This window comes from Bacteroidota bacterium (assembly GCA_016213405.1).
Taxonomy (GTDB): Bacteria; Bacteroidota; Bacteroidia; order Palsa-948; family Palsa-948; genus Palsa-948.
On record JACRAM010000113.1, the window covers coordinates 1 to 52,452 of the forward strand.

38 protein-coding genes and 1 tRNA gene are annotated in these 52,452 nt (G+C 41.2%); 18 read left to right on the forward strand and 21 right to left on the reverse strand.

The window, feature by feature from the left end:
* Positions 1-238: 238 nt before the first annotated feature.
* Both HY841_13370 and HY841_13375 read right to left on the reverse strand, forming a co-directional pair.
* Complete coding sequence (locus HY841_13370; protein MBI4931751.1) at positions 239-709, reverse strand: biotin/lipoyl-binding protein; 471 nt, start codon at positions 707-709, stop codon at positions 239-241.
* Positions 709-2,928, reverse strand: a complete 2,220-nt coding sequence (locus tag HY841_13375) for a glycoside hydrolase family 9 protein (GenBank protein MBI4931752.1) — start codon at positions 2,926-2,928, stop codon at positions 709-711. Before HY841_13375 ends, HY841_13370 begins: the two co-directional genes overlap by 1 nt.
* Here HY841_13375 and HY841_13380 point away from each other — a divergent pair.
* Genes HY841_13380 through HY841_13390 form a run of 3 tightly spaced genes read left to right on the forward strand, consistent with a single transcriptional unit; the run spans position 2,909 to position 5,387 of the window.
* The gene (locus HY841_13380; GenBank protein MBI4931753.1) at positions 2,909-3,913 is read left to right on the forward strand and encodes a CBS domain-containing protein; all 1,005 of its coding nucleotides are present in this window, start codon (positions 2,909-2,911) and stop codon (positions 3,911-3,913) included. The two genes, HY841_13375 and HY841_13380, sit on opposite strands and share 20 nt — an antisense overlap.
* 2 nt (positions 3,914-3,915) lie before the next feature.
* Positions 3,916-4,917, forward strand: coding sequence for a bifunctional 3-deoxy-7-phosphoheptulonate synthase/chorismate mutase (locus HY841_13385; protein MBI4931754.1), 1,002 nt, complete (start codon positions 3,916-3,918; stop codon positions 4,915-4,917).
* 2 nt (positions 4,918-4,919) lie between these two features.
* On the forward strand, positions 4,920-5,387 hold the full coding sequence (locus HY841_13390; GenBank protein MBI4931755.1) for an HAD hydrolase family protein: 468 nt from the start codon (positions 4,920-4,922) through the stop codon (positions 5,385-5,387).
* A gap of 18 nt (positions 5,388-5,405) precedes the next feature.
* Here HY841_13390 and HY841_13395 read toward each other — a convergent pair whose 3' ends face one another.
* The 4 genes from HY841_13395 to HY841_13410 all read right to left on the reverse strand — a co-directional run bounded on the left by HY841_13395 (position 5,406) and on the right by HY841_13410 (position 9,267).
* Positions 5,406-6,638, reverse strand: coding sequence for a NupC/NupG family nucleoside CNT transporter (locus tag HY841_13395; protein ID MBI4931756.1), 1,233 nt, complete (start codon positions 6,636-6,638; stop codon positions 5,406-5,408).
* Between the two features lie 104 nt (positions 6,639-6,742).
* On the reverse strand, positions 6,743-7,348 hold the full coding sequence (locus tag HY841_13400; GenBank protein ID MBI4931757.1) for a bifunctional nuclease family protein: 606 nt from the start codon (positions 7,346-7,348) through the stop codon (positions 6,743-6,745).
* Between the two features lie 125 nt (positions 7,349-7,473).
* Entirely contained in the window at positions 7,474-8,460 is a 987-nt protein-coding gene (locus tag HY841_13405; GenBank protein MBI4931758.1) for an electron transfer flavoprotein subunit alpha/FixB family protein, read from the reverse strand.
* 69 nt (positions 8,461-8,529) lie between these two features.
* Positions 8,530-9,267, reverse strand: a complete 738-nt coding sequence (locus tag HY841_13410) for an electron transfer flavoprotein subunit beta/FixA family protein (GenBank protein ID MBI4931759.1) — start codon at positions 9,265-9,267, stop codon at positions 8,530-8,532.
* Between the two features lie 157 nt (positions 9,268-9,424).
* Here HY841_13410 and HY841_13415 point away from each other — a divergent pair, with 157 nt between their 5' ends.
* The 12 genes from HY841_13415 (at position 9,425) to HY841_13470 (ending at position 28,684) form a co-directional block, all read left to right on the forward strand.
* The gene (locus HY841_13415) at positions 9,425-10,495 is read left to right on the forward strand and encodes a T9SS type A sorting domain-containing protein (GenBank protein ID MBI4931760.1); all 1,071 of its coding nucleotides are present in this window, start codon (positions 9,425-9,427) and stop codon (positions 10,493-10,495) included.
* Positions 10,496-11,013: 518 nt separating this feature from the next.
* Positions 11,014-12,972: a T9SS type A sorting domain-containing protein gene (locus HY841_13420; protein ID MBI4931761.1), complete on the forward strand. Its 1,959-nt coding sequence runs from the start codon at positions 11,014-11,016 to the stop codon at positions 12,970-12,972.
* Between the two features lie 232 nt (positions 12,973-13,204).
* Positions 13,205-16,942 carry a PKD domain-containing protein gene (locus tag HY841_13425; protein ID MBI4931762.1) on the forward strand — a complete coding sequence of 1,246 codons (3,738 nt, stop codon included), beginning with the start codon at positions 13,205-13,207 and terminating at the stop codon, positions 16,940-16,942.
* 140 nt (positions 16,943-17,082) lie between these two features.
* Positions 17,083-21,141 (forward strand): PKD domain-containing protein, encoded by a 4,059-nt coding sequence (locus HY841_13430; protein MBI4931763.1) that lies wholly within the window; start codon positions 17,083-17,085, stop codon positions 21,139-21,141.
* A 157-nt stretch (positions 21,142-21,298) separates the two neighbouring features.
* Positions 21,299-22,279: an SDR family oxidoreductase gene (locus HY841_13435; protein MBI4931764.1), complete on the forward strand. Its 981-nt coding sequence runs from the start codon at positions 21,299-21,301 to the stop codon at positions 22,277-22,279.
* A gap of 97 nt (positions 22,280-22,376) precedes the next feature.
* A complete protein-coding gene (locus tag HY841_13440) occupies positions 22,377-23,486 on the forward strand; it encodes a DegT/DnrJ/EryC1/StrS family aminotransferase (protein ID MBI4931765.1) in 1,110 nt (369 codons plus the stop codon).
* A 76-nt stretch (positions 23,487-23,562) separates the two neighbouring features.
* Complete coding sequence (locus HY841_13445; protein ID MBI4931766.1) at positions 23,563-24,594, forward strand: class I SAM-dependent methyltransferase; 1,032 nt, start codon at positions 23,563-23,565, stop codon at positions 24,592-24,594.
* A 5-nt stretch (positions 24,595-24,599) separates the two neighbouring features.
* Positions 24,600-25,589, forward strand: a complete 990-nt coding sequence (locus HY841_13450) for an SDR family oxidoreductase (protein ID MBI4931767.1) — start codon at positions 24,600-24,602, stop codon at positions 25,587-25,589.
* A 13-nt stretch (positions 25,590-25,602) separates the two neighbouring features.
* Entirely contained in the window at positions 25,603-26,025 is a 423-nt protein-coding gene (locus HY841_13455; GenBank protein MBI4931768.1) for a GxxExxY protein, read from the forward strand.
* 28 nt (positions 26,026-26,053) lie between these two features.
* Positions 26,054-27,571: an adenylyltransferase/cytidyltransferase family protein gene (locus HY841_13460; protein ID MBI4931769.1), complete on the forward strand. Its 1,518-nt coding sequence runs from the start codon at positions 26,054-26,056 to the stop codon at positions 27,569-27,571.
* Between the two features lie 53 nt (positions 27,572-27,624).
* The gene (locus HY841_13465; protein ID MBI4931770.1) at positions 27,625-28,005 is read left to right on the forward strand and encodes a GxxExxY protein; all 381 of its coding nucleotides are present in this window, start codon (positions 27,625-27,627) and stop codon (positions 28,003-28,005) included.
* Positions 28,006-28,069: 64 nt separating this feature from the next.
* A complete protein-coding gene (locus HY841_13470) occupies positions 28,070-28,684 on the forward strand; it encodes an SIS domain-containing protein (protein ID MBI4931771.1) in 615 nt (204 codons plus the stop codon).
* A gap of 1 nt (position 28,685) precedes the next feature.
* Here HY841_13470 and HY841_13475 read toward each other — a convergent pair whose 3' ends face one another.
* The 15 genes from HY841_13475 to HY841_13545 all read right to left on the reverse strand — a co-directional run bounded on the left by HY841_13475 (position 28,686) and on the right by HY841_13545 (position 47,952).
* Positions 28,686-29,372, reverse strand: coding sequence for a class I SAM-dependent methyltransferase (locus HY841_13475; protein ID MBI4931772.1), 687 nt, complete (start codon positions 29,370-29,372; stop codon positions 28,686-28,688).
* A 148-nt stretch (positions 29,373-29,520) separates the two neighbouring features.
* Positions 29,521-30,732, reverse strand: coding sequence for a T9SS type A sorting domain-containing protein (locus HY841_13480; protein MBI4931773.1), 1,212 nt, complete (start codon positions 30,730-30,732; stop codon positions 29,521-29,523).
* Positions 30,733-30,778: 46 nt separating this feature from the next.
* The gene (gene wecB, locus HY841_13485; protein MBI4931774.1) at positions 30,779-31,870 is read right to left on the reverse strand and encodes a UDP-N-acetylglucosamine 2-epimerase (non-hydrolyzing); all 1,092 of its coding nucleotides are present in this window, start codon (positions 31,868-31,870) and stop codon (positions 30,779-30,781) included.
* 49 nt (positions 31,871-31,919) lie between these two features.
* Positions 31,920-33,215 carry a glycosyltransferase family 4 protein gene (locus tag HY841_13490; GenBank protein MBI4931775.1) on the reverse strand — a complete coding sequence of 432 codons (1,296 nt, stop codon included), beginning with the start codon at positions 33,213-33,215 and terminating at the stop codon, positions 31,920-31,922.
* A 22-nt stretch (positions 33,216-33,237) separates the two neighbouring features.
* Positions 33,238-33,675, reverse strand: coding sequence for a GxxExxY protein (locus tag HY841_13495; protein ID MBI4931776.1), 438 nt, complete (start codon positions 33,673-33,675; stop codon positions 33,238-33,240).
* Positions 33,676-33,709: 34 nt separating this feature from the next.
* Positions 33,710-36,319 (reverse strand): YfhO family protein, encoded by a 2,610-nt coding sequence (locus HY841_13500; protein ID MBI4931777.1) that lies wholly within the window; start codon positions 36,317-36,319, stop codon positions 33,710-33,712.
* Positions 36,320-36,617: 298 nt separating this feature from the next.
* Entirely contained in the window at positions 36,618-39,434 is a 2,817-nt protein-coding gene (carB, locus tag HY841_13505; GenBank protein MBI4931778.1) for a carbamoyl-phosphate synthase large subunit, read from the reverse strand.
* A gap of 200 nt (positions 39,435-39,634) precedes the next feature.
* A complete protein-coding gene (locus HY841_13510; protein MBI4931779.1) occupies positions 39,635-41,251 on the reverse strand; it encodes a trypsin-like peptidase domain-containing protein in 1,617 nt (538 codons plus the stop codon).
* A gap of 116 nt (positions 41,252-41,367) precedes the next feature.
* Positions 41,368-43,509, reverse strand: a complete 2,142-nt coding sequence (locus tag HY841_13515) for a gliding motility-associated C-terminal domain-containing protein (GenBank protein MBI4931780.1) — start codon at positions 43,507-43,509, stop codon at positions 41,368-41,370.
* A gap of 73 nt (positions 43,510-43,582) precedes the next feature.
* Positions 43,583-43,653 (reverse strand) — tRNA-Cys (locus HY841_13520).
* Positions 43,654-43,676: 23 nt separating this feature from the next.
* Positions 43,677-44,027: a dihydroneopterin aldolase gene (folB, locus tag HY841_13525; GenBank protein MBI4931781.1), complete on the reverse strand. Its 351-nt coding sequence runs from the start codon at positions 44,025-44,027 to the stop codon at positions 43,677-43,679.
* 132 nt (positions 44,028-44,159) lie between these two features.
* Positions 44,160-45,581 carry a choice-of-anchor B family protein gene (locus tag HY841_13530; protein MBI4931782.1) on the reverse strand — a complete coding sequence of 474 codons (1,422 nt, stop codon included), beginning with the start codon at positions 45,579-45,581 and terminating at the stop codon, positions 44,160-44,162.
* 87 nt (positions 45,582-45,668) lie between these two features.
* A complete protein-coding gene (locus tag HY841_13535; protein ID MBI4931783.1) occupies positions 45,669-46,607 on the reverse strand; it encodes a type IX secretion system membrane protein PorP/SprF in 939 nt (312 codons plus the stop codon).
* A 135-nt stretch (positions 46,608-46,742) separates the two neighbouring features.
* The gene (locus HY841_13540; GenBank protein ID MBI4931784.1) at positions 46,743-47,555 is read right to left on the reverse strand and encodes a gliding motility-associated C-terminal domain-containing protein; all 813 of its coding nucleotides are present in this window, start codon (positions 47,553-47,555) and stop codon (positions 46,743-46,745) included.
* Between the two features lie 43 nt (positions 47,556-47,598).
* Positions 47,599-47,952: a phage holin family protein gene (locus HY841_13545; protein MBI4931785.1), complete on the reverse strand. Its 354-nt coding sequence runs from the start codon at positions 47,950-47,952 to the stop codon at positions 47,599-47,601.
* Between the two features lie 278 nt (positions 47,953-48,230).
* Here HY841_13545 and HY841_13550 point away from each other — a divergent pair, with 278 nt between their 5' ends.
* The 3 genes from HY841_13550 to HY841_13560 form a co-directional block, all read left to right on the forward strand.
* A complete protein-coding gene (locus HY841_13550; protein ID MBI4931786.1) occupies positions 48,231-49,457 on the forward strand; it encodes a gliding motility-associated C-terminal domain-containing protein in 1,227 nt (408 codons plus the stop codon).
* 34 nt (positions 49,458-49,491) lie between these two features.
* Positions 49,492-50,598 carry a PorP/SprF family type IX secretion system membrane protein gene (locus tag HY841_13555; GenBank protein ID MBI4931787.1) on the forward strand — a complete coding sequence of 369 codons (1,107 nt, stop codon included), beginning with the start codon at positions 49,492-49,494 and terminating at the stop codon, positions 50,596-50,598.
* A 68-nt stretch (positions 50,599-50,666) separates the two neighbouring features.
* The coding region (locus tag HY841_13560; GenBank protein MBI4931788.1) for a hypothetical protein at positions 50,667-52,452 on the forward strand (1,786 nt) is incomplete at its 3' end.

A 52,452-nucleotide genomic window follows, 5' to 3' on the forward strand; every position in this document is an offset into this window, starting at 1 on the left:
ACGAGCTGGATCTTGTCCGCTCTGTTTGCTCTAAGGCAAGAAATTAAATTGGTCTTGCAAGGGCAAAAATAGAAAAGTTTTAAATAGTGAAATAGTATATAAAAATCTTCAAAAAAAATTTGGAGATAACACAGAATCTGCTCAGTGTTCTCTGTGTTAAAGATTTTTTTCATTGGTAATATATCTAAAATCAAGCACATAAACCCTTATTCGGAATAATGTCTTCTGCTTTTTTTGATTAGGTGAAACTTACCAGCAATTGATTTTTCTCAATCGTATCCTCTTTCTTGATATGAATTTTTTTAATGATTGCCTCTACGGGCGACTTTAAAATATTTTCCATCTTCATTGCCTGAAGCACAACGAGTGCATCTCCTTTTTTTACGGCATCGCCTTCCTTTACGCGCACATCCACCACCAACCCGGGCATGGGCGCTTTCATCGCTTTGATTTTTGCTGAAGAAGCATTTTCTATTCCGAGTTCTTTCAGCAGGTCATCATATTTATCTTTTATCTGCACGTTGTATTTATTTCCATTCACACGAATGACAAAACTTTTTTCTTCTCTGTTTGCTTTCAGCACTTCTGCGTTATACGATTTATGGTCTTTGATGATGTGAAAGATTCCTTGTTTGACTTCGATAATATCAAAATCCTTTTCATTGCCCTGAATGGTGAAATCGTATTTGTTATTTACTTTGGCTTTCATTATCGCGTGATAATTATTTTTTGTGTTTTAGTAAATGCTCCGTTGTTGATTCTGCAAAAATAAATTCCGTTCGCTTCGCTTAGGTTTACTGTTTCCTGTTTTTGGTTTACGGTTTTATTGTAAACAATTTGTCCTATTGAATTGAAAACTTGTATTTCAACCGGAGACTGTAAACCAAAGACTATAAACTTTCCCGAAGAAGGATTAGGATAAATTTTTAAATCATTTTCAGTTGCAGTATTTTCTATACCAGTAGTCACCGAAGTTGAATCCGCAAACTTGGAAAGCAGCTTTACGTAAGCCGCGTTCACATAAATTCCCACTTCAGAAATTTCCCATGAGTTTTCGGGAAAGGATGTGTTCCAGTCCTTATAACTTTTCTGAACGGGCTGATTTTGAGGAGGAGAAATCGGTGGACCTGTATAAGCAGCATCTGGTTGATAATCTTTGTTCACGCCTCCGGGAATAAATGCAGGAGGAGCGCCTATATATGGACTTGCTCCTCCATCGTAAATCGTTCCATCGCCAAACCATCCGTGATAAATCTCCTGAGTGAAATTATCTCCGCCAAATACATTTGCGTTCGTCAGAAAAGCAAGTCCATGTGGATTTACTCCGTGCAGATAATGAATGTATCCTTCAGCAGCGTTTCGGTATTTAGTTTGGTTGGGTGCATCTAAATTGTATTGTACCATATTATATAAGATGCTTCCCTCTTCGCATTTGAACTGATTATTTCCCCACACATAATCGTTGTCCTGCATCTGCGCCATGTAAGCATCTGTATTATTATTGTAAGCGGGAAGCAAATCATTATTGTTTGATGAAACTGAAGTGATGCAATTATTTTTTATCGTGTTCACCACGCTTGCGGTCGCACCAATTGTATTGCAATAATAAAGAAGAGCATCTTGGTAAGGAGATTCAAAAGGATACCAATACGTCCACTGCAATGGCTGAATGTTGTAATTGTTGTCCACGTAAGTTCTGTAAGTAGTATTTCCTGTAGCGGCATAAAGATAAATCGCTGCGGTGAGCGAAGCGGAATTCTGGTCATAAGCCGAAACTTCAGGATTCGCGCTGGAGAAGCCGGAGTTGTTGTAGTTGGAATTTCCCGGATTATTCTGAAGCCATGTCCAGGCGAGTTGGGCTTTTGTCAGAAGAGTTGTTGAATAGGTTTGTAAAGATGGAATGGTATTATACATAATACTTGCATGTGCGAACAAACTCGCTGCAGTTCTGGTAGAAGATGAAGATGCTGGACCGTAAAGCCGTTGAGCAGTATCTGTACTTGGAGGAGATCCTCCAGTAAATCCCAATGTGGAAACTTTCATCAGTACTGAGCCGTCTATATTCTGCATTTTCAAAAGCCAGTCGAGTTCATATTTTATTTCATCCAGAATATCGGGAATACCGTTTCCGCTTTCAGGAATATTATAATTGTCTTTGAACACAGTTGGATTCTGTTCGTACGCATCCAATAAATAATTTACGGTTGCAAAACAAAAATTGGTGTACTTGTTGTAATCCCCCGCATCGTGCCACCCTCCTGATAAATCTTTTTCAAGCGAAACATTGCTGGGCTGTGTCACATCTCTGCAATTCAAATCCTGCATCGTTCCTTCATGGCAAATCACGTCTGTATAATTTGTTCCTGCATACTGCGCAGTCTTCGCCATGCCGCATCGCTGATGATAAAAAAAACGAATGGCGTATTTCAGCGCATCGTTGTAAACATTATTTCCAATCGTGAAAGTATAAGTGCGCTTGTTGTTTTGGCTGTCATATATATAGTAATCATCGGGAGCGACCACATTGCTGAAATCAAACCACCAGGCTTTGTCTCCGCTCTGCACATGCGTTGCTCCGCCATTCCACGGAATTGCAGGACCAATTGAAACAGTTGCATTATCCGACTGCCTTTTTACAAAGAGCGTATCATTCGGAGTGTAAGGGTCAGGAGCATTGTAACCCGTCTGCGGATCGGAGATAACACAGATTTTTCGGTCGTTCAGCTTGTAACCAATCTGATCTAACTTGAAGTGATTATCTATTGTTTGGGTAAACAAAGATGCAAACGGATAAAACAAACAGATGCAAACGGATAATTTCATGTCATAAAAATACAATATTCTTTTTGGCGGGGAGTTTATCACACATTCTAACGAATCATTCTTTATTTCTAAATTTACCGCTTCTATGAAGATTTCCGCATCCATATATTCAAGTAAAGAAAAATCACTTCCTGATTTGGTAAAAGAACTTGACGATTATATTGTTGATTATTTTCATATTGACTGCAACGATAACCTTTCTGTTTTTGACGATATAAAAACAATCCGAAGTCTCAGCAAAACTCCTGTTGATTTGCACATCATCAGTTCTCAACCAGAAATGTTTTTTCAAAAAATTATTGAGAACAATGTTGACCTTGTTACTTTTCAATACGAAAATCTAAAAAACGGCATTAACATCCCAAAGGAAATAAAATCAAAACTCGGACTGGCAATCGTTTCGGAAACAGAGACTGAAGTGTTTGAAAAATATAAAGACAGTTTTGATTTTATCCTGTTCATGACTACTACGCCAGGGAAAAGCGGAGGAACATTCAATAAGGAAAATTTTAAAAAGATTCGTGAGTTTCATAATAGATACCCCAATAAAAAAATTCATGTAGATGGTGGCGTTACTGCTGATATTTCTTTTGTGCTTCGCAACATGGGAGTTTATTCCGTTGTGTCAGGTTCGTATCTAGTCAACTCATTGATGATGGGCAACGCAATGCATAACTTGAGAAGCCAGTATTATGTTCCTTCGGGCATGCACGTGCGAGATGTAATGATGAGCAAAGAGGAAATCCCAATTATCAATGAAAAATCTTCTTTTGCCGATGTTTTAAAAAGCATTGATGAATTTAATTTCGGATTCACCACCGTTGCTGATGAAAGCGGAAAACTGAAAGGACTCATTTCAAATGCGGATGTTCGCAAAGGACTTATCAAAAAAATTTCAGACCTGAATAAAGTGGAAGTGAACGACATTGTCAACAGAAAGCCCATTCACGTTTATGATGATTTTACTATTACAGAAATGATAGAGTTCATCAAAAACACAAAGCAGAACATTCTATATTTGCCTGTGGTTGACCGCAATAATAATCTCATTGGTGCTATAACATTCACTAATCTTATTAAAGGGGAATAGTTATGATTATTAAATTGAAAAATTCAGTTGACGAAACCAAAGCAAACGAACTTGGAAAAGAATTGCAGTCGTTTGTGTTGAAGCAAAATGGCTCTTTTCTTCTTGTCACACCAAATAGACTCAAAGAAGTTGAAGAGAAGCACAAGTCATTGGTTGCTGAAAGTTTTGTTTTCAATGACGATATCCAGCTCGCGAGTAAAAAATATTTTAGCGGAACACGAGAAATAAAAATTTCTGATGAAATTTCAATAGGGGGAAAAACAAATAATACAGTTGTCATTACCGGACCCTGCTCGGTAGAATCTGAAGAGCAAATAGAACAAGCCGCACAACTTTGTAAAAAACTCGGTGTAAAAATTCTCCGTGCTGGTGCTTTCAAGCCGAGAACTTCTCCTTATACTTTTCAGGGAATGGGGGTTGATGGGTTGAAACTGCTTGATAAGATGCGCAACAAATACGGACTGAAAATTATTTCTGAAGTACGAGACAGTACTCATGTTCAGGAAATTATTCAGTATTCTGATATTATTCAGATTGGAGCGAAGTCAATGTACGACCACGGAATTCTGAAAGCATGTGCGAAAATAAAAAAACCCGTTCTCCTTAAGCGCGGATTCGGAACAACTGTTCAGGAATTCGTTCAGGCAGCAGAGTTTATTTTATCGGGCGGAAATGAAAACGTGATTCTCTGCGAGCGCGGCATCCGCACTTTTGAAACTAAAACAAGATTCACATTGGATTTGTGTGGAGTGGCATGGTTGAAAGAACATACGAATCTCCCTGTTATTCTTGACCCAAGCCATGCAATTGGTTATGCATATGGTGTTTCTGATTTAACACGTGCATGTATGGCGATGGGATGCGATGGCTTACTGATTGAAACACATCCAAATCCTGCTGTTGCAAAATCAGATGCTTCTCAGCAATTAAACTTTGATGAGTTCACAAAACTTTATGAATCACTCAAGCCGATTGCAAAAGCTATTGGCAGAAATATTATTTAACCGTGAATCCGAAAATAAAATTCCTAACCCTTGATGTGGACGGTGTTCTCACTGATGGAGGCGTTTACATTACCGAAAAAGGCGACATCGCAAAAAAATTTAATGTGAAGGATGGAGTGGGTATTCGCACGGCAATAAAAAAAGGAATCTATGTGGCGTTTATCAGTGCCGGGAAAAGCAAAAAACTCCACAACGCCCGCGCCAAAATGCTCGGAATTAAATTTGTTTATTCAGGCGATGAAGAAAAACTGGAGGTTGTTTCCCGCTGGTGCAAAAAATTAAAAATCAGCTTGGATGAAGTCGCTCACATTGCGGATGATACCAATGATATTAATTTACTTTCCGCTGTTGGATTTTCCGCCTGCCCGAATGATGCAGTCGAAGAGGTCAAGAAAATTGTAAAAGTTATTCTTGACAAAAAAGGCGGTGACGGTTGCGTTAGGGAGTTTATCGAAAAGCATCTGCTGTAATTTCCCGAAATTATTTTCTCAGCTCAATATTCCCGCAATGCTGGCGGAGAGATAGGATGCAAGTGTTCCGCACAGCAAAGCTTTCAATCCGAGTTTTGCCAGATCCGCTCTTCGTTCCGGAACCAAAGCGCTGATGCCGCCAATCTGCATACCCACGCTGCTGAAGTTAGCGAAACCGCATATCGCAATACTCACTATTAAAGTTCCTTTTTGTGTGAGAACAGGAACGGCAGAACTCGTGAGATTTTTAAATGCTACAAATTCATTGATAGTAAGTTTTTGTCCAAGTAACGTGGCTGCGCTGTTCAAATCCTGCGCGGGAACTCCCATTGCCCACGCAAAAGGAAAAAAAACTTTCCCGAACAAATAATCCAGCGATAATCCAGCGTGAACATGCCCGAGCAGCCAATTGATCAAAGCGATGAGCGCAATAAAACCGATGAGCATGGCAATCACGTTCATAGAAATTTTAAAACCATCTGCCGCACCATGGCTGATGGCATCAATCAAATTGCTGTAACTGCTTTTCACTTCGAGTTTCACATTTCCCATCGTTTGTGATTCTTCTGTTTCGGGATAAACAATTTTTGCAATCACCAGCGCTCCGGGAGCCGCCATCAAACTTGCGGCAATTAAATATTCTGCTTTCGCGCCCATGCTGGCGTACACAATTAAAATTCCTCCAGCGATGCAAGCCAGACTTCCGCTCATGGAAGCAAGCAATTCGCTTTTTGTCATTCCGCTCAGATACGGTCGAATCATCACCTGCGCTTCTACTTGTCCGACAAAAGCGCTCGCCACATTGCTTAATGCTTCTGCCCCACTCACACGCATGATAAAGTTCATCGCTTTTGCAATCACAGAAACTATCCGCTGCATAAGTCCGATGTGATAAAATATAGCAACCAGCACGCAAACTAAAATAATGGTAGAAGTAATATTGAAAGCAAAAACAAAAACGTGAGGCGCTGTGTAATTCTCTACTTTGCCTGTGTAATTAACCGCTGCAATTCCTCCGTAGGCAAAATCGGCTCCCTGCTTGGCGAACTGCTCAATCTTTTGCATCCCTTTTCCAAGCAGTTGAAAGAATTTTGTGACGGGTTCTACTTTCAGAACCAATACGGCAATTATAATCTGAAGTATGACACCGCTGATAACGAGGCGGTAATTGATGGCTTTGCGGTTGTTGGATGCGAGGAAGGCAATTCCGAAAATCAGAGCGATGCCAATCAATCCGGTAAATCTTTCCATCTATAATGAGATTACACAGATTTTAGAAAGATTACACTGATTATTTTTTTGCTTTTTATCGCTGTAATCTATTTTTGCCTTTTCGGAAATCGGTGTAATCATTTTCAAGATTTTTTTCTCTTGTTCAGCTCATCGCGGATGCGGGATGCGCGTTCGTAGTTTTCTCCGTCAATGGCGTTCTTGAGCATCTCTTTCAGCTCTTCGGTAGATTTTTTTGTGAGGTCTTTGTCATCTTTCTCTGAAGATTTTTTTACAACGGGTTCTTCGATGGCGGAGGAACCCAATCCTTCTTTCGGCTGGTCTTCCAGAATAATTCCCGCGGCAGAAAGAATAAATTCATAGGTAAAAATAGGGCAGTCGAAACGAACGGCAAGCGCGATGGCATCGGAAGTGCGTGCGTCAATCTCCACTTCTTTTTCTCCGTCATTGCAAATCAGCTTGGCGTAAAAAATTCCTTCAACGAGATTGTAAATGATTACTTCAATAAGTTTTACGTTGAATGTATCGGCAAAGTTTTTGAAAAGGTCGTGCGTGAGCGGACGGCTGGGTGTCATTTTTTCCAGTTGAATGGCGATTGCCTGCGCTTCAAATCCTCCTATGATAATCGGCAGGCGTCTTTTGCCTTTCATTTCACCGAGCACCAATGCGTATGCTCCTGCCTGTGTCTGGCTGTAAGAGAGTCCGATAATATCAAGTTTTACCTTTTTCACAAACCTTTCTACTGGTATTACGAATTTACAAAATAATTAGAAGCGGAATATTGGAAGAATGGAATGATGGAAGAATGAAAATTATCAACCTTCCAATTTTCCGGTCTTCCATTCTTCCTTTTTATTTAATGTGCTGATTTAAACTTTTTGATTTCTTCAATCAGTTTCGGAACCACTTCAAATGCATCTCCGCAAATTCCGTAGTTGGCGGCTTTGAAAAAAGGCGCTTCTTTATCTGTGTTAATTGCCACCATCACTTTGGAAGAATTTACTCCGGCAAGATGTTGAATAGCTCCTGAAATTCCTATGGCGATATAAAGATTCGGAGCGATGGTGATTCCTGTCTGCCCAACGTGCTCGTGATGCGGACGCCATCCCACATCGGCAACAGGTTTTGAGCAGGAAGTTGCGGCACCGAGAAGTTCAGCCAGTTGTTCAATCATTCCCCAGTTCTCAGGTCCTTTCAATCCTCTTCCGCCAGAGACAACAATCTCCGCTTCGGTGAGAACAATTTTATCAGATGTCTTTTTGGTTTCTTTGAATGTTGAATTAAAATCTGAATCACTGAAGGAGGGAGAAAAACTTTCTATCGCTGCGCTTCCTTCTCCGGTATCAAGATGAAAAGAGTTTGGATAAAGACCGATTATTTTTATTTCGGAAGAAATGGTTACATCCGTCAATCCCTTTCCTGAAAAACATTTTTTGCGGATGGTGAGACCACCCCCTGCCCCTCCTCCAGAGGAGGGGAGTTGAACAGCACCTGCTACAAGTCCTGCTTTTAATTTCACGGCAACTCTTCCGGCAACAGAACGACCTGAATAAGTGTAAGAGACAATAACCACTTTCGCATTTTCTTTTTGTGATGCCTGCGCGATGGCGGAAGCGAATGCGGAAGGGTTCAGCGCATTCAGTTTATCGTTCTTCACCGACAAAACTTTTTGCGCTCCGTATTTTCCGAGCGACTTCATATCCTCATCGCTCACATTGCCGATGACAACAGCAGTTACATTTCCGCCAACTTGTTTTGCGATTTCAGAACCGTAAGAAATTGCTTCGTAAGTTGATTTCTTGAACTTACCTCCCCAATTCTCTGCAAAAATTAATACTGACATATATTTATTTTTAAAATCCCCCTGCTCGCAGGGCTCGCTTTCCCCCTTTAAAAGGGGGAGAAAGGGGGATTAAATTGCTTTCGCTTCCGTATGTAATAAGTTTACAAGTTCAGCCACATTATTCGGGTCAATCATTTTGCATTCTCCTTTTGCCGGTGGCAAATCAAATTGAGCCGAACTGCTCAGCACTTCGCAAGCAGCAGGTTCAACCACCACAAGAGGTTTTGATCTGGCTGTCATAATTCCGCGCATGTTCGGGATGCGTGGTTCTGACATTCCTTTCTGCGCGCCAGCCACAAACGGCAGTTTCATTTCCACCACTTCTTTTCCTCCGTCAATTTCTCTTTCGAGTGTTGCGGTTGTTCCGTTGATATCCAGTTTCGTAGCGACAGAAACCGATGGAATGCCCAACAATTCTCCAATCATCATCGGAACCTGTCCTCCGTTATAATCAATAGATTCTTTTCCTGAAAGAATTACATCGTATGTATTTTTCTTTATCACTTCCGCAATCTGAAAAGCCACAAAGTAAGCATCGGTTGGTTCTGCATTCACGCGGGTGGCATCATCGGCACCAATGGCAAGGGCTTTGCGGAGGTTGGGTTCGGTGTTGGCTTGCCCCACATTTATTACAGACACAGTTCCGCCCAATGCTTCTTTCAATTCAAGAGCTCGGGTTAAGGCAATTTCGTCAGAAGGATTTATTATGAACTGAACGCCTTGTGCGTTAAACGCTTTTTTATCAGGAGTGAAAGTTATTTTGGTGGTGGTGTCGGGAACCTGAGAAATGCAGACAAGAAATTTCATAAATAATATTTTTTCAACGGGAAGCAAAGATAGAAGAAAATGGAAAGGTGGAATAGCGAATGAAGGAATAATGAGCCATCGCTTTGTAACATTCTTTTTTCGGTTATGGAATTTAATAATGACCTGCATCATGTTCTCAAACTAAAAACAAACTACCATGAACAACACTACTTACTTCCGCAACCTTATCCGGATAAATTCCAAAAACAGCATTTGCAGCACACGCCTTGCTGAACAGTTCAGTAAACGGTTTATGATTGCCCTTGCACTTGTATCGGGTGGATGGCTCTTACATGCAAACGAGGCATCTGCCCAGAAAAAAAATGACAAACCAGTTTATACCTGCCGATTGCCTTTGAATGACCGACCCTACACCTGTTGCTTGAAATCAATCAAAGTCTGTGAATTGCCTGTTAGTGATTGTAAGAATAATGTATTGCCTTCAAAAGAAACCGAGCAAGTAAAGGAAAATGACTATGCACCGAAAGTTCACCCCAAATGCGGACTGGATTTGCTTATCAAAACGGTTGAAGTGAGAGATGAATCAGAAAATCTTGCGGATAAACCGATTGAAAACCTGTTGGTTATTGAAACACTTCCGAAAACAATTGTTGAAGAGAACGTTGTCATTAAAGACATTGAATCAGAAATTCCTGAACCGCTGGAGGAACTAACATCAGATATTCAGGAAGCACCTTATGAGGAATTTATTCAGCCCATCACGTATACCTGCGTGCTTTATGATCCATATCCGGCAGAAGAAATCCTTCCCCTAACTGACCCGATTGTTGAATCTGAGCTGGGAGCAGGCGGACTAGTGACTATGGGTGAAGACTTTCAGACTATAAAGGGAGAAGAAGTGTATGAAATGGATAATGTAAAATGGCTAATGGCTAATGGAAATACATCAACCATCAACCCCGTAGGAAACAATTCCAACGGGGTAAACCATCATCAACCATTAACCATTGATTTGACTTGTTATCCCAATCCAACAGCAAACGGTTTGGTTACAATAAAATATTCGGTGAAAGAAAACAGTTCAACCGGCATGGTGCTGTTTGATATGAATGGAAACCTTGCAAAGACATTGCTTGCTCCGCAAAATTTAGAGGCATCAGATTATCAAAGCCAATTTGACCTGAGCGATTTGCAGGACGGAATTTATTTCTGCCAGTTAATATCGGGAGGAAATAAAACTACAACGAGAATCGTTATAAGTAAATAACTCAATCCAACACCCCCTCTACGTCTCCCCCAAGGGGGAGATGTCCGAAGGACAGAGGGGGCAGGGTATGAGGCAACAGGGGCAGGGCGAAGGTCCGAAGGACTCCTTCGGAGAATCTGTTCCTGCCTGCCTGCCGAAGCGAAAGCATAGGCAGGTTTTTGTTTTCACTCATAAGCAGGAAAGAGCCCTAACTCTTTTTTTGCTATAAAAAGCGAGCTTTTTGAAACAGAAAGCCAGCTTAACAAAATGGTTAGCCAGCTAACCAGCTTGAAAAGCCAGCTAACCAAAACGGATAGCCAGCTAACCAACTTGAAAAGCCAGATTAACCAAACGGATAGCCAGCTAACCAGTTTGAAAAGCCAGATTAACCAAACGGATAGCCAGCTAACCAGCTTGAAAAGCCAGATTAACCAAACGGATAGCCAGCTAATCAAGTTTTAAAAGCCAGCTTAATGTGAAGGAATAGTTGAGATTTATTTTGCGCTGTGAAAAGAAAGAGGTAGATTTGTGGAATGAAAATGAAATTACTTTCCTTGTTTATTGTTATTAGTGGGATTGCAAATGCGCAATGCCAGGCTGCATTCACATATAGCGTAAGCGGCAATAATATATATCTGACTGATGCTTCCACTTATAGCACTGCTATCAACTATGAATGGACATTCTACAACAATTGCGGAAGCGAATTAACGTATTTCAGCAATCCCCCGCAATGGCCCTTTACTACTCCTTATGCAGGTGATTACAAAGTTTGGCTTCATATTTCAGACGGTAATTTATGCAACAGCACTTTTTATGATACAATTACGGTTAGTGGAACTCATCCGCCATGCAGTGCATCGTTTTCTAATTGGAAAGATACTTCAATACATAAAATGGGATTCTATGTAAATGCACCCTGCTATTCCAAAAAATGGTTCTGGGATTTCGGAGATGGAAATCAAGACACTGCGATAAATTTGGGTTATGCACCAGCAGTTTATCATAATTATTTTACATCTGGAACTTATACAGTTTGCACAAAAGTTATTACCCAGGCAAACGATACTTGTTCTTTTTGTGATACAGTTAATATAGTTATACCTGCCAGCCTTAACGGAACAATATTTTCAGATGCAAATTCCAACTGTATAAAAGACGGAGGGGATATTTCTCTTGCCAACTGGATGGTTCAGGCGCAAAATACATCTTCGCTAACTAACTATTATGGAGTGGCTGCATCGAATGGCGATTACAATGTGCAGGTTCCAGCGGGTAATTATGATGTGAGTTTATTGCCTCTGAACAATTATTGGAATCAGGTTTGCCCTTTATTACCTTCTTCCTATTCTGTTTCTGTAAATAATGATGATACAGTTCTCAATTTAAATTTCGGAATGCAGGCAGCAGTCAGTTGTGCCGATTTAACAGTGGGAATCGGAACAGCGAATCAGCGCAGATGTTTGAAGAATAATTTTTTCTATATACAAGGATCTAACAACGGAACAGTTCCTGTTTCAAATGCATTGTTGAAAGTGAATTTCGATGCTAAAATTATTCCACTAAGTTCAACACTGCCCTGGGATAGTATTTCCGGTACAGAATATTTTTGGAAACTTGGAACAATGAATCCGGGGCAATCGGTTTCATTCACTGTTACTGATTCTGTTTCATGCAGCGCATGGTGGGGAGATACACTTTTATCCTATGCTCAGATTTTACCTTTGGCAGGCGATTGTAATACACTTAATAATTATGTGGAAGATGTATCAGTTGTTACTGGTTCTTTTGATCCGAACGAAAAAAAAGCAGTTACTACTACGAACAAAGCTCCAATCATTCAGGGAAATATTTTACAAACAGACACAATTACTTATACGATAGCTTTTCAGAATACCGGAACGGATACTGCTTTCAATGTTACTGTGTTCGATGAGCTTGATCCGAGTCTAACTGTATCTTCAGTGATAAGCGGGATAAGCAGCCATCCATATACTCTTCAAATACTCGGAACAAATGTTCTTAAATGGACATTTAACAATATTCTTTTGCCCGACAGTAATGTGAATGAACCTGCAAGCCATGGATTCATTAAGTTTAAAGTTCTGCAAAAGCCGAATAATCCCATCGGAACAGTTATAAGCAACTATGCTGGAATTGTATTTGACTATAATACTTCTGTGAATACTGATACGGTTATGCTGATAGTAAGCACTCCAACAGCAATTTATGAAAGCAAAGGAGAAAATAATTCAATCAGTGTTTCCCCCAACCCCACCAGCGGAGTTTTCACCATCCAATCCTCAGACCCTTCGGCTTCGCTCAGGGTGACAGCAATTGAAATTGTAAATCTTCTTGGAGAAAAAACCTATTCAACTCAGTTAACTCAATCAACTCAATTAACCATTAACCTTTCCGACAAGCCCAACGGAGTTTACTTTCTCCAGTTCACCACCGAGAAAGGCATAGCGAGAAAGAAAATTGTAATCAGCAAATAAATAAGGAATACTTTGTATCATTATCCCGAAGGGGATTCCTTTGGAGTTCGGAGAGACTCTTCGGGAAAAGAGACCCCTTCCCTCATAGGGACAGCGTCCGGCAAAAATTACTTCCTCTTTATTAGGCAGTCTGCTTTGATAAACGTACCTTTGTTCAGTTTAAAAAGATACCTTATATTTTTTTTCATAACTAAAGGCAACCAATGATGATTTTCTCGTCATATTAATAGATATGAAGAACATTAATAAAACATTTTTTTATTTTTTTCTGAAAAGTTTATTTCTTCTTCTCATTTTATTTAGCTTTTGTATTGACGGTTTCCCGCAAAAGAATGTAGGAGCGAACAAAATTATTTCTGATTCAGCAGCTATTCCTTTTTACATTACAAAAAACAAAGTATTGCCTGTTGAAAAAAATCACAACCCACAACAAAAACCCATCGCACCTTCTGCAAAAAAAATTCCTCCTATAACTTTCGCTGGAGAAATTTGTAACAATGGTATTGACGATGACGGTGATGGCTTGATTGATTTGAATGACACAGCGGAATGCGTGTGCAACGGATTTGGCGGAGGCAGCAGTTCTGTTCCATCCTTAATACCTAATCAATCATTTGAACAAATGAATTGCTGCCCCAGTAGTTATAGTCAGGTTTCATGTGCTACCGGATGGATACAAGCATCAACTGCCACCTCTGATTACATGAATACCTGCGGTATTGTTTTTGGTGCGGCTACTTCTGCAGGGCTTGTTCCTTTCCCTGATGGTAATGGAATTTTGGGTGCAATTTTTAGTCCGGGCTGGCAGGAATATGTTGGTTCTTGCTTATCATCACCCATGCTTGCAGGACAATCATACACTCTTCAAATGAATATTGCTTCAACTCCTATTGATAATTTCGGTGGTGTTTGTAATGGTGGCGTGATAGATTTTTCAGCAATTGACATAGTTATTTATGGAAGTACTAATTGCGGCAACCTGCCTTTCTCCGGAGTGGGATGCCCTCCTTCTCCATGGCAAGTGTTAGGATTCACTAATTACACACCTGTAAGTTCATGGGGAATAATATCCATCACTTTTACACCACCCGTAAATATTAATGCAATAATTTTTGGCTCACCCTGCACACTTCCTCCGAGTTATTCTCCGCCATCAGGATGTTATCCTTATTTTTATTATGATAATATATTGCTGAATACTACCGCCTCCTTTTCCCCTCTTACCATTAACCAAACTGGAATCTATTGTCAAAACAATATCGTCATAACATCGCATACCGATACTTCGGGCGGAACGTGGCAATGGTATGAAAACGGAATAGCCATTGCTGGGCAAAACGATTCCATTTTAGATATTTCCGGTAATAATTTGCCTCCAGGAGCTTACACGGCTGTTTATACAGTTGGAAGCAATTGTGATATGATTACAGATACTGTTCCTGTACCTCCCCCACCTATCGTTGCCAACTTCAGCGCCACATCAGTTTGCCTTGGCAATCCAACCCTGTTTACCGATCTTTCTACAGGCGGAGCAACTTCATGGAGTTGGAGCTTTGGCGATGGCAATACTTCTACGCTGCAAAATCCTTCCAACACGTATGCAGCCGCAGGAAATTATACTGTAACACTTACTGTTTTAGGAGCAGGGGGTTGTGATTCTGCCATTCCATATCCTATAACAGTATATCCACAACCCCTTGCTGCTTTTGTCGCTACAACGGTTTGTCTTGGTAATGCCACCCAATTCACCGACCAATCCACAGGCGGTGGAACAGCATGGAACTGGAATTTTGGAGACGGAAACACTTCCACCCTTCAAAGCCCTTCACACACTTACTCTGCTTCCGGAACTTATACCGCCACATTAAATGTATCTGCAACACCGGGCGGATGTAATTCTGTTATTACGCAGGTGGTGACGGTAAACGCTCAGCCAACAGCAAATTTTTCTGCAACCTCTGTTTGCATAAACAATCCCACACAGTTCACCGATTTGTCTACCGGTGGAGGAACTTCATGGAGCTGGAACTTTGGCGATGGAAATACATCCACTCTGCAGAATCCTTCCAACACCTATGCTGCTTCTGGAAATTATACTGTGACATTAACTGTAACCGCGCCTGGTGGATGCACGTCAACATTTTCTCTTCCTGCCACGGTGTATCCGCAAGCAATTGCTAATTTTTCTGCAACCACCGTTTGCGTGAACACACCTTCCACTCAGTTTGCTGATTTGTCAACAGGTGCTGCCACCTGGAACTGGAATTTTGGCGATCCTGCATCAGGAGGAAATAATATTTCCAGCCAGCAAAATCCATCACACTCCTATACAGCATCGGGAACCTATTCTGTTACACTTATTGCTACTACCAACAACGGATGTTCTGATACGCTCACGCAAATCATCACCGTAAATCCAAAACCCGCAGCAACATTCATTGTAACAACCGCCTGTTTTAATAACGCTACTGTTTTCACCGATTTATCCACCGGAAATCCTACCCAATGGGATTGGGATTTTGGCGATGGAAATGACACAACACTGCAAAATCCTTCTCACACCTACAACACAGCGGGAACTTATACCGCCACACTCATTGCCACAAACACTAACGGATGCAAGGATACTATTGCTCTTGTTGTTACCGTGAACCCGCTTCCGTTCGCCAACTTCAGTGCAACAAGTGTTTGCGTTGGCAATACAACCTGCTTTGTTGATTCAACAACCATTTCTTCAGGAGCCGTTACCGGCTGGGGCTGGAATTTTGGAGATCCCAATTCGGGAGCAAATAATATTTCCAATCTTCAAAACCCTTGTCATCTTTTTACCGCTTCAGGAAATTTTGTGGTGATACTCACCGCTACATCCAACAACGGATGCCAGAGTACAACCAACCTGCCTGTGGTGGTTTATTCTCTTCCGGTTGCCGCTTTCACTGCTAACAATGTTTGTCAGAACATACAAACATCTTTCACCGATGGTTCATTCAACGTAACGCAGTGGGCTTGGAATTTTGGTGATGGAAATACTTCTGCCCTTCAAAGTCCCGGTCATATTTATCAGCAGAGCGGAACATACACCGTAACGCTCATTGTTACTTCAGCCGGAAGTTGCACCGATACCGTCACCGGTACTGTTACGGTATATCCTCTTCCTGTTCCCAGCTTCATTGCCGACAGTGTTTGCGAAGGGCTGCCCACTTCCTTTACCGATTTATCCTTGGTGTCAGGTGGAACCATCAGCACATGGAACTGGAACTTTGGCGATGGAACTCCGATAGATAACGGGATGAATCCTTCTCACATTTATTCTTCTGACGGAAATTATAATGTCACGCTTACCGTTTCATCCAATAACGGATGCATCAGCTCTTTAACAATTCCTGTAATTGTATTTCAGCTTCCTGCTGCAGATTTTTCTTATTCACCCGGTTCGCCCATTGGTCTTTCCGATGATGTATCATTCACCGACATATCCATCGGAGGTGCCGTGCAGTGGTGGTGGGATTTCGGAGACACAGCCACATCGCTTTCTCAGAATCCCATTCATGTTTTCACCGATATTGGAACTTATGTTATCACGCTCATAGTAGCTACCAATCACGGGTGCATGGATACCGTTCAGCGACCGCTCGAAATACAGGACTATACGTTTTACATTCCCAATGCTTTCACTCCGAATGGAGATGGAAATAATGATTTTTTCTTTGGTGTGGGAATCGGCATAGTGGAATATGAAATGTTCATCTTTGACCGGTGGGGAAACCGGATTTTCTATTGCAAAGTGAACGACCCCGGTTCAAACGGGGCAGGGCTTCCGCAAACACTTCCCTGCATGTGGGATGGAAAAGTGGATGGTGGAATTTCAAGCGAGCGCGTGCAGGAAGATGTGTACGTTTGGAAAGTTCGCCTCAAAAATGTTTTCAATCTGGAATATAATTTTATCGGCACTGTCACGGTGGTGAGATAGTATTGTTTTTGTTTATAAAATAGTCCTTCCTTTTTTTATGTATTCTCCTTTGAAAACCTATCTTTGTTTAGTTATAAACACTAAATGTTTTCTTTCTGCACTAAAGGCAACTAAATAATAATTTTATCGTCCTAATCAAGATGAACAGTTTTTATAATATATTTTTTTCTTTATTCATCCGCGTCAGCTATTTTCCTGCACTTATTCTATCCTTGATAAGTTCGTCCAATGTTTTCTGCCAGACAACCGTAAATTTTAATTATACAGGATCAGCGCAGACATGGATTGTTCCTAACTGTGTGAACACAATTACAGTAACTGCTGTTGGCGCACAGGGTGGCGGACCTAATGGCGGTTTAGGCGCCACTGTTACCGCTACCGTTGCTGTTACGCCCGGACAAGTATTACAGATAAATGTAGGCGGGCAAGGAACAGTACCCGGTGCCGGTTGGAATGGAGGAGGGGCAGGACAAAGTGCGATAGGTACCCCTTCCTGTTTCCCTCCTTACACAGCCCTCGACAATACTTCTTTTGGTGGAGGAGGCGGGTCAGATATAAGGATAGCCCCCAACACTCTTGCTAACCGTTTAATTGTTGGTGCAGGCGGAGGCGGCATGGGTGGCGGAGATACCGATGCAAATGGTGGAAATGGTGATTGCAATACGGGAACTAACGGTGTGAGTCCTTTTGGACAAGGTGGTTTTGGTGCAACACAAATAGCCGGAGGCGCTGGCGGTCCGCCATGGATAGCAAGTGGCAACGCGGGGCAATCTGGTGTGTTGGGTGTAGGAGGCGCGGGTGGTTCAGACCCATGTTATAACGTAGGTCCGGGTGGAGGCGGAGGCGGAGGTTATTATGGAGGTGGCGGTGGCGGAAGCGATTGTTTTTCAAGTTGTCCGCTCGGTGGAGGCGGAGGCGGAGGCGGTTCATGCCTTGTACCTGCTGGCGGAAGCTGCACCGGAGCTAATAATCCCGGAAACGGACAGATAACAATAGCTTATGTCGCAGCCGGTTTCACTTCTACTACCTCATCTGCAAATCCTAACTGTAGTGGAGGAACAGGAAGTGCATGTGTCACACCAGGAGGTGGAACTCCTCCTTATACATACGTATGGAGTCCAAGCGGAGGAAATTCTTCCTGCGCGACAGGATTATCAGCAGGAAATTATACTGTAACCGTTACCGATGCCAGTGCCAGCGGATGTTCATCTACAAATACTGTCACCATCACCCAGCCAGCGGTACTTAACGCTGCTACGAGTTTTACAAATGAACTCTGCGGTCAATCAAACGGAACGGCAACGGTTAGTCCTTCAGGAGGTACTCCCGGATATAATTTTTTATGGAGTAACGGTCAAATAGCTTCCACCGCCACAGGGCTTGCTGCCGGCAATTATTCTGTAACCATTACCGATGCAAATGGATGTACTTACAATACGGTTGTTGCTGTAGGTTCTACAGGAGGTCCCACTGCCACAACCTCTGCAACCAATGTTTCCTGCAAGGGCGGAAGCAATGGAACAGCAAGTGTAACAGCATCAAACGGAACGCCTGCTTACACGTATGTATGGAGCAACGGGCAAACTACTGCCACTGCCACAGGTCTTTCAGCAGGAAATTATTCCGTGATTGTTACGGATGCTTCCTGTTCTCCATCGGGAGTGGAGTTAGTAAACAACGGAGACTTCAGCGCGGGCAACGCTGGTTTTTCAAGCGGCTATTCTTATTGCAATATGCCCGGATGCATGGGACCCGAAGGCACGTATGGAGTTGGCACCAACCCCATTTTTTACAATGGCGGTTTTTGTGTTTGCGGTGACCACACTTCCGGTTCAGGAAACATGATGGTGGTGAACGGTGCGGGAATTCCCGGAAGCAATGTTTGGTGCCAGACAATTCCTGTCACTCCAAACACAACATATAATTTTTCTACATGGGTCACCAGCATTAATCCGAGCAGCCCTGCCATCCTGCAGTTTTACATAAACGGCATTCCGCTCTGCGCCTCTTTTAACGCACCTCCTGCCTGCTGCGTTTGGCTGCAGTTCTTCTGCGTGTGGAATTCAGGAGCGAACACATCGGCAAATATTTGCATTGTAAATCAAAACACAACGCTTGGCGGAAATGATTTTGCGCTGGATGATATTTCTTTTCAGGCATGTACTTCGTGCAGCACAACGGCAGTGATTACCGTCACGGAACCGCCTGCACTCGTTATTACAAACGTAAGTTCAACGAATGAATTCTGTAATCGTTCTGACGGAACGGCAACAGTAGCAGCGGCAGGAGGAACAGGCGGATTCACCTATTTGTGGAATCCCTCCGCGCAAATCACTTCCACTGCCACAGGGCTTGCTGCAGGAAATTATTCTGTGACTGTTACCGATGCCAACGGATGCACGCATGACACCATGATTGTTGTGAACTTCACGCCCGGTCCCACCGCCAATGCAGGAACGGACGCAAGCATTTGTTTCGGCTTCTCAACTTCTCTCAGCGCAACAGGTGGAGGAAGTTATGTATGGTCGCCAGCAGCGGGACTGAACAATCCTGCCATTTCAAATCCGGTCTCTACTCCTGCTTCCACCACTTCCTATACCATCACCGTAACCGATGCAAACAACTGCACGGCAACCGATGATGTGCTGATTACGGTGAATCCGAAACCTATTGCCTCTTTCACGGTGACCTCCAATTGCTTCAACAACCCGACTGTCTTTACCGACCAATCTTCCAATGGAAATATAACACAGTGGAATTGGGATTTTGGCGACACGCCTCCTGCTTTTTCCACTTTGCAAAACCCTTCGCACACCTACAATGCAGCAGGCACTTATACCGCCACTCTTATTGTTACCACTGCTGAAGGATGCAAAGACACTGCTTCCTTAACGGTGGTGGTATTCCCGGTTCCTTCGGTGAATTTTTCTTCCGGCAACGTATGCATCAATTCTCCCACTTGCTTCACTGACCTGTCCACTATTTCTTCCGGCAGCATTTCCGCATGGAGCTGGAATTTTGCCGACCCCAATTCAGGAGCGAATAATATTTCCAACTTGCAGAACCCCTGCCACACTTACACTGCCGCAGGCACTTACACGGTGGTGCTCACCGTTTCCTCAAACAACAATTGCCAGAGCACCACCATTCTTCAAACCACTGTTTTAACTCCGCCCGTTGCTTTATTCACCGCGCCCGATGTTTGCCTGAACGCGCCCACTGTTTTTACTGACGGCTCAACAGGACCCACCAGCTGGTCATGGCAATTTGGCGATGGAGGAACTTCGGGTGTGCAGAATCCGCAGCACACGTATCTCGGTTATGGAAATTATATTGTCACGCTCATTGTTTCTTCGGGAGCCACTTGCGCGGATACCGCTTACGATACGGTGCTGGTGAATCCATTGCCGGTGGTGAATTTTGCTGCCGATAAAGTTTGCATAGGAGATACAACTTCTTTCACTGATTTGTCGTTCATTCCTGCCGGAACTATTTCTTCTTGGAACTGGAATTTTGGCGATGGCAATTCCGACACGGTTCAATTTCCTGTTCATGCGTACGCCTCCGCAGGAAACTATAATGTTACGCTTACCTGCACCTCCAACAATAATTGCACGAGCTCCGTTACGATTTCTGTGTTGGTTTATCCTCTTCCTATAGCTGACTTTTTATCTTCTCCCGCGCCCACCATTGATTTGATTGACCCGGCTGAATTCAACGACCTCTCCACCGGAGCGCCCGTGCAATGGTTTTGGAATTTTGGCGACAGCACAGGCGACACCGTGCAGAATCCTTTTCATCTTTATGCCGACACAGGCGCGTATGTGGTTACGCTCATAGTTGTTTCCAACAACGGATGCAGGGATACGGTGCAGAAGACGGTTGAAGTAAAAGATTTTGTTTTTTATATTCCCAACACCTTCACTCCGAACGGTGACGAGCTGAATGATTTTTTCTTCGGCACGGGGCTTGGAATCACCCAATACGAAATGAGCATCTTTAACCGCTGGGGCAATTTAATTTTTACCTGCAAGGTGAACGATGTTCCGCAAACGCTGCCCTGCATGTGGGATGGTAAAGCAAGAGGCGGCAGTTCAAAGGAACGGGTGCAGGAGGATGTGTATGTATACAAAATAAAATTCACCAGCGTGTTTGGCAGGGAATATAATTTTGTGGGGCAGGTGAACGTAGTGAAATGAGAAATGCCTTTCCTGATAACTATCGGGACGAAAGTTTGTTTTTCATCGGCAGTTTCTTCTGACCCTTCGGAGGTTTGCTCCGTGCTTTCGAAACTTTCTGCCGACCCTTGGTACATAAACACAATTAACTATTTTTACCATTCTTTTTTTGAAATCTATGCAAAACGTTTTCATCACAGGAGGAGCAGGATATGTGGGAGCAGTGCTTGTGCCAAAACTTCTTACTAAAGGCTACAAAGTAACTGTTCTTGATTTGATGATTTATGGAGAAGAGGTGCTTCCCAAACATCCTAATCTAAAATCTATAAAGGGAGATATACGCGACCAAAAACTTTTGAAAGAACTTTTGCCCGGTCATGATGCGGTGATTCATCTCGCTTGTATCTCTAATGACCCAAGCTTTGAACTCAATCCAACTCTTGGCAAATCCATCAACCTCGATGCCTTTGAACCGCTTGTGAAAATCTCTAAAGATTCCGGAGTAAAGCGATTCATGTATGCCTCTTCCTCCAGCGTGTATGGAATAAAAGAAGAGTCCAATGTTCACGAGGGAATGAAACTCGAGCCGCTCACCGACTATTCTCTTTTCAAAGCGCAGTGCGAAGAGGTATTAGAAAAATATCGTAGTGCTGATTTCACTACGCTAACGATTCGTCCTGCCACCGTTTGCGGATACAGCCCGCGCCTGCGTTTGGATTTAACGGTGAACATTCTCACCAATCTTGCTGTGAACAAAGGAGAAATCACCGTGTTTGGCGGAGAGCAGAAGCGCCCGAATATTCACATTGAAGACATGACGGATTTATACATCATGCTGCTCGAACTTCCGAAAGAAAAAATTTCCGGAAAGATTTGGAATGCCGGTTATGAAAATCATAAGGTGAAAGAAATTGCGCAGATGGTGAAGAATGTTGTCGGGGAGAATGTGAACATCATCACCACTACCACCAACGATAACCGCTCGTATCATATTTCTTCCGAAAAAATAAAAAAGGATATTGGATTTGTCCCAAAGCATACCATTGAAGATGCGGTGAAAGATTTGAAAAATGCTTTTGAAAAAGGATTGATCCCGAATTCTTTTACTGACGATAAATATTTTAATGTGAAACTTATGCAACACATTAATTTGCAATAAAAAATATTGGAACGCTGATGACGCTGATAAGACTGATTTTCACGGATTTAATCTGCGTGCATCTGCAACATCTGCGTTATCCGCGTTCTATTTTCCTATGAAAGTACCATACATTAATTTAGCACTTCAGCATCAGGACATTAAGCAAGAACTTCTTTCTGCTGTTGAAAAAGTTTTGGTGAGCGGACAATTTATTCTGGGAGAAGAAGTAAAAAAGTTTGAAACAAGTCTTGCGAAGATTGCCGGAACAAAATACGCCATTGGCGTTGACAATGGAACAGATGCTTTGGTTCTTGCTTTAAAAGCGCTTGGAATCGGAAAAGGAGATGAAGTGATTACCGCTCCAAATTCTTTTCTGGCTTCCGCTTCGTGCATTTCTCTCGTTGGAGCAAAAATTGTTTTTGCCGATGTGCGCGATGATTTCAACCTTGACCCTGAAAAAGTGGAGAAAGCAATCACGAAAAAAACAAAAGCAGTCATAGCCGTTCATCTTACAGGCAGACCTGCCGGCATGGATGCGCTTCAAAAAATCTGTAAGCGAAAAAAAATCCATCTTATAGAAGATTGCGCGCAGGCAGTAAGCGCTGAATACAACGGAAAGCGTGTCGGTTCTTTCGGAATCGTAAACATATTTAGTTTGCATCCATTAAAAAATCTCAGCGCGGCAGGAGATGGGGGAGCGCTGACCACAAATAATGACAAACTTTACTCATGGCTTTCCCGCGCGCGCAATCACGGATTGAAAAACCGTGATGAATGTGATTTCTGGAGTATGAACTCGCGATTGGATAATCTTCAGGCGGCAATACTGAATGTGAAGCTGAACTATTTTGAACAGTGGACAGAGCGAAGAAGAAAAATTGCTGCTATCTATTATTCCCGATTGAAACATCTTGATATGATTGTTCCGCACGACCAACCGAATGAGAAAGCGGTATATCACACATTCATCATACAAACAAAATTCCGCGATGAGTTGAAAAAGTTTTTATCCGATAACGGAGTTGATTCAAAAGTTCATTATCCGATCCCGATTCATTTTCAGAAATCGGCAAAGAGTTTGGGATACAAGAAGGGAAGTTTTCCTGTAACTGAAAAGCAAGTAAAAACCATTTTGAGCTTACCCATCTACGCTGAACTCACCGATGAACAGGTGAATTATGTGTGCGATAAGGTAGTTGAGTTTTATAAATTGAAAAAGAATTAATGAAATTATGTCCCCCGCTGGCGGGGGCAGGTGTGTATAACAATCAGAGAACAAAAATCAGAAGAGCAATTACAACATGAATAACCCCTTGGAACAAAAATTTCTTTCGGTGCTTGAAAAGGACCGAAGCAAATTCATCAGCAAATGGATGATTGCCTGGGATTATCAGGAAATACGGAAGAAGCGTGGACTAAAATACAACGATGAACTTCCCGAAGATTTTTTTTCATATGGAGGGAAAGAAGATTTGGTGAAATGGATGAACTGGTTTCATTTTGATTTCCCCGATTATTTCCCTTCATCGCTTACAGAAGATTTGATTAAAGCAAGTTTGGAAAATGATAAAAGAATTCTCAGCAAGCTGAATCTCACTTATGATTTTCAGAATTATAATAAAAGAGTCGGAATTAATAACGCGCATGATTTTCTTTTTCCGAATTTCTATCCCGTTCCTGAAAGGAACAAAATAAAAAACATAATTGATTTTGGCGCAGGTTACGGCAGGCAGGCAAATCTTTTCACTTCAAAAATTTCTGAGTGCATTTATACAGCGGTTGACGCCATTCCAAATTCATATTGCCTGCAGAATTTATATTTCTCCCATCTCGACAAACCTTTTTACGAATACATCGACAGTCAGGATAATTTCAAAATAGAAAACAACAGGAAAGGAATTTATCATCTGCCAACCTGGAGAAAAGATTTATTGCCCGATAATTTTTATGACTTGGTAATGTGCGTTCAGGTTCTTCCTGAATTGAATTCTACGCTGGTACGTTCAATGCTGAAAGAGTTTCACCGTGCCCTCAAGCCCGGTGGAATGTTGTATATTCGTGACCATGCCAGTACGTGGAAACCCGCAGGGAAAATCAATGTGGACGAATTCCTTTCTGAGAATGGTTTTATACTTGAATTCAAGCCGCACATCATCAATGAAAAAGACCTGCACGGAATTCCGCGCATCTGGAGAAAAATTGATTCTGAAGTTGTGAAATCTCAAACGATGTCGTTTGACCGAAAACTAAAACAAACTATTGAAGATATTGATACGCTTTCTGGAGGATTGCTCCGAAAAGTTGTGAAGAAAGTAAAATCCCCGAAGGGGTAAACAAAATGAAAGCAATTGTAACAGGCGGCTGTGGATTCATCGGAAGCCACATGGTGGACAGGTTGGTTCAGGAAGGGTTTGAAGTTGTCATCATTGATAATCTTTCCAGCGGCTCTGTTAGGAATATTGAACAGCATCAGAATAATCCGCGCGTTCAGTTTGTGCATGCGGATATAAGCAATCACCTTGCGATTGAACCGCACTTCAAAAATGTTGACTGGGTTTTTCATCTTGCAGCGCTGGCTGATATTGTTCCGTCTATTGAACGCCCCATGGAATATTACAATTCAAATGCGAACGGAACTATCAATGTTCTGGAATCTGCACGCACACATGGAGTGAAAAAAATTGTTTACGCTGCATCGTCTTCCTGCTATGGAATTCCTGACAAGTATCCGACAAGCGAATCGGCAGAGATCCGTCCTCAATATCCTTATGCGCTTACAAAATATTTAGGTGAAGAACTTTGCATGCACTGGCATCAGGTGTATAAAATGAATATTGCATCGCTGAGATTTTTTAATATATACGGACCGCGCGCCCGCACTTCTGGAACATACGGAGCAGTATTCGGAGTTTTTCTCGCGCAGAAACTGGCTGGAAAACCTTTCACGGTGGTTGGAGACGGAAAGCAAACTCGTGATTTTACTTTTGTAACCGATGTGGTGAATGCCTGCTTCATGGCAGCGAAAAATGAAAACTCATCTGGAGAAATAATTAATGTAGGCAGCGGAAACACCTATAGCATTAATAAACTTGTAGAATTACTCGGTGGAAAAATAACGTATATCCCCAAACGCCCGGGCGAACCGGATTGTACCTTTGCTGATACAAAAAAAATACAAAGTGTTCTGAACTGGAAACCGAAAATAAGTTTTGAAGAAGGCGTTAAAATAATGCTTGACAACATTGACTACTGGCGCGAAGCTCCTGTGTGGGAGCCGGATTCCATTGCCAACGCTACGAAGGATTGGTTTAAGTATCTTAGCAAATAAAAACAGAACGCAGATGACACAGATAAAACAGATGAGAGCGGATAATACAGAGTTGCTACACAGCGACATCACTAAAAGAATTATTAAATGCTTCTATGAAGTTTATAATACGTTGGGTTATGGGTTTCTTGAAAAAGTTTATGAAACCGCTCTTTATCTTGAATTGAAAAATGAAAATCTTATTGTGGATAGACAAAGACCGATTGAAGTGTATTACAAAAATGAATTAGTTGGAAATTATTTTGCTGACCTGATAATTGAAAATAGTGTAATTGTAGAAATAAAGGCGGCAGAGGGAATTGCAGAGGAGCACGAATTTCAGTTAATAAATTATTTAAAGGCTACAGATATTGAAGTTGGATTACTCTTGAACTTTGGAAAGAAACCTGAATTCAAAAGAAAAATATTTTCAAATGATTCTGTGAAAATCCGTTAAATCAGCGTCATCAGCGTTCTATAAAAACATGAAATCAAAAATAATATCCTTAGAAGAACTTGGAAAGATTTCCGCGAAGCTGAAGATGAGCGGAAAAAAAATTGCGCAGTGCCACGGCTGTTTTGATCTGCTTCATCCCGGACATATAAAACATTTTGAAGCGGCAAAAAATGTGGCTGATGTGGTGGTGGTGACGCTAACTCCCGACCGCTTTGTGAATAAAGGACCCGGTCGTCCGGTCTTCAACGAAAAACTTCGCCTTGAATCTATTGCTGCGCTTGAAGCGGTTGATTATGTGGCGCTGAATAATTGGCCCACGGCAATTGAAACGGTAAAAATTGTGAAACCGGATTTTTATGTGAAAGGACAGGATTATAAAGACCGGGGAAAAGACATCACAGGAAATATTCAGAAAGAAGTAGATGCGGTGAAATCGGTCGGAGGAAAAATTTATTTCACGGAAGAAATTACTTTTTCTTCTTCTTCCTTAGTGAATGCGCATTTCAGTCCGCACAGCGATAAGGCAAAAGAATATCTTACCGCATTCAGAAAAAAACATTCCGCGGAAAAAATAATTTCTGAGATTGACAAACTGAAGGATGTAAAAGTGCTGGTGATTGGCGATACCATTATTGACGAATACCATTACTGCCTCCCGCTCGGAAAATCCACCAAGTCGCCAAATATTTCAGCAGTATATCTTCGGGAAGAAGTTTTTGCTGGCGGAGTGCTGGCTGTGGCAAATCACCTGGAACAGTTTGCCGGCAAGGTGGAACTTGTTACTATTCTGGGAAAAGAAAACTCCCGTCAGAAACTGATTGACGATAAATTATCTTCAGGCATTGAAAGAAAATATTTTTTCAGAAAAGATTCTCCTACCAACTGCAAGCGCAGGTATCTTGACCGCTACCTCAACATAAAACTTTTTGAAATCACTTTCATAAATGATAAACATATTGAAAAAGAACTGGAAGAAGAAGTGATTTCTCATCTGAGAAAAAAGATAAAAGACTATGATGTGGTGCTGGTCGCTGATTTCGGACATGGATTTATTTCCCCCGGCATTATTAAATTCCTGGAAGGTTCAGAAAAATACCTTGCCATCAACGCGCAGACCAACAGTAACAATTACGGATACAACTACATTACCAAATATCACCGCACAGATTATATTTCCATTGACGAGCGCGAACTGCGTTTGCCATTTGGGGATAATTACGGAGAATTAGAAAAGATAGTTGACCAACTGAAAAAAATAACTAACGCGAAAAAAATTCAAATCACGCTCGGGCAGCAGGGAACGATGCTGTATGAAAAAAATAAATTCAGTTATACACCTGCCTTTGCCACCTCGGTGCGCGATTCGGTAGGAGCGGGTGATGCAGTGCTTTCTGTAACAGCTTTATGCTCTTATAAAAATGTTTCAAACGATGTAACAGGATTTATCGGCAACTGCGTTGGTTCGCTTGCGGTTCAGATTATCGGCAACGAGCATCCCGTTTATAAAAAAGATTTAACAAAATACATTCAACATTTTTTAAAATAATCAATAAGGATTGTTTCGCAAAGGAACGCAAAGAAAAAGAAGAACCACCATGGATGGACGAAAATGAAATTTCTAAAATAATTATTGGTTGCGCAATTGAGGTTCACAAAAAACTTGGACCCGGATTGTTAGAATCAGCATATGAAGAATGCCATTCGTATGAATTAATACAAGCGGGATTAGTTGTTGAACGACAGAAAGCTTTGCCTTTAGTATACAAAGAAGTAAAAATGGAATGCGGTTACCGATTAGATATTATGGTCAATAAAAAAGTGATTACTGAAATTAAAGCGGTTGAAGCAATAACGGACATACATTGCGCTCAACTATTGACATATTTAAGAATTACAGGATGTAAATTAGGGCTTTTAATTAACTTCAATGTTTTGAAATTGTCTGAAGGTGGATTAAAAAGAATAGTAAACAATCTCTGATGTTCTCTTTGCGATTCTTTGCGTTTTCTTTTGCGAATCCTTTGCGACACAATATATAACAACAATGGACATACAAAAATTCGTAAAAAAATATTCTGCTGACTTTGCTTCATTGCTTAATTTGCTGGAAGCAACGGATTCTTCTTCAAGGAAATTATCTTATGAAGAAGGAATAGAGAAAGCAGTAGAAATGGTAAAGAAAGTGCAATCGGCAAATAAAAAAATAATGATGGTGGGCAACGGAGGCAGTGCCGGAATTGCCAGCCATCAGGCAGTGGATTACTGGAAGAACGGTGGAGTGCGAGCAACCGCATTTAACGATTCATCTTTGCTGACCTGTATCTCTAATGATTTCAGCTATGCGGAAGTTTTTTCTGTACCCATTGAAAAATTTGCTGACAAAGACGATATTGTTTTCTGCATCAGCAGTTCGGGCGGATCAAAAAATATTCTGAACGCTGCAGAGCAGGCAAAAAAATCTGGATGTTTAGTTGTTACTTTTTCAGGATTCAAGAATGATAATCCTCTGCGAAAACTTGGGGACTTGAATTTTTATCTTCCTTCTCATTCTTATGGTTACGTGGAAATTCTGCACCTGTTTATCATTCACAATATACTGGACGCGAAACTTTATTGCTCGGACAAAGTAGATGTGTTTAATAAAAACTTGCCGCTATAATTTAAATTTTCTCTGCTGAAATCCTTACCCTGAAATTTTTATTTGGAACAGTGGGATATTCCAGTTTGCTTGTTCTCAGATTTTTTGTTGTGTAGATTGCACATAGGGTATTGGAGAGATGATAAATATTTTTTCTTTTATCTGCAGGAGCGCCATCCAGAATTCCAGCCAACACAGGCCAGCAAATAGTTTCAAACGCAGTTCCGTAATCGTGCCATACGATTATTGAATTGTCATCCTTTAAAAGTTTGAAAACATTTGCTGTATCGCTTTTCACAGCCGGATATTCGTGGTCTCCATCCACAAAAATCAAATCAAATTTTTTATTCAGCGATGAAAAATCAAATGTCTTTGAATTGTGCGTGACATACTGAATATTCTTTTTCTCCTTTGAAAAAAATCGCTGAACGCCAATCATCTTCTCAGGAAATTTCATATGCCTCATTTCTTCGTCAGACAAGCTGATGGAAACACATTCTTTTGCCGCATCAGAAATATTTGCAATACTTTCTCCTCGCCACGTTCCTATTTCCATATACGAGCAGTCTTTGTATGTAGAGGCAAGCGCTTTTAAGATGGCGATGTCAATGGTAGTGGATGTGCCGTTTAGAAATGTGTAGGGAGAAATTTCCGTATTGAAACCCGGAAGCAAATCAAGAAGATCAAGAGAAGGAAGTCCGTTTTTCATTTCGTATTTTTTGGCAACACTTTCTCGTTTTAATTCATTTGAGACAACGTGAAATAAAGATTTAAGAACAATACTCGGTTTAGTAAGGAGAATTCTGAAAAAAGGTAATATGAGAGAACTGCGTCTCGTAGCGGGAGATTTAATAAAGTTATTCTACAATAAATTTACCCCAGCCAATTTTTTTATTTTCATTAATCACTTCAAAAAAATAGACCCCTTGCTGAAGATTTTTTCTTTCAATATTCATCTTGTAAGAAATGATTTTCTCTTCTCTGTTTAATTTTCCGGTAATGTCAAAAATTTTTAATTCGCAATTATTATTTTGATAGGGAGAAATTATTTCGAGCGTGGCTGAATTTGAAAATACAGTTGGATGAATAGAAACAAAATTATTTATTAATTCATTTTCAAATATTCCATTTCCGTCACAACTAAATTTCCACCAATCATTATACATATTTGTAAATCCATTGTTGGAACCCAAACCAGCGTATGCAGTTCCATTAATAACACAGCTAACTGATACCCATCTGTTTCCTCCGCCAAAATTTGTTGCTTGTGACCATGTATTGCCAAAATAATTGTATTCCCAAATATCTGAGTAGGCATTTCCATTAGACTGACCAAGCCCCACATAACTCTTGTTGCAAGCCTTAAATCCGATAGCATAATTTCTTGCGGTGCCTGCAAAATTCGCCTTTTGAATCCATGAATCATTCGTTGCATCATACATATAAAGGTCATTATGAAAAGAACCCGAGTATCCTAATCCCACATAACCAAAATTATTTAATTCAAATCCAGTGCAGCCGTATCTTGCTGTGCTGGGGAAATTTGTTTTTTGAATCCATGTATCATTTGTTGGATTATATTCCCATAATTCATTTGTAAAAGGACCGGAAGAAGATCCTTCATTGCCACAAACAATATATGCTTTATTTCCTATAACAAATGTTGCCGGACTATATCGGGGGCTGCTTGGAAAATTATTTTTTTGAACCCAGGAATTATTAGATGGGTTAAATTCCCAAACTTCTTGTATGGTTGGTGATGAAAGAGTAGTGGCACCTAAGCTTACATATCCTTTTCCATTTACGGCAAATGTTGCACAAAGACGCCTTCCTACAGTAATTCCTGCTTTTTGTGTCCAGCTATTTGCTCCGGGATCGTATTCCCATAAATCTCCATAATGATTTGTTCCATCATAACCCATTCCAACATATCCCTTATTTCCAATATCGAATGATGAAGAACCCCATCTTGCAGCAGATGGAAAACTTGTCAATTGTGTCCAAGTTCCTTGCGCGAAAAAATCGTGGCTAAGAAAAAGGCAAATGAGATAAAAGAATGTTTTTTTCATTTTTGATTTATTATTTTAACAAATATAAAAACTATTTTCCAAACAATTAAAGTATTCTGCTTATTTTTGTTATTATCCTCTCCGTTGCATTTCCATCCCACAGCGGAGGAACAGTTCCTTTTTTGAAATTTCCCTTTTCAATTTCCGAAATCTTTTTTTCAATAAGCGGCAAATCATAGGGAATAATTTCATTGGTTCCCACCTCAACTGTAATCGGTCGTTCTGTGTTCGGGCGCAGAGTAAGGCAGGGAATTTTTCTGAAAGTTGATTCTTCCTGCACGCCACCGCTGTCGGTAATGATGCAGAGCGTTTCAGAAACTAATTTCTGGAATGAAAAATAATCCATGGGTTCTGTGATGATAAGATTCTTTATAATTCTGAATTCTCCGAGCAAATTATTTCTTTCCATGTTTTTTACAGTTCTCGGATGGATGGGAAATACAACAGGATGTCTTTTGCACAGCATTTCCAATAGTGAGAAAAGTTTTTCAAGCCCATCTCTTGTGTCCACATTTGAAGGGCGGTGCATCGTCATTAAAATAAACTTTCCCATTTCAATATTCAGCTCAGATAGAACAGGTGATTTCTGAATCAATTCGTCAAAAGCAACCAGCGTGTCAATCATTGTGTTGCCGACAAAAAAAATGCTTGTGTCTTTTCTTCCTTCGCGCTTCAGGTTCTCAACTCCGCTTTGCTCGGTAACAAATAAATAATCCGCCAGCACATCGGTTGCAATGCGGTTGAATTCCTCGGGCATCGTTCGGTCAAAACTTCTCAGTCCGCTTTCAATGTGAGCCAGTTTGATAGTGCATTTATTGGCAGTGATGGCAGCGGCAAAAGTAGAATTCACATCTCCCGGCACCATTACTAGATCAGGCTTATACTCTCCAATTATTTTTTCCAGTCCAATCATTATTTCTGCCATCTGGGAATTTGGCGATGTGGGACTGATGTTCAGAAAAAAATCCGGCTGAAGGTTAAACTGCTGAAAAAATATATTGGATAATTTCTGTTCGTAATGCTGCCCCGTATGGGCAATTTTTATTTCTAAGTGCTCATAAACTGAAGCAACTTTTTTGAATTGAGTTATCTTGATGAAATTCGGGCGGGTGCCTACAACAATAAGAATGCGCTTCATGGTTTTTCAAAAAGGAATTCAAAGATAAATAAATTGTAAAGCCGAAATTCTAAGCGATGGAATCAAGAAGAGCAGCCATTTGAGCTGTTTTATTTTTTCTTGAATACGTTGCTATATCCGAACTGCTTACAGACAGACTTTTGTTTGTAAACTGCTCAAGCATCTTCAGTAATTCTTCTTTCATTTTTTCTTTGTCTTTGAAATCGCAAACAATTCCTGCGTTGGTTTCTGAAATTATTCGTGCAGAATCACCTTTTGGATTTCCGATTGCGAAAATGGGACGTTTGGCGGCAAGGTATTCAAATATTTTTCCAGGAATGATTCCCATTATGTTAGGGGTATCGTTGAGAGGCAAAAGAAGAACCTGCGAAGAGCATATCTGCTTCATCACTTCGTCATGAGGTAAATAGGAAATCAGTTCAGTGAATTGATTTAATCCGTTTTTCTCAAGGCTTTCCAAAACTGAAATATCGTTTTTTCCTATGAGGCGAATCTTTAAAATATTTTTCAGATGTTTATTTTCATTTACAAGTTCTTTTAAAGCCATCCAAAACTGATGGGGGTTTCTATCTTTGTTCATCGCGCCAATATGGCTGATGGAAAAATTTTCGTGCAGTTTTGTTTCGCTGTAAATAAAATCCGCTTCATCAAAGCCGTTCGTAATAACGTCAACTTCTCTAGAATATATTTTCTGAAAATCTTTCGCCCAGCTCCAGCTTACCGATACAACTTTATCAGCATTCTTCAGAACTTCCAACTCCATCTTTTTATGTTTTGCATCTGAAAATTTTGTAAGCATGAGTTTGTCATAGAAATCAATATTTGTCCACGGATCGCGGAAATCAGCAAGCCAGGGAATATTTAATTTCTTTTTTATTCCAAGTGCAATCAAGTGCATGCTATGCGGAGGTCCTGTTGAAACCATAGCATCCACCGGATTTTTTTTCAGGTGTTCAGAAAGAAAATCAATTGATGGGTTTATCCAGAACTTCCTCGCATCCGGAATGAACCAGTTGCCGCGTATCCATACGGAAATTTTTTCTGTAAGACCGGGCTTTTTCTTTTCGGTAAGAAATCCTGCATTAATTTTTTCATCTTTCTTCTGCCCGATAAAACCTTTGTATAAATTATAGGGCTCCCATATTTTTGTTTTAAGCACAGTAAGGTTTTTCGGAATATCTTTCTGAAGAGAATTGTCTATGGCTGGAGCTTCCGGGTTTTCAGGCGTGTAAACAACGGGCTCCCAGCCAAACTCGCGCAGGTATTTTACAAACTTGAGCCAGCGCTGCACGCCCGCGCCACCGCTCGGAGGCCAGTAATAAGTGATGATGAGAACTTTTTTCATTTCCTTTTAAACTAACAGCTAATTAACCCGAATAATGCGAATTGGAAGGCAAAGGATTTTTCTCTTCAGGAATATTAATTATCCTCTTGAAGAAAACCCCATCTTTTCCAAAGTAGGCGAGAATTCCTAATTGCAGTCCGGTGCTTTTCAGATATGCAATTACTTGTTTAGCATGCTTACGGTTTATTTGATTTCCAGCTTTGAGTTCAACAATGACTTTTTCATCAACAATAAAGTCAGCAAAATATTTTCCTATTTCTTTTTCAAGAAACTTCATTGGAATAGGAGCTTGCTGTTTAAAATTTATGGTTTGTTCTTCAAAACCGGCAGTACACGCCCTTTGGTAATATTTCTCATGTAAGCCGGGACCAAGTTCATTATATACACGAAATAATACACCTACAATTCTGTAACTAAGTTCCGGTTCAATTAAATCTTCTCTCTTAACTCTTTTATACATTTTTTGTGGCTGCTATTCGTATTATTCGAGCTAATTAGCCATTGGTATATTGTCTCTTTGAAAGATTAATTTCTTTGAATGCGGCAAATCCACATAGCAGGAAGAGCATAACCAAACTGGCAGCTGAAATTTTTTCTCCTGTCGAAATGATGGACGGCTCAAACTTAAACTCCACGTTATGTTTTCCTGCAGGAACCCGCATCGCTCGCAAAACATAATTAACGCGGAAGTGCGGAGTTAATTTTCCGTCCACATAAGCATTCCATCCGTTCGCGTAATAAATTTCGGAGAACACCGCCAGCCCTTCAGCAGATGAATTTGATTCATACACCAAGTCATTTGTCTTATAAGAAGTGAGTTTGATGTTTGCAAGCGAATCTTTCACCGGCTTGTCCGAAGGACTCCTTACGGAGAATCCTGAAACATTTTCTTCAAAGCGCTTATCAAGAATTGCCGTGGTGGATGGATTAAAATTTTTCAGCGCGGTAATTTCAGAATCGGGATTGGCAACTATTTTATAGTCATTTACAAACCAGGCATTGCCCAGCGCTTCGCGGTTGGGATAAGGCATGGGCTGGTTTTTTTCTCCAGGCACAATAATATATTTTGTATTCAACATATTTATCACTGCCATATTTCTCTTGTTGATATGGAAGTCAATCAGCTCCTGATACCTGCGCAGCTTTGCACCGTGATAACCGCTGATGGATTTATGAAAGTAAGAAGTTGCGGCATCCTGATCGGGGCGCGAAAGCGTATTCCATACGCGGAAGTTTGGGTCGGTATCTTTATTGATTTCCAAATCGGCACCGTTCGGTCTGCCCATCATAGCAAAAGGATTTTTCATATCCGAGCTTTTTGAAAAGCTGTCGTTGTTCAGATAGCGTCTGTCAACCACCACCATATCGAATATGATAAGCACAATCAGTGAAGCAATAAGTATTTTTCTGTTCACCAATTTATTTTTTGCATAAAGCCAGATGGCTGCTGCGGCAAGCAAAATAAAAAAGAAACTACGCATGGCATCCGATTTCACAATAACTTGTCTTGCTGTTATTACATCCGGCAATGTCTGATCGAGATACGTATTGATTTGCTGATCGGTCACTTCCGGATTACTTTGCTTGATTTGCCCGAAGAGTTCATTTTTTTCTCCGGGTGGTGAAAAATCGGTGAGCATGCCGGGAGCCAGCCAGCAGAGGAGAGCTATTCCGCCTGTGAGGATGAAAGAAACAATCAGTATTTTTTGTCCGCTTAAAATTTGTTTAAACGGAAGAGAGAAATTTTCTTTCAGAAAGTTTTTATTCTTCATCAGTTGATCAATCGCCAGAACGCCAAGGAGAGGAATGCAGAATTCGGCAATGACCAGTATCATCGCTACTGCCCGAAATTTATTGTAGGCAGGAAAATGATCGAGCATAAAGTTGCTGAGGCCGAACGGGTCATTTCTTCCCCACGAAAGCCAGATGGAAATAATAGTGGAAAGCACAAGCGCCCATTTGAGCGGACCTTTCACGACAAACAATCCGAGCACAAACAAAAAAATTACAATAGCTCCTGCATAAACAGGACCTGAGGTGAAGGGTTGGTCGCCAAAATACTGGTACATACGCGAAACCGCTTCGCGTTTATCAGGGTCAACTTTTTCAAGTGCGCTTTTGTTGTTGCCAATCGGAGTTGAAGCGCCTCCTTTGAAATTCGGAATCAGCAGCGTCATGGTTTCGCCAACACCATAGCTCCACGCAGTGGCATAATCTTTATCCAGTCCCGAAGTTACATTGTGTTCGTTTTTTGTTCCATCAGGATTGATGGTGAGTTCGGTTCCTCCGCGGATGGTGTATTTGCTGTAATCCGCAGTCGCCCACAGGCTCGTGATGTTAACTCCGAGGGCAATGATGCCTGCAATTCCAATCACGGCTGATTGTTTGAAGAATGCGGGAAGTTTTTTTTCTTTGAACGCGTTGAAAAGTTCAGACAACCCGTAAAATAAAATCAGGAAGCCGAGGTAATAAGTTATTTGCGGATGGTTGACAAAAATTTCCATGGTAAGAAATAAAGCGGTGATAGCTCCGCCCAGCAGCATTTTTCCCCTATAGGTAAGCATGATGCCTGCCAGTGCGGGAGCCATGTAGGCGATGGCAGCCATTTTTGAATTGTGCCCCGCGTCAAGAGCAATGAAGAAGTAGGAGGAGAGCCCGAATGCAATGGCGCCTATGACGGAAAGCCAGGGATCAACCTTCAAGACCTGAAGCAGAAAATAAAAACCAATGAAGCAGAGAAAAATATACCGGATAGGATGAGGAAAAAAGAGCGAGAAAAATTTATTGAGGTATTCTAATTTGCCCGCCAGATAAGTAGCTGAAATCTGGTAAGCGGGCATTCCGCAAAACATAGAACCCGTCCAATACGGTTCTTCATGATATTTTTCCCGAAAGTCAGTTATCTCTTTCGACATTCCTTTGAAGCGCATGATGTCTTCCTGGAAAAGTTCCTTGCCTCCGAAAATCATGGGAGAAAAATAGGCGGCAGTGATTGAAATAAAAACCACCACTGCGATTATGTGAGGAAGCCAGAGATTGGTTTGTGGTTTGTTGTTTGTGGTTGAAACCGTCTCTTGAACTTGATGTGGATTTTTTTGCGCCATGGAAAAAGTTAATTGGTCAATTAGTCAACGGGTTGATTCATGCCGAAGGGTTCCTTCGGAGAAAATGCAAAACGAAAATAGTTAAAAGTTTGGGAATGGAGTGTGCCGCCATTGAGTTTCAGGAACTAATCCTACGCAATAATAAAAAAGGAGAAACTCTTGGGCACCTCTAATAACTCTTCTGCCAGACAAAGCGGAATAATGGAATGTTGGAATGTTGGGGAATTTCCCGCTCTTCCATTCTTCCACCATTCCATCATTCCTGTTTTTAGGGGTTCCCCTTATGAAGAAGATAATTTTACCTGCTCAGATAAAGATTCCTTTCCCCATAAACCTTCTGGAAGAACTCATCCTCCAAATCATCAATGAAGTAAATTGCTTCACCGGTTGATTTCATTTCCGGTCCGAGTTCTTTATTCACATCCAAAAATTTATCGAATGAGAACACCGGAACCTTTATGGCATAACCTTTTTTCGTGGGATTGAATTTGAAGTCCTTTAGTTTTTTTACGCCAAGCATTACTTTTGTAGCGTAGTTGATATACGGTTCATCATATGCTTTCGCAATGAACGGCATGGAGCGCGATGCGCGCGGGTTGGCTTCAATCACGAACACTTCTTCATTTTTTATTGCGAACTGGATATTGATGAGACCTTTCGTTTGAAGTGCAAGCGCAATTTTCTTTGTGTACTCTTCCATTTTCTTAATCACTTTTTCGCTGAGGTCGAACGGAGGAAGCACCGCGTTGGAATCTCCCGAGTGAATGCCCGCGGGCTCGATGTGCTCCATCATTCCCATGATGTAATTATCTTCTCCATCGCAGATGGAATCGGTTTCGGCTTCAATGGCGTTCTCCAGAAAATGGTCGAGGAGAATTTTATTTCCCGGAATGTCTTGTAATATTTTTATGATGTGTTCTTCAAGTTCCTGTTCGTTAATCACAATTTTCATGCTCTGTCCGCCCAGCACATACGAAGGACGAACAAGAAGAGGAAATCCAAGTTCACGGGAAAGTTTCACCGCCTGTTCTGCATCTTCCGCGACTCCGAATTTCGGATACGGAATTTTTAAATCACTCAGCAGCGTAGAAAAACTTCCGCGGTCTTCTGCCAAATCAATGGATGCAAACGATGTTCCGATAATTTTTATTCCGTACTTCTCCATCTTCTCTGCCAGCTTTAAAGCGGTTTGTCCGCCCAACTGAACAATCACGCCTTCGGGTTTTTCGTGCTGAATGATTTCATACACATGTTCCCAGAACACGGGCTCGAAATAAAGTTTGTCGGCAATATCAAAATCGGTGGAGACAGTTTCAGGATTGCAATTAATCATGATGGTTTCGTAGCCCGCTTCTTTTGCGGCAAGCACTCCGTGAACGCAACTATAATCGAATTCGATTCCCTGCCCGATGCGGTTAGGACCAGAGCCGAGTATCACAACTTTTTTCTTTTTCGAAGGAATGGATTCATTCTCTTCTTCGAAAGTGGAGTAGTAGTAAGGCGTTTGCGCTTCAAACTCTGCCGCGCAGGTGTCAACCAATTTGTAAACTCTTTTTATTCCGAGCTCTTGCCTCTTCTTGTACACTTGCGATTCCAGACAGCGAAGCAAATGTGCAACTTGTCTGTCGGCATATCCTTTCTGTTTTGCTTCGAGCAATAAATCTTTTGGAATATCTTCAAGCGTATGTTTTTCAATTTCTTTTTCCAATGAAATAAGTTCTTCAATCTGATTCAGGAACCATGGATCAATCTTCGTGAGTTTGTGAATGGTCTTGAAAGGAATTCCCATCTTGAACGCATCGTACACATGGAACAAGCGATTCCACAGTGGTTTTTCCAGGTTTGCCAGCAGTGTATTCTGGTCGGCAACTTCTCTTCCGTCAGCGCCCAATCCGTTTCGTTTTATTTCCAAACTCTGACAAGCTTTCTGCAATGCTTCCTGAAAGCTTCTTCCTATGCCCATGGATTCGCCAACCGATTTCATCTGTAAACCAAGGTGGCGATCGCTGCCTTTGAACTTATCAAAATTCCAGCGCGGAACTTTTACGATCACATAATCAATTGTTGGCTCGAAGAAAGCGGAAGTGGATTTTGTGATTTGATTTTTCAGTTCATCCAGATTATATCCGATGGCAAGTTTGGCAGCGATCTTCGCAATGGGATAGCCCGTTGCTTTGCTCGCCAGCGCGGAAGAGCGCGATACGCGGGGATTGATTTCAATCACAATCATCTGCTCTTCGTTGTCGGGGTTCACCGCAAACTGAATGTTGCATCCGCCCGCGAAGTGTCCGATTCCGTTCATACATTTTATCGCGGCATCGCGCATGCGCTGATAGCAAGTATCGGAAAGAGTCATCGCTGGAGCAACCGTTACAGAATCTCCTGTGTGAATTCCCATCGGGTCAAAATTCTCTATGGAACAGATGATGACCACATTATCGTTTGCATCGCGCAAAAGTTCAAGTTCGTATTCTTTCCAGCCGGAAACGCTTTGCTCAATCAATACTTCGTGAATGGGTGAAGCATGCAAGCCGCGGTTGAGCGCTGCATCAAAATCTTTTTTCTCGAAAACAAATCCTCCGCCTGTTCCGCCCAGCGTGAATGAGGGACGAATCACCAACGGAAATCCCACTTCCTGCGCGATTTCTTTTCCTTCAAGAAATGAAGTTGCTGTTCTTCCTTTGCAAACTCCCATTCCGAGTTCCAACATTCTCATGCGGAATTTTTCCCTGTCTTCGGTAGTGTGAATCGCATCCGTGTTCACGCCAATCATTTTCACACCGTGTTTTTTCCAGAGCCCGGCTTTCTCACATTCAATCGCAAGGTTGAGCGCGGTTTGTCCGCCCATGGTGGGAAGCACGGCATCAATTTTATGTTTCTTAAGAATTTCTCCTATGGATTTTTTCGTGAGTGGTTTTAAATAAATATTATCAGCGGTAACTTTATCCGTCATGATAGTGGCGGGATTGGAATTGATGAGCGTTACTTCAATTCCTTCTTCCTTGAGCGAACGCGATGCCTGTGAGCCGGAGTAATCAAATTCGCATGCCTGCCCGATGATGATGGGACCAGAGCCGATGATGAGAACGGATTTTATGGAGTTGTCTTTGGGCATTTTTCGGTTTACAGTTTAAGGTCTACAGTTTACAGTTGAAATACAGTTTGAGAATTGCGGTGGCAAATTTAGATAAAACTTCTCTCAGGGAAACGTTTCAAAGAGAAAAGGACAAAAATAGTTGAACAGGTTTTTGACAGGCAGTCACAAAATAGAATAAATAATAAAGGATGAATCTTTCTAAACAGTAACAACTATTTTTATTTATAATTAATATTCAAATACTCTTGGATTAAATAGCCAGGAATTGCAAAGCTGACACCTTCGGTGTTTTTTCCTACAAGTTTTGAATTCACTATTCCGTGAACAGTACCCTGTGCATCAAACAAGGGTCCTCCGCTGTTTCCTGCATTGATAGACATATTTAATTGTAATAGATTGTTGTTGTTATTTTTTCTTTCATTTGAAATTACACCAGTAGATACTGATTGTCCTAATTCAACAGATTTTGGTGCGCCAATAGTAAATACTTCCTGTAAATTCTTGAATGACTTTGTAGTTGTTAATTTGAAAACTTTTTCAAATTTTTTATCTACTTTAATTAACGCTATATCTCTGTATCTATTATACCTGACTATTGTTCCCTTCAATTCTTCACCATCAGAAGCAATAACTTTTATGTCTTTGAGTTTGTTAAAATATTTTCCGGATATAACATGAAAATTAGTTAAGATATAACCATCCTGAGTTATAGCAAATCCGCTGCCATGTCCTTCCTTTGATTTAATGATAACGGACGCAATAGATGCATCTGATTTATCATTAATCACAGATTTTGTTGGTATGGGTGTTAAAGTTAAAGGGACATCTGTGCAGGCAAAATTGGTTTCTTGTTTTAAATATTTAGTAAACTTTGAATTTTTATGCAAGTTAAGATAAGAAATATCAACTGCATCACCGAACATTTTTTCGAAAGAGTCTGATTCCTTTTCTTTTGTAAAATCGCCCGAATATTCTTTTGTTTCAATCGAATCCAGAATTTCACCATAAGAGTTTTCGACATACCAGGTCAAAAACATTTTAGTTTTATAGTAATACCCCATATGTTTTTTTCCATAAATGGTATAAACGTAAATTTTGTTAATACTTCCTTCTAAGGTAAGGGTGTTATTATTATCATAAAAAAGTGTGTTAACGGTATCTACAAACCCAGTGTTTTTTAATGTTTTATACACATTGGTAGTAAACTTTGTATCCTCATACATTATTTTTTTTTCATCATCATCTTCTAATTTATTTTTGCTGTTTTTCTTTTTCAGTTCTTTAGCGTCTGCTTTATCAGATTTATCATTTGCATTTTTCTCAGTTGATTCTATTTTGGAGAGAAAATCCTGAGACGCATACGGTAGATAATACTCTTTAATATCTTTATCTTTATTTTTAATGTTAAGTTTAATATTAGAAATATCAACATACTTATCATTCTCACCTCTTGTTACCAGTTTATAGTCTATCGGAATTTTAACAACATTATCGTATATCAAATTTTTCGGAACATAAGAGTCTATCCAAAATCCATAGTAAAGAGAAAGTAAATTAAGTGGCTGCAAACACCAGTATGCTATGGGGCGTTTCGTTTGCACCATTGCCTGATAGGTATCTTTAAAACCAGGTGTTTTTATTAGAATTTGTTTTGCACCGTTTTTCTGAATTTTTTGAGTGACAGATTTTCCTTTACCCATTTCCTCTTTATCAACATATATCTTTGCATCTTTATTATCAGTAGTAAATGTTACTTTTTGCATTTTAGGAATAAAAATTGCGGCACAACCTGATAGAATAACAGTGACGGTTAATAATAAAATAATTTTTTTCATGTTATATAATATTATGATTTATTTAGAAATGTAAATATCGTAATTTATGATTGAGTGGTAAGATTTTATAAGTTTTTATATTCCATTGAATGAGCATGTGCGCCATAGAAATGTAGTTAGCGAACTAAGGTCACAAACCCTTTTTTATTTTCTTCGTTAGCGGTGAGGAGATAGTAGTAAGTTCCTTCGTTTGCAATAACTCCGGCTGGAGTTCTTCCGTCCCAGTAATCTTTTTGTTTGGTGGTGGCAAACATGGGAACTCCCCATCGGTCAAAAATCTTCAGCGAAAATTCTTTGCACATATCTATTCCGCTGATGACAAATAAATCATTCACTCCATCTCCGTTAGGAGAAAAAGTGTTTGGCAAAAATAATTCACCTGTACAATCTTTTTCCACAAACACTTTTGCGCAGGATGAATCTGTGCATCCGTTTGAATCGGTAACAAAAACACAATAAACAGTAGTAATTGTGGGCGTATCCGTCACGCTTGCCGTTGTTGCTCCGTTAGTCCATGAATACGTATTTCCTCCTGATGCTGTAAGTGTAATGCTTTGTCCTGCAGTAATTGTTGTGCTGCCTGATATTGTAATGGGGGTTGGAGGAGGTTCGGTAATTGCAATTGAATCAGTTGCAGAAAATCCTGAAGCATCTGTTACAAGAACAGAATAGTTTCCGGGACAAAGACCTGTAATGGTTTGTGTGCTTTGTGCCGGATTAGTATTCCACAGATAAGTATAAGGAGAAGCGCCTCCGAGCATTGCAGCAGTTGCTGTTCCGTTACACTGACCATTACAAAGTGCATTGGTAGCGGTAGCATTCATGGTAACATAATTAAAACATGAATTATCAATTTTTGCAACGTAGATATCTTTCTTGCCCAGCCCGATAAGTGAATTACTTCCGAAGGAAGCATTCGTCACATAATATCCTGCATTATACAGATTGCACGAATCATCGCATGCGAGTGCAGTGCCTCGGTCTTCATCAGTTCCTCCGCCCGCTAAAGCCCATTTCCATTTTCCGGAAGTGTCAATGGCTGCGACAAAAACCTGTAAGCTGTCGGCAGCAGCCGATAAAGTGATGTTTGCTCCGAAAGATGCGATTCCCTTAAATTGTCCGGTGACAAAAAGATTTCCTTTTTTGTTGGAAATAATTCTGTCGCCTCTGTCGCTTCCACTGTTTGAACCGGCTTTTTTTGCCCAAATCCAATTACCGTTTGTTTTCATTTTTGAAACGAATATGTCGCGTCCGTTCGGTCCTCCATTATTATTTACAGTGTCTGTTCCAAACACAGCTTTATCTCTGAACTCTCCTGTTACATACACATCACCAAAATAATCAACGGTGATGGAATTTCCGCGGTCGTCTGAAATACCTCCCGCGCGTTTTGCCCAGATAAAATTTCCGTTGCTGTCATATTTTATGACAAACACATCGCGCCCTCCTGCACTGGTAAGCATGGTGGACCCGAATAATTTTGATCCGGCAAATCCCCCCGTGATATAAATATTGCTAAGTGTGTCAATCGCAATACGATTGTCGCGCTCGCCATCAATGCCATTAAAAGTTCTGACCCACTGAAACACTCCGGAAGGAGAAATTTTTGCCGCGAATGCAATGGAATCAGTAGACATGGGAACAGTAATGCTTCCGAAATATCCCGGGTTGCCAAACCATCCGTAATGGTCTGAAAGAAAACCGGTGAGATAAATGTTTCCCTGCTTATCCGTTATCAGATCAAAACCGTGATCATCGCCATCACTTCCACCATGAATGTTCCATATGCAATTTCCGTTCAGATCAAATTTGCCTACAAATACTTCATCCGAAACTCCACCCGATGTATAACAGCCGTTAAAATCATAGATATCATACCAGGTGCATCCGGTTGCATACACATAACCGTTCACTTTATCGGTGCACATGCCAAGCACCCGTTCATCATATCCGCCTATCGCAGCATTCACCCACATCCATGTTCCGGAAGAATTGACTTTTGCAAGAAATCCTTCTTTGCCCCAGTCTACAGGAGGGTTGATGCTTCCGAAGCTGATGAGTGCAGTTGCAGGTTGCCCTACATTATAATAACCCGAAACATACAAGTTGCCCGAGGTATCAATATCCATGTCGGTGGCTTTGTCGCTATAAATACCACCGGCTGTTATTGCCCACAACCATGACTGGGCATTTGATGTAACAGGAAAAAATGCAGCAAGAAGAAGAAACTTAAATAGAAATATTTTTCTGAAAAACATTTTGTGAAAGAAACGTGTTTAAGCAAAGGTAAGAGAAAAAAATCTTACTTCTTTTCCAGCGTCAGAACTCTTGAGGTCGGGACCGGATTTGAACCGGTGTAGCAGCTTTTGCAGAGCTGAGCCTAACCGCTCGGCCACCCGACCATTTTGGAGCGCGAATTTACAATCTATTTGCTAATCACAGCACTTACGCTTTTTGCTTCTCCGCCAACAGGTGGATTAATCTTTACCACTTTTACTTTTATCTTATTTACGGATGGGAATTTTTTTCTCAAAGAATCGTGAATCCGCTGAGCTACATGCTCAATAAGATTGGAACGGACGGACATTTCTTTTTTAGTTATGTTATATATCGCAACATAATCAACCGCATCTGAAAGTTTGTCGGATGAAGATGGTTTTGTAAAATCTGTATCTACTGTTACATCCACCAAATAATCACCTCCGGTTTTTGCTTCATCCGGATTGCATCCGTGAAAAGCGTGAAACTTCATTCCTTCAACAAAAAGTTTTCCCATAATAATTAGAAAAAAGATTCAGATGGATTTAGGCAGATGCATACGGATGTATCCGTTTGAATCCGTTTTATCTGTTTGCATCTGCATTTTAATAATAGTTGGCAAAAGTAAAAATCTAATGAGAAAAGGAAATCAATTTGTCTTGATTATTTTTTTTGTCAGAGAAGTTTTATTGTCGGATACTTTCATCAGATAAATCCCCGCACAGAAAGAAGAAATATCGATTTGAAAATTTGATGATTGATTAATTTGAAAATTATCGGCCCGATAAATTTTTTCTCCGTAAACATTATAAATTTCTATGCTGTTCATTTTCAAATCTTCAAATTGATTCATCTTCAAATTGAATTTTCCGGTGTTCGGATTCGGAAAAATAATTACATCGGATGAAAAAGAATTTTCTTCATTCACTCCGAGCAGTTGCGTTCCATCCAGAACGAATAAGCCATTTGCAATGTCAGACCCGATGATATGGCGCGAAGGAAGATAGGGATACACTCCCCAGCATCCGGGTCCATAGCCGGTATAATCTATGTCACCCGGATGTGTGTCATAATAGCCAGCCTGAAAAGGCGAAGAAGTATTTGAAATATCGAAACACTGAACGCCATCATGATAGTATGAAATAAAAACTTTTGTTCCTAAAATAAATGGATTGTGAGGAATGCTTCCGTTTGGTCCCATCGAATCAGAAACATTCAGCAGGTTGGAACGAAAAATACTTTTGAGAGTGGGATTATTAATATTTGATATGTCATAAACTTTCAATCCCATGCCGTGTGTTTCATCCGCGAACACAACAGTTTTTCCGTCAGCGCTAACCCAACTGCTATGATTGTATCCTTGTTCCGGGTAACTGGTGATGCTTTGAATGAGAGAAGGAGAAGTTGGGTTCTTGTAATCATAAATAAAAAATCCATCATTTCCTGCCGAAAGAAAAGCGGTGTCTTTCCTTACACACACATCATGCACATAACTGAACAGGGGAGTAGATAAATCATTTATCACGACAGGAATTTCAGGGTTGCTAAGCGAAGCCACGCGTAATGTGATGGGATTTCCTCCATTGTCTCTCAAGCCCGCGAAATAGATCCGTCCGTTATCAATAAAAATATTGTGGGCTGTTTTGCAAATGCTATGGCTGTCATAAACTTTGACAACGGAATCGGGCAAATATTGTAAATCGAAAATCTGGAGAGAAGAATTTCCTTCATCGCAAACAGCATACATATAATGCTGATATGTTTTATAATCACGGTGCACCACGTTGCCTGAAGATTCCATTCCGACTTGAAAACTTACTAGCACTGGAGTAGTTGGATTTGTTACATCAAAAATATGTGAACCAACAGTAGACCCGATGACCGCATATTCTCTGCCTAATGAATCAACATAGCCCCAGCAATCACTGAATCGTCCTCCTGTCCAGTTGGTCGGATAGGATGTGTTTGTCCAGTTAGAAAGCAGTGACATGTTTAACTGCATTTGTGCGCTGGAAAAAATAGAAAGAGAAAATAAGAAGGAAAAAATTCCCGTTTGTATTTTTATTTTCATAATAGATTTTTTAATGGAGAACAAAGATAGAAAGTTTGTCCGAGGGACTCCTTCGGAGAAGACAAAATCAAAAAATGAAAAACAGGGTTAGAACATGAATCCGTATTTCTGTCTTTTAAACCGGCTGACATCGTATTTCTTTTTCTTATCCAAACCAATATTTGAACTCCATGCCAGCATAATTTCGTGAGAGCCGCTTTGAAATGAACGCAGAGGAGAAGTAATTATATCGTAAGAGTAGCTTATATGAAACTCTTCCATGAAAGTTACTCCTGCATGAAGTGCAATAGCATCGCGCAACCTTACAGACACACCGCCAAAAACTTTTTGCAGATAATGAAGCCGAAGATTGTAATCAATCGTCATGGGGTTTGCCTGTGCGTATAAAACCTGCAAAGAGTTTTCCCAAATCCAATCCGGCTGCCCTGACCAATTGTATCCCACACTTCCATAAACGTGAGGCACCATTCGGATGTTTGTTTTGTGCACGGTATCGGTTTCGGGATAATAATTAATGGATGGTTCAAGAAGATTCAGCAAACTCAATCCGAGATGAAAACGGTCGTTGTAAAATAAAAGACCTGCGCTGGCATCCCAAACTTTTTTCGTTTGGGAAGAAGCTAGATCAATGGCATTGTCTATCGGAATGTGCATGTGAAGTTTTGTTCCGTCAACCGTATAGGAAAGATTATGAACTGCAGCGCCAACGGAAAGTTCTACATCATCAAACTTAGCATGGAAAGAATATGCAAAAGAAAAATCAGAGCGCTTGGTGGGTCCGGTTTTGTCAGTAAAATAGGCTGCTCCCACTCCCATTGTGCCGCCTAATATTCTCGAGTTGGCAGAAACTCCCATCGTTACAGGCGCATTATCAAATCCTGTCCATTGATTTCTGTAATTCATTCTGGCATCAACAATTCTTTTTGTTCCCGCTACTCCGGGATTGAGCATTATGCTGTTCGGCTTGAACTGTGTGTAATAAGGCATCTGCTGACAGATGGCAGATGGAAAAATTCCAAAACTCAAAAAACAAAACACAAATAATATCCAAGTCCCAAGTCCCAAGAAGCAGCCAGCCACGGTTGTTCTCTTGGAATTTGGGATTTGGGATTTGGAATTTGGAATTTTATTTGTCATTTGATGCTTGTCATATGTAATTTATCATCTTATGATAGTTACCGCCCCCTGCATTTTTGATTTTCCGCTTCCGGGACTCAATACATAATAATACGTGGCGCAGGGAAGATCAACCCCGTCAACTCTTCCGTTCCAGTCATTTAAATAAGGCGATGCCTGATAAACAAGTTTGCCATTGCGGTTGAATACTTCAAATTTACTTTCAGGATATTTTTGAATATTTCCGATATAGAAAACATCATTCAAGCCATCTCCGTTTGGAGTGAATGCATTGTAAACAACAAGTTCATCGCTTGGAATAACAAACAGAACCATGCAATCGTAATTTGCACAGCCATTTCCATCAACCCCTCCAACACAATATATAGTTGTATCAGAAGGTTCAGCAATTGGATTTGCTGAATTCTGATTGTAAAGAGTTTGCCAGGGATACCAATAGTAATTCACCGCACCGCTGCCAAGGAGCTGCGTATTTGTTCCTTCAATAATTGTCATATCAGGTCCTGCACTTACGTTTGGCAACGGAAAAGTATCTACAAAAATAATATCTACGGAAGAATTTCCAACTGCATCTGTAACGGTAAGTGTATAATCGGTTGGCGTGGAAGGAAAGGCATTTGGATTGGGTGAATTCGGAAAATCAAGTCCTGAAGTTGGCTGCCAGGAATAGGTGTAAAGAGGCGTTCCGCCCGTTGCTGAAGGATTGCCTCCTATCTGCACAGAATCATTCGGACAAATGCCTGTATTGTTTCCCGCATTGGCAGAAAGAGGAACGAAAGATTGAGCGTTTAAATGGCAGAAGGCAGAAGGCAGAAAGCAGAAAATAAAAATCCTCAAGAAGTATTTTTCAACGTGTAACGTGTAACTTGTAACTTGTAACCTACTGCGCGCGTTCATCTCTTTTCTTTATTGCGTTAAATATGCTTGTTACTATCCACATTACTATACTGAACAACAACGCCTGCCAGAATCCGTTCACGCGAAATCCGTCAACCAGTTTATCAGCAAGAAGAATTATCAATGTATTTATTACAATCAGAAATAATCCGAAAGTAAAAATTACTGCCGGAAGTGAAAATAAAATCAAGAGAGGTTTTACTAGAACATTGAGGCATCCAAGAACAAAAGCAACAATTACTGCAGTCACAAAACTATCTACATAAACTCCCGGTAAAATATAGGCAGTCACAAGAACAGCCAGCGTGGAAATAATCAGTCGGATTAAAAAATTCATATTGAAACAAAATAAAATTTCCTATTTTTGAAGGGCAAATATACAATTCTACGCAAAGGAAATAAGCAGCGATTCAATCAGAAACTATTATTACCAAATCGGAATACTGAATAAGTTATTTTTCATCACTTTTTTCGTCTATGATTTTTTACATTCTGTCGAAGAAAACACAACATCTGCCGAAAACAGAGCTCTGGCTATTGATATAGTTATATAATGTATGCACCTTTGTGTAGCGATTCTGAAAAGCAGTGCAATATTTAAATGTTATTTATGAAATGAAAATTTACTTTTCTCTTTTTATTAAAAAACGCAGCATCACTCATGCGGTTTTTTTATTGTTCGTCATCGGACTTCGCTCATCTCAATGCTTTTCACAGGACTTTGTAAATAATGGCGATGTTATTTCTAACCTCAACGGCAACATTATTTTTGTTAACGGAAACATCAGCGATCTTTCAAACGGAACTTTTGAAAATACCGGCTCCATTTACTTAACCGGTGATTGGACAAACAATGCCGGCAATCCTGCATTTACAATTACGCCTGGCGGAACCGTGTTGATGGTGGGTGCTACTCAGAATATTCAGGGAAGCAGTGTAACCGAATTTTACAATCTCACCCTTTCAGGCAGCGGTGTCAAACAATTAACCGGCATTGATGCCATAGTGAAAAATACACTTAACCTTAATGACCGCGAATTGTCCACCAACACAAATACTGCTTTTGTAACTAACACATCCCTAAATGCAATTACCCGCACAAGTGGTTTTGTTAGCAGTTTAGGAAACGGAGCATTGGTGCGCAGCATGGCATCAACAGGCACTTATCTTTTTCCGGTTGGTTCGAGTATTGCACCTGCACGATACCGACCGGTGGATATTGTAACGGCAACTAGTTCGGCAAATGCTTTTGCTGTTCGATTGGCTAACACGGAGGCTACCAACGAGGGATTCAATATTTTTCAAAAACAATCCACCATTCAAAATGTTAATCCGCTGTATTATCACCGCATCCGAAGAGACAGTGGCAGTACGGCTGCAGACATTACTATTTATTTTGATGCAGTGCTTGACGGAAATTTTGCAGGCATCGCGCACTGGCAAAATCAGCCGCAATGGGAAGATATAAATGCAGGTTCTGCATCAGGTAATTATGGATTAAGTGCGTTGAGCAAACAGGTATGGAACGACTTTTCTCCTGATGCATTTGCTTTGATAAACGATGAATGTGGAGAATTTTTTGTTCCTACTGCTTTCTCTCCTAACAACGATGGTCAAAATGATTTTGAATGTGTTTACGGAAAGTGTATAGAAACTCTTTTGTTTTCCATCTATGACCGCTGGGGAGAAAAAGTGTTTGAGACCGAAGACAAAAATCTGTGTTGGGATGGAAAATACAGAGGCAAACTAATGAATACCGGTGTGTTTGTTTACACCCTGCACGCTACTTTCAAGTCGGGTCAAGAAATAACTAAAAAAGGTAACATAGGATTAGTGCGATGAGAAATTTGAGAATACAGAATACAGAATTCAGAAGATGAAAAACAAAAGCAAAAAGTTTTTAATTCAAAATTCAAAAGAGTTGTTCCTTTTGACTTTTGAATTATTCCTCTTTTGCCTTTTTTGCCTACTGCCTACTGCCTACTGCTTTTCACAGGACATTCACTTCTCGCAGTTTTATATGAATCCGCTTGCCATGAATCCGGCAAATGCTGGTGCAGATAGAAATGAGATGCAGGCAATTCTGAATTATAAGGACCAATGGAGAAGTGTTGCTTCTCCCTATAAAACTATTGCCCTTTCCTGCGATAAGAGAATTCAAAAGAAAAAAAGTGCTATGGATTTTTGGGCAGTGGGCATAAATTTTTTTAATGACAAAGCAGGGGATATTAATATGAAAACATTTCAGGCAAATATCTCGGCTGCCTATCATCATTATCTGAGCAAGGAAAAATATTCTTCTGTTGGTGTTGGATTGCAAACCGGTTTTGCACAGCGAAGCATTAGTTATGACGCGGTAACCTGGGGCAATCAATTTGACGGGAACAGCTACAATCCCTTTCTCCCTACAGGCGAACCTGCCAGTGGCACTTCCTACGCCTATGGAGATTTTCTAAGCACCGGAGTTTTATATTCCTATAATAATACGTCCGGAAGAATAAAAGTCACTGATAATCATGAGTTGAAAGTTAATCTGGGATTTTCTGTTTTTCATATCACGCAACCCAAGTATTCATTTTATGAATCGGGAGAGAAAATATATATGAAATATGTTTTGCATGGCAACGCTCTGCTTAGTGTGCCCAATACGAATATTGCCTTTGCTCCCGGTTTTATGTATTTCAGACAAGGTCCGGCTCAGGAAATTTATCCGGGCACATTGATCAGATATAAACTCAGGCAAGCAAGCAAGTACACCGGTTATTATAAGTCAATGGCAATTTCAGTGGGCGCTTTCCTGAGAATGAAAGATGCCATTGCTCCTGTTGTATTATTCGAAAATGCGGGTTATAGTATCGGACTCAGTTATGATGTAAATGTCTCTGATTTGAAAGTAGCTTCAACAGGCAGAGGAGGATTTGAAATTTCTCTGAAGTATCAAATGCCTGTTAGAGCCATTTACGGAAGCAGGTCTAAATTTTAATGAAGAACACAAGCAAAAAAAAGTAGTATTATATATTATATAAAGGAACAAACTTCACTCTGAATAACATGAAAAAATTAATCATCACATCCGCAACAGTTTGCAGTTTGCAATTTGCCATCTGCCATCTGCCATCTGCCATCTTACATGCGCAGCAAAACACAGGCATAGGAACTCTTACCCCTGATCCCTCGGCAAAGCTGGATGTGGTTTCCACAACGCAGGGTGTGTTGGTTCCGCGCATGAACACTGCCCAGATGAATGCCATTGCTGCTCCCGCAAACGGACTTATGATTTACAATACAGATACCTTATGCTTCTTTTATTATAAATCAATTGCATGGATTTCACTTTGCAATGCAGGAGGCGGTTCATGTCCTGCTGGTCCACAAGGTCCTACTGGTGCAGCAGGAACCAATGGAACTAACGGAACAAATGGCACGAACGGCACAAACGGAACAAATGGCACTAACGGAATTAATGGCGTAACCGGTCCCACTGGTGCAGCGGGAGCAAATGGAACTAACGGAACAAATGGAATAACCGGACCAACTGGCGCTGCATCCACAATACCCGGACCTACCGGACCAACAGGTAATGGAATCAGTTGCTGGGATTTGAACGGAAACGGAATAAATGATCCTGCTGAAGATTTGAACGGTGATGGTAGCTGGAACTCTCTTGACTGTGTGGTGGGTTCTCCCGGTCCTACCGGACCAACCGGTGCAGCAGGCATAAACGGTACTAATGGAACAAACGGAATAAATGGCGTAACCGGTCCTGCCGGAGCAAATGGAACTAACGGTACCAATGGAACAAACGGAATAAATGGTGTAACCGGACCAACAGGTGCAGCAGGCATAAACGGTACTAATGGCACAAACGGAACAAATGGCGTAACCGGACCAACTGGCGCTGCATCCACAATACCCGGACCTACCGGTCCAACAGGAAATGGAATCAGTTGCTGGGACTTGAACGGAAACGGAATAAATGATCCTGCTGAAGATTTGAATGCGGATGGTTTCTGGAATTCTCTTGACTGCGTGGTGGGCTCTCCCGGACCAACCGGTCCAACAGGTGTAGCAGGCGCGAACGGTGCAACCGGTCCTGCCGGAGTTGCAGGTCCAACAGGTGCAGCCGGAGCGAATGGAACCAATGGAACCAACGGAGTGACCGGACCCACAGGAGTAGCCGGAACAAATGGCACGAATGGTATTAATGGAATAACCGGCACAACCGGACCGGCAGGAGTTGCCGGGCCCGCAGGACCCACAGGTGCAGCGGGAGCAAATGGTACGAACGGAACCAACGGAGTGACCGGACCTACAGGTGTTGCAGGAACAAATGGCACGAACGGTATTAATGGAGTAACCGGCACAACCGGACCGGCAGGAGTTGCCGGACCCGCAGGTCCCACAGGTGCAGCCGGAGCAAATGGTACGAACGGAACCAATGGCGTAACCGGATCCACAGGTGTCGCAGGAACAAATGGTATTAATGGAGTAACTGGCACAACCGGACCTGCAGGAGTTGCCGGACCCGCAGGACCCACAGGTGCAGCGGGAGCAAATGGCACCAACGGAACCAATGGCGTAACCGGACCCACAGGAGTAGCCGGAACAAATGGCACGAACGGTATTAATGGAGTAACCGGCACAACCGGACCGGCAGGAATTGCCGGACCCGCAGGACCAACAGGTGCAGCCGGAGCGAATGGTACGAACGGAACCAATGGCGTAACCGGACCTACAGGAGTAGCCGGAACAAATGGCACGAACGGTATTAATGGAGTAACAGGCACAACCGGACCTGCAGGAGTTGCCGGACCCGCAGGACCAACAGGTGCAGCGG

Coding starts and splice junctions, on each gene's coding strand:
- HY841_13370 (MBI4931751.1), bottom strand. CDS start 709: ATGAAAGCCAAAGTAAATAACAAATACGATTTCACCATTCAGGGCAAT.
- HY841_13420 (MBI4931761.1), top strand. CDS start 11,014: ATGAAATTACTTTCCTTGTTTATTGTTATTAGTGGGATTGCAAATGCG.
- HY841_13550 (MBI4931786.1), top strand. CDS start 48,231: ATGAAAATTTACTTTTCTCTTTTTATTAAAAAACGCAGCATCACTCAT.
- HY841_13460 (MBI4931769.1), top strand. CDS start 26,054: ATGAAATCAAAAATAATATCCTTAGAAGAACTTGGAAAGATTTCCGCG.
- HY841_13480 (MBI4931773.1), bottom strand. CDS start 30,732: ATGAAAAAAACATTCTTTTATCTCATTTGCCTTTTTCTTAGCCACGAT.
- HY841_13515 (MBI4931780.1), bottom strand. CDS start 43,509: ATGTTTTTCAGAAAAATATTTCTATTTAAGTTTCTTCTTCTTGCTGCA.
- HY841_13555 (MBI4931787.1), top strand. CDS start 49,492: ATGAAAAACAAAAGCAAAAAGTTTTTAATTCAAAATTCAAAAGAGTTG.
- HY841_13415 (MBI4931760.1), top strand. CDS start 9,425: ATGAACAACACTACTTACTTCCGCAACCTTATCCGGATAAATTCCAAA.
- wecB (MBI4931774.1), bottom strand. CDS start 31,870: ATGAAGCGCATTCTTATTGTTGTAGGCACCCGCCCGAATTTCATCAAG.
- folB (MBI4931781.1), bottom strand. CDS start 44,027: ATGGGAAAACTTTTTGTTGAAGGAATGAAGTTTCACGCTTTTCACGGA.
- HY841_13470 (MBI4931771.1), top strand. CDS start 28,070: ATGGACATACAAAAATTCGTAAAAAAATATTCTGCTGACTTTGCTTCA.
- HY841_13475 (MBI4931772.1), bottom strand. CDS start 29,372: ATGAAAAACGGACTTCCTTCTCTTGATCTTCTTGATTTGCTTCCGGGT.
- HY841_13405 (MBI4931758.1), bottom strand. CDS start 8,460: ATGTCAGTATTAATTTTTGCAGAGAATTGGGGAGGTAAGTTCAAGAAA.
- HY841_13430 (MBI4931763.1), top strand. CDS start 17,083: ATGAACAGTTTTTATAATATATTTTTTTCTTTATTCATCCGCGTCAGC.
- HY841_13490 (MBI4931775.1), bottom strand. CDS start 33,215: ATGAAAAAAGTTCTCATCATCACTTATTACTGGCCTCCGAGCGGTGGC.
- HY841_13500 (MBI4931777.1), bottom strand. CDS start 36,319: ATGGCGCAAAAAAATCCACATCAAGTTCAAGAGACGGTTTCAACCACA.
- HY841_13495 (MBI4931776.1), bottom strand. CDS start 33,675: ATGTATAAAAGAGTTAAGAGAGAAGATTTAATTGAACCGGAACTTAGT.
- HY841_13425 (MBI4931762.1), top strand. CDS start 13,205: ATGAAGAACATTAATAAAACATTTTTTTATTTTTTTCTGAAAAGTTTA.
- HY841_13440 (MBI4931765.1), top strand. CDS start 22,377: ATGAAAGTACCATACATTAATTTAGCACTTCAGCATCAGGACATTAAG.
- HY841_13375 (MBI4931752.1), bottom strand. CDS start 2,928: ATGGATGCGGAAATCTTCATAGAAGCGGTAAATTTAGAAATAAAGAAT.
- HY841_13455 (MBI4931768.1), top strand. CDS start 25,603: ATGACACAGATAAAACAGATGAGAGCGGATAATACAGAGTTGCTACAC.
- HY841_13435 (MBI4931764.1), top strand. CDS start 21,299: ATGCAAAACGTTTTCATCACAGGAGGAGCAGGATATGTGGGAGCAGTG.
- HY841_13395 (MBI4931756.1), bottom strand. CDS start 6,638: ATGGAAAGATTTACCGGATTGATTGGCATCGCTCTGATTTTCGGAATT.
- carB (MBI4931778.1), bottom strand. CDS start 39,434: ATGCCCAAAGACAACTCCATAAAATCCGTTCTCATCATCGGCTCTGGT.
- HY841_13450 (MBI4931767.1), top strand. CDS start 24,600: ATGAAAGCAATTGTAACAGGCGGCTGTGGATTCATCGGAAGCCACATG.
- HY841_13410 (MBI4931759.1), bottom strand. CDS start 9,267: ATGAAATTTCTTGTCTGCATTTCTCAGGTTCCCGACACCACCACCAAA.
- HY841_13510 (MBI4931779.1), bottom strand. CDS start 41,251: ATGAAAAAAATTATTTTATTATTAACCGTCACTGTTATTCTATCAGGT.
- HY841_13465 (MBI4931770.1), top strand. CDS start 27,625: ATGGACGAAAATGAAATTTCTAAAATAATTATTGGTTGCGCAATTGAG.
- HY841_13545 (MBI4931785.1), bottom strand. CDS start 47,952: ATGAATTTTTTAATCCGACTGATTATTTCCACGCTGGCTGTTCTTGTG.
- HY841_13380 (MBI4931753.1), top strand. CDS start 2,909: ATGAAGATTTCCGCATCCATATATTCAAGTAAAGAAAAATCACTTCCT.
- HY841_13445 (MBI4931766.1), top strand. CDS start 23,563: ATGAATAACCCCTTGGAACAAAAATTTCTTTCGGTGCTTGAAAAGGAC.
- HY841_13385 (MBI4931754.1), top strand. CDS start 3,916: ATGATTATTAAATTGAAAAATTCAGTTGACGAAACCAAAGCAAACGAA.
- HY841_13530 (MBI4931782.1), bottom strand. CDS start 45,581: ATGAAAATAAAAATACAAACGGGAATTTTTTCCTTCTTATTTTCTCTT.